Source organism: Cellulosimicrobium sp. 4261 (assembly GCF_040546915.1).
Taxonomy (GTDB): domain Bacteria; phylum Actinomycetota; class Actinomycetes; order Actinomycetales; family Cellulomonadaceae; genus Cellulosimicrobium; species Cellulosimicrobium cinnabarinum.
This window is the reverse complement of the sequence record NZ_JBEPOQ010000011.1, coordinates 1-57,293: the sequence shown is the minus strand read 5'-3', so window position 1 is coordinate 57,293 and position 57,293 is coordinate 1. Positions and strand designations below refer to the sequence as shown.

Genomic DNA, 57,293 nt, shown 5'->3' with positions numbered 1-57,293 from the left:
CGCGCACGACGCGCTCGCGGGTGCGCGCGGCCTGCTCGGCGCGGAGGTCGGACGTGTAGGCGCGGGGGACCACTATTGACTACCCCTCTAGGGTGATGAATACTCCTGACGGTTACCGATCTTCTCACACGCCGCCTCCCCCTCGGCGTCCTCGCGCGGACGGCCCGGTCCCGCGCCCTTCCCGTCCGACCGGCGCGTCCCGCGCCGCCCGAGAGAGGCACACCGATGGCCACCGTCCTGCTCTGCTCCACCCCCGTGCACGCCCACGTCACCCCGCTGCTCGCGGTCACGCGCGCGCTCGTCGCCCACGGCCACGAGGTCCGGTTCCTCACCGGCGCGCGCTTCGCCGCGGCCGCGGAGGCAGCCGGTGCCGAGCACGTGCCGCTGCCCGCCGCCGCCGACTTCGACGACCGCGACCTCGCGGCCGCGTTCCCGGGCCGCGCGGGGCGCACCGGTCTCGACGCGATCCGCCACGACATGCTCGAGATCTTCGTCCGGCCGGGCGCCGCGCAGCACCGCGCCGTCGTCGACGCCCTCGCCGCGCGCCCGGCCGACGTCGTGCTCGTCGAGCCCCTGTTCCTCGGCGCGATGGCGCTCGTCGCCACCCCGGCCGACCGGCGCCCTCCCGTGCTCGCGCTGGGCATCTTCCCGCTCGGGCTGAAGAGCGACCTCACCGCACCGTTCGGCCTCGGCGTGCTTCCCGCGCGCGGGCCGCTCGGGGTGCTGCGCAACCGGGCGCTGCACCGGTTCGTCGAGGGCGTCGCGTTCGCCGCGCCGCAGCGCGCCGCGCAGGACATGGTGCGCGCGACCGGCGCCACCCCGAGCGACACGTTCTTCCTGGGCTGGCCCGCCGACGCGGACGCCGTCGTGCAGCTCACCGTCCCCGAGCTCGAGTACCCGCGGCCCGACGTCGTCACGCCCGTCCGGTTCGTCGGCCCGCCGCGACCCGTCGCCGCGCACGGCGACCTCCCCGCCTGGTGGGACGACCTCGGCACGCGCCGCCCCGTCGTCCACGTCACGCAGGGCACGGTCGCGAACGAGGACCCGCACCAGCTCCTCCTGCCGACCCTGCGCGCGCTCGCGGACGAGGACGTGCTCGTCGTCGCCGCCACCGGCGGGCGGCCCGTCGAGACGCTCGGCACGCTGCCCCCGAACGCGCGCGCGGCCGAGTATCTCCCGTACGACGCGCTGCTCCCGCGCACGTCGGTCCTCGTGACGAACGGCGGCTACGGCGGCGTGCACCACGCGCTGCGACACGGCGTGCCCGTCGTCGTCGCCGGGAAGACGGAGGACAAGGCGGAGGTCGCGGCCCGCGTCGCGTGGACCGGGACGGGCGTGCGGCTGCGGACCAGCACGCCGCGGCCCGCCCAGGTGCGACGTGCGGTGCGCCGCCTGCTCGACGACCCGTCGTACACCCGGGCCGCCGCGCTCCTCGGCGAGCGCATCGCCGCCGCGCCGGGGGAGGACGGCGTCGTCGCGGTCGTGGAGGAGGTCGTCGCCCGGCGCGCCGCTCCCCGTGCCGCACGCTGACGGGGGAGGAGGATCGGGGGATGCCCGGCGCCCTCGGTCGTGCTGGAGCCTGCGCTTGCTCCGCTGTGCTCCGGCTCAGCACTCGCGTCCTCGGTCGTGCTGGAGCCTGCGCTTGCTCCGCTGCGCTCCGGCTCAGCACTCGACGACGTTGACCGCGAGGCCGCCCGTCGAGGTCTCCTTGTACTTGGTCGACATGTCGACGCCCGTCTGGCGCATGGTCTCGATGACGGTGTCCAGCGAGACGACGTGCGAGCCGTCGCCCTGGAGCGCGAGGCGCGCGGCGGACACGGCGGTGCACGCGGCGATGGCGTTGCGCTCGATGCACGGGACCTGGACGAGCCCTCCGACCGGGTCGCACGTGAGGCCGAGGTTGTGCTCCATCGCGATCTCGGCCGCGTTCTCGACCTGGGCGGGCGTACCGCCGAGCACCGCGCAGATGGCGCCGGCCGCCATGGAGCACGCCGACCCGACCTCGCCCTGGCACCCGGCCTCCGCGCCGGAGATGGACGCGTTGCGCTTGTACAGCGCGCCGATGGCGGCGGCGGTGAGCAGGTACGTGCGCATCGCCCGACGACGGCGCGCCGGGTCGGCGGCGACGTCCGGGTGCGTGCGCAGGAAGTGCCGCCCGACGGCCGGGATGATCCCGGCCGCGCCGTTCGTCGGGGCGGTCACGACGCGCCGCCCGTCGGCGTTCTCCTCGTTGACGGCCATCGCGAAGGCCTGGAGCCACTCGATCGTCGTGTCGGCGCCGCGCTCGTCGGCCAGCTCGAGGCGTTCGCGCTGCGCACGCGCCCGACGCCGGACCTTGAGCCGGCCGGGCAGGACGCCGTCGCGCTCCAGCCCGGCGTCGACGCACGCGCTCATCGTGTCCCAGATCCGGTCGACGCCCGCCTCGACGTCGGCCACCGGGCGCAGGGCGGTCTCGTTGGCCCACGCGACCGCGGCGATCGACGTCCGCTCGCGCTCGCACACGGCGAGGAGCTCGGCCGCGTTGGCGAACGGGTACGGCACGCCGGCCGGCTCGGTCCGCGGGTCGATCGTCTCGCCCGCGAGCTCGGCGCCGACCTGGGCCGCCTCGTTCGCGGCGGCTGCCTCGAGCTCGGCCGCGGTGAGGACGAACCCGCCGCCGACGGAGTAGTAGGCCTCCTCGGCGAGCGTCGCGCCGTCGGCGTCGAGCGCGGTGAAGCGCATCCCGTTGGGGTGACCGGGCATGCGCGTCAGCGGCGCGAGGCGCACGTCGTCGCGAGTCATGGTGATGCGGTGGCGGCCGAGGAGCGCGACGGGTGCGCCGTCACCGAGCTTCTCCCACGACCCGGGCACCCGAGCCGGGTCGCACGTCTCGGGGTCCAGGCCGAGCAGGCCCGCGACGACGGCGTCCGGCGTGCCGTGGCCGACGCCCGTCGCGCCGAGCGAGCCGCACAGCACGACCCGCAGCCCCGCCACGGAGTCGAGCGCGTCGCCCGCGGCCAGGGTCGTGACGAACGCCTTCGCCGCGCGCATCGGCCCGACGGTGTGCGAGCTCGACGGTCCGACGCCGACGGAGAACAGGTCGAGGACCGAGACGTAGGCGCTCATGCCCACCATGGTCGCACCTCGTCCACGATGCGGGCGGATTTTGCTATAGCGGATCGGTCACGACGGTGCGGAGGCGGACCTGCCCAGCACGACGGGGCACGTCGCGAGGTGGTCGTCCACGAGGCCGCACGCCTGCATGGCCGCGTACGCCGTCGTGGGCCCGACGAACCGGAAGCCGTGCTTCTTGAGCGCCTTCGACAGGGAGACCGACTCGGGGCTCGTGCTGGGGACGTCGCCCCACGTGGCGGGCTGCTGGGAGCGCGGGGGCGGCGCGAACGACCACACCAGCTCGTCGAGCGAGCCGCCACCTGCCTGCAGCGTGAGGAGCGCCCGCGCGTTGTCGATCGTCGCGGTGATCTTCTGGCGGTTGCGGATGATGCGGGCGTCGGTGAGGAGCCGCTCGACGTCGGGCTCGTCGAACGCCGCGACCGCCTCCGGGTCGAACCCGGCGAACACCTCGCGGAACGCCGGGCGCTTGCGCAGCACCGTGATCCAGGACAGGCCGGACTGGAAGCCCTCGAGGGCCAGGCGTTCGAACAGCGCGGTGTCCCCGTGCACCGGCACTCCCCACTCGGTGTCGTGGTACTCCTCGTAGAGCGGGTCGCCGTCGCCGAAGCAGCGGGCGCCGGGGCGCGGCGCGGGCGGCGCGTCGTCGGGCACGGCGAGCGGGGTGGACGCGTCGGTCTCGGTCGTCATGAGCCCCACTCTGCCGCCTCCCGCCGACACCCACGAGGCCCCTGTGGACGGCGCGCGCCCGGACGCGTGCGCCGAGGCGCCTGTGGTCAGGCGTCGGCCGGGGGCAGCGCGACCTCCGCGATCGCGCGCAGCGCGTCGAGGTGCGCGCGCAGGGCGGCGGCACCGGCGGGCGTGAGACGCACCCAGGTGCGCGTGCGTCGTCCGGCGCGCTCCTTGCTGATGTCGACGTACCCGGCGTCCTCGAGCACCGTGAGCTGCTTCGACAGCGTCGAGTCGGACAGCTCGATCGTGTCGCGCAAGGTCCGGAAGTCGGCCTTCTCGACGCCCGAGAGCGCGGCGACGACGGACAGGCGGACGGGGGAGTGGATCACCTCGTCGAGCGTGTGGCGCGGGTGGTGGTCGACGGCCGCCCCGTCACCTGCCGGGGGCCGGTTCGTCGTCACGCCGTCACCGCCGCGTCCCGCGGGGCGGGCCGCCAGGCCGCGACGAGCAGCGGGACGGCGCTCACGAGCGCCGCGGGCACCCAGTACGCGACGGAGCCGGGCCACACCACCATCCCGGTGACGAGCACCGCCCCGTAGACCACGGCCCAGGACACCGCACCGACGGCGATCCGGCGTCGCGTGCCGACGGCCAGGGCGCCCTGCCGGGCGGCCCACGTGGCGCCGACGGTGACGATCGCGACCCAGGCGGCCATCCCGGCGACGAAGCCGACGCGGCCGCCGAGCCCGATCGCGAGCACCAGCCCGACGCTCGCGACGGCCCACCCCGTGAGGTAGAGCCGGACCCACCGCCACCCGCGCGCCCGGGTGGCGGTGGCGAGGCGATCGGCACGGTCGAGCGCGGCTGCCGCGTCGAGGGGTGCGGTGCAGGTCGTGTCGTCGGTGCTCATGGATGCCATCGAAGCATCTACTTTCCATCATGGCAAGTATTTGCCATGGGGACCTCTCCCTATCGTGCGCGTCGGCGGTCCCGTGCACACTGGTCCCGGCCGTGCCCCGTCCTGGGCCGCACGACGCCGTCGTCCCGACCGCCGTCCCTGAGGAGCCCCATGTCCGACGCCCTGGCCGCGCTCGCCGCCGCCGTCGCGGCAGCGCCCGCGAGCGCGCCGCTGCGCGTGCACTACGCGAGCCTCCTGCTCGCCGCGGGGCGTCCCGTCGAGGCGCTCGAGCAGGCCAGCGCCGGGCTCCGGATCGACCCCGCGGACGGCGAGGCGCTGCGGCTCGTCCAGGAGGCGGCCGCGTCCGCCGCCGCGGCGTCGCGACCGGCGGACGCCGCTCCCGGGCAGGCGCCGGGCGCCCCCGCGCCCCACGACCCTGCCGGGCCAACCGACGTCGCCGCGCCGCACGACCCTGCCGCGCCGTCCGACCACGCGGGGCAGGCCGCTCCCGCCGGGCCGGGGAGCCCGGCGTCGGGCATCGACTGGGACCGGCTGGAGGACGAGCTCGACGTGCGCGTCCCGCCGCCCTTCGTCGAGGAGCCTGCGGTCGGCACCACGGGCCCCGCTCCCGCCGACCCGAGCCCGGCACCCGGGCAGGCCCACGCCGACCCGGCGCCCGGGGGCGGGCAGCCGTTCCTCGTGCCCGCGCGCGACGACGCCCCCGACGACGGGTCGGGCCTGCTCGAGGTCTCGCGCGAGACGGTGACGCTGGCGGACGTCGGCGGCCTGGAGCCGGTGAAGAAGCGCATCCGCGAGGCGTTCCTGGAGCCGATGCGCAACCAGGCCATCGCGCAGGCGTTCGGCAAGTCGCTGCGCGGCGGCCTGCTGCTCTACGGGCCGCCCGGCACCGGCAAGACGTACATGGCACGCGCGGTCGCGGGCGAGCTCGGCGCGCGGTTCCTCACGGTGACGCTCGCGGACATCCTCGACAAGTACATCGGGGAGAGCGAGCAGAACCTCCACGCCCTGTTCCAGCGTGCGCGGCAGCTCGCGCCGGCCGTGCTGTTCCTCGACGAGGTCGACGCGATCGGCGGCAAGCGCGCGCAGTACTCCGGGTCGTCGGGCATGCGGACGGTCGTCAACCAGCTCCTCCAGGAGATGGACGGCATCGGCTCCGACAACGACGGCCTGTTCGTGCTCGGCGCGACCAACCACCCGTGGGACGTCGACACCGCGCTCCTGCGCCCGGGCCGGTTCGACCGCGTCGTGCTCGTCCTGCCGCCCGACGAGCCCGCGCGCGAGGCCATCCTGCGCCACCACCTCGCGGGGCGACCCGTCGCCGGGATCGACCTGCGCTCCGTCGTGCAGCGCACCGACGGGTTCTCCGGCGCGGACCTGGAGCACCTGGCGGCCACGGCAGCCGAGAAGGCGATGATGGACTCGATCGCGTCCGGCCAGGTGCGGCCCGTCACGATGGCCGACATGGAGTCGGCGCTCGCGGACGTGCGGCCGTCCACGACGGCGTGGCTCCAGTCCGCGCGCAACGTCGTGACGTTCGCGAACGACGACGGCCGCTACGACGAGCTCGCCGCGTACCTGCGCGCGCGGCGCATGCTCTGAGACGGCGAGGCTGCCGACGGTGACCACGACCATCGACCCGCGCGCCGTCGGCGCGCGTGTCGAGCTGCTCGTCCAGATGGGGCGGCCCGAGCGCGCCCTCGACGAGGTCGACGAGGCGCTCGCCGCCGTGCCCGACGACGCGCGTCTGCTCCTCGCCGCCGCGTGGGTGCGGCTGCACCTCCAGCGCTCCGCCGACGCGCTGCCCCTCCTGGAGCAGGTGGTCGCGGCCCAGCCCACCGCCGACGGCGCGCTCTACCTGCTGTCGGTCGCGCGGCAGAACACCGGCGACGTCCCCGGTGCGCGCGACGCCGCGCGGCGCGCCCTCGAGCTGGACCCCGACGACGCGCGCTATCACCTCCAGCTCGCCGACGCCCACCTCTCGGGGCGCGTGCGCGGCGCCGACCGGCGGCTCGCGCGCGAGCGCATCGCCGCGGCGCTCGAGCTCGCCCCCGAGGTGCCGGACCGCCTCGCGCAGGCGGCCCGGCTCTGGTCGCGCCTCGGGGACGACGACCGGGCTCGCGCCCTGGTGCGGCAGGGCCTCGCCGTCGCGCCGGAGCACGAGGACCTCCTCTACCTCGACGCGGCGCTCGCGCTCGACGCGAGCCGCAGCGCCCAGGGGTACAGCGGCGTCCTCGCGATGAACCCCGAGCACGCCGAGGCCGGGTACCTGCTGCACCTCAGCGTGTGGCAGCAGGTGCTCCGGCTCGTCGAGATGCCGGTCCTCCTCGTCGGGGCCGTCGCGCTCGTCGTCGCCTTCGCGATGAGCGACGCCCACGTGGGCAGCGTGCCGGTCTGGGGAGTCGTCGTGCTGCTGTGGACGGGCGTGACCGCGCTGCGCGTCGTGCCCGTCCTCCTCCAGGTCCCGCGCGGGCTGCTGCGCCGCACCCTGCGCCGGACGCCGTTCCGCAGCGGCACCGTCGTGGCGATCGCCGTCGGGTGGGCGGGCGTCCTCGCGGGGCTCGCCCTGCTCTACCTCGTGCGCGACGCCGCCGCCGTCCGGTGGTTCCTCGTCGGGCTCGGGGCGGTGCTCGCCCTGGTGACCGTCACCTCGGCCGTCCTGCACGCGGCGATGTTCACGCAGGCGCGCGAGCTCGGCTACCTGCCGCCCGGCGTGACCGGAGCGGCGCGCGTCGCGGCGCTGCGCGCGAACCTGCGCCGCGCCGCCGTGCGCCGGGTGGTCGTCCTCGGGGTCGTCGCGGTCGTGGTCGCGGGCGTCGGGTCGGGCGCGCTCGCGCGCGAGGACGCCCGCCCCGTCGCGGCGCTCGCCGCGGTCGCGTACGTGCTGCCGCTCGTCGTCGGGATGTGGGCCGCGTGGCGCGTCGCGGCCCGGCAGCGCGCGGCGTCCGACGAGCGCCCGCCCGTGAGCACGGCCGCCGCGGTCCGCGCCGGGCTGGGTGGCGCCGTCCTCCTCCTCGCCACGGTCCTGCTGCTGCTCGCCGAGGCAGCAGCGCTGGCCGCGCTGCCCGTCGGCCCCGACGAGCACGACGCCGACGGCCGCTACGTCCAGGAGGAGCGCGCCCCGCGCGACCCGGACTCGGCCGTGCAGGAGTGCACCGGCCGGCCCGCCACGCGTCTCGCCTGCATCCAGGAGAACAACCGCGTCCGCCAGGAAGAGCTCCAGGAACGGCTGGGGGACCTCGACGTCCCCACGATCGACGTCCCCACGTTCGACGTGCCGGACCTGCCCGACGTCCAGGTTCCCGACGCCCCGGTCTCGCCGAACTCCTGACCTGGTGGGAGGCCGGACCGAACGACCGTCAGCCGCGGTCGACGGCCCCGCGGGCCACGGCGCGCTGCGCGACGAACGCCTCGATCCCGTCGAGGAGGATGTCGAGCCCGGAGCCGACGCCGCTCTCCGAGGCGTCGGGCCGGGCCTCGGGCGGCGTCCACGCGGCGAGCGCCTCGGTGAGCGCGGGGTACGTCTCGGGGTCGGCGAGCCGGGTGAGCACGAGCTCGTAGTCCGCGTACGGGTCGGCGGCGGCGCGCCGGGTCTCGACCTGGACGCGCCCCTCGCCGAGCACGTGCTGCGCGAGGAGCCCGACGATCTGGAGCTTCTCGTCCGTCGTCAGGTCGAGCGGAGCGAGGATCGCGAACGCGCGGTCGATCCAGCGCAACCGGTTCGGGCCGACCTGCGCCGTCGTCAGCGGCAGGTCGAGGAACCAGGGCCGAGCGAGGACGCCCTCGATCTGCGCACGGGTCCAGGCCGTGAGCCCGGCGCGCCAGTCCCCGTCGTCCGGGGGTAGCTCGAGCACGTCCGCGGCCGCGTCGGCCATGAGGACGAGGAGCTCGTCCTTGCTCTCGACGTAGCGGTAGAGCGCCATCGGTGAGTAGCCGAGCGCCTCGGCGACGCGCGCCATGGACACCGCGGGCAGGCCCTCGGCGTCGGCGAGGTCGACGGCGGCGCGCACGACCTGCTCGACGGACAGTGCGGGCTTGGGGCCGCGCCGCGGGGCGGTGCCGTGCCCCCACAACCGCGCGACGACGGGCGGGAGCTCCTCCCGGGCGCCTGGACGGTCGGTGCTGGGGCGGTCGTCGCCGTCGGTCCCGGTCATCTCGTCATCCTCCCAGCGGACCTTGACCGCCTGCACGGCGGTGTCTACGGTCAGAAGAATAGTAGATGCAATAAACAGTTTCGTGCCGACGCGGTCACGCCTCACCCAGGAAGCAGGGACCCCATGATCGAGATCAGGCGCGGCGACGAGCTCGGCGAGAGCAGTCGGCGGCGGATCACCGAGGTTCTCGTGCGCGGCTTCGCGGAGGACTTCGCGTACTTCTCGAAGGACCCGCGCGTGCTGACGGACGCGTTCGCGCACATGCTCGTGCTCGAACGGTTCTACGTCGCGGTCGTCGACGGCGAGCCCGCCGCCGTCGCCTCGGTCACCGAGGGCGAGCAGGAGTGCTTCGCCCCCGCGCGGCGCACCTTCCGGGACGCGTTGGGTCGTGTCCACGGCGCGATCAGCTACCGGATCGTCCGGAGCCAGTTCCTCGGCGCAGACGACGGTGCGCGGGACGGCCTCGCGGAGATCGGGTTCGTCACGACGGCGCCGGAGCACCAGGGCCGGGGGGTGGGCACCGCGCTCATGCGTCACCTGATGGAGCTGCCGTACGACGAGCTCGTGCTGCGCGACATCAAGGACACCAACGCCCCCGCGCTGGGGCTCTACCGCAAGCTCGGGTTCACGGAGACGGGGCGCCGCCCGGTGCGGTTCGCCCGGCGGGCAGGGTTCTCGGCGTACGTCACGATGAGCCACGCCCGGGACGTCGCGTCGTGACCGCTGCCGCCGCGGTGCGTGCCGGTCGACCCGCCCGGTGAGTGGCGGCGCCGGAGGCACGAAGAAGGGCGGCGGCCCCGGAGTCCTGTCCACCGGGACCGCCGCCCGCGGGGGCGGCACCGTCGACGTGAGGCCGCCCCCGAGTCGAGGGCCGGGCGGCGGGAGCGCCGCCCGGCCGTGCGCGCCGGTCCGTCAGACCGCCGCGAGCCGACGGCGCAGCCCGAGCCCGACGCCCGCGACGCCCGCGAGCACGGACCCGCCGACCAGCGCCGACATGCCGAGCGACACCCGTCCGACGGGGCTGTTCTCGACGCTGTCCTTGAGCTCCGTCGTGCCGTCGGAGAGGGTGCCCGTGCCGTCCGCGAGCGTGGCCGCGCCCTCGGCGATGCGGGTGCTGCCGTCGTGCAGGTCGGACGCGCCGTCGGCGAGGGTCGTCGTGCCGGCGTGCAGCGTCGCGGAGCCCTCGGCCAGCGCCGCGTTGCCCGCGGCGAGGGTCGTCGCGCCCGTCGAGAGGGTCGTGAGCCCGTTCTGCAGGCGCAGCGTCCCGTCCTCCAACCGCGTGGTCCCGGCGAACAGGTCGCCCGCGCCCGTGCGCAGCCGCACCGTGCCGGCAGAGAGGTCGCCCGCGCCCGTCGCGGCCTTCGCCGTCCCCGCCTTGAGGTCGGCGGCGCCGGACGCGAGCTCCGACGCGCCTGCGGCGAGCTCGGAGGTCTTGGTGGCGAGCTGGGCGTTGCCGCCCGCGACCCGGGCGGCGCCGTCGGCCAGGCGAGCCGTGCCTTCGGCGAGCGCTGCCGAGGCGGCGGCCGCGTCGGTGTTCCCGGCGGCGACCCGGGCGGCGCCGTCTGCCGACGCCGCGTTCCCGGCGGCCAGGGTCGTCGCGCCGCCCGACACCTTGGCGGCGCCGTCGGCGAGGGCGCGGGTCGCCCCGGCGAGCGAGGCGTTGCCGGCCGAGACCGTGCTCGCACCGGCGGCGAGGGCGTCGGCCCCTCCGGAGAGCTGCGCCGTCCCGGCGGCGAGGCTCTGTGCCCCGCCGGAGACCGCGGCGGCGCCGGAGGCGAGCCCGGCCGCACCCTCCGCGAGCCGCGTCGCGCCCGCGTCCGCCTCCTGGGCGCCGGTGGACACCCGTGCGGCTCCGGTGCTGAGGTCCCGAAGACCCGCCTCGAGCCGGGCCGCGCCCGCCGCGGCGCCCGAGTCGCCCGCGAGCCCGTCGCGCAGGGCGGACGCGCCGGTGACGAGCCCTCCGGCCCCGGCGTCGACCCTCGCCGCGCCGTCGCGCACCGAGCCCGCGGCACCCGCGAGGGCGTCGAGCCTCGCCTTGAGGGCCGGGTCGTCGGTCGCCGCGGCCAGCCCCGCGAGCTGTGCCGCGAGGGAGTCCGCTCCCGCGTGGACCTGGTCCGCGCCTTCGGCCACCGAACGCGTCCCGTCGGCCAGGCGGACGGCGCCGTCGCGGGCCGTGGAGAGGCCCGCGGCGAGTCCGGACGCGCCGTCCCGGAGCTGGGCGGACGCCGCCGCGACCTGCTGCGCGCCCGGCGCCAGGAGCGCCGTGCCGTCCCGCAGCGAGCTCGCGCCGGCGGACAGCTGCTCGGCGCCCGCCGCGACCGTCGCCGCGCCCGGTGCGAGCGAGCCGGCGCCCCGGGCGGTGGCGGCGACGCCGTCGCGCAGGGTCGAGGCGCCCGCCGAGACGCTGCTCGCCCCGGTCGCCAGGTCGCGTGCGCCGGACGCGGCGCCGGAGAGGCCCGTGGTGACCGTCGACGCGCCGTCCGCGACGGTGCTCGCCCCGACGGCGAGCCGCGCCGTGCCGTCGGCCAGGTCGGACGCGCCGGTGGCCAGCGCCGAGGTGCCGTCGGCGAGCAGACCGGCACCCTGCGCGGCCGTCGCGTTCCCGGCGGAGAGCTCGGCCGCGCCGTCCTTCAGGGTGCCCGCGCCCGTCGCGATCTGGGACGCGCCGTCGGCCGCCCGGGCGTTGCCCGCGGCGAGGCGTGCCGCCCCGTAGTCGAGGTCCTTGCTGCCCGCCGCGAGACGGGCCGCGCCGCTCGCCGCGTCGCCCGTCCCGGCGGCGAGGCGTGCCGCACCGGCGTTCAGCTCGTCGGCACCGGCGGCGAGCTCGGTCGCGCCGTCGAGCGCGGTGGTGCCGCCCGTGGCGAGCTGGGTGGCGCCGTCGGACGCCTTCCGCGCACCGGCGGAGAGGTCGTTCGCACCAGCCTCGAGGTCGCCGGCACCGTCGGCGAGGCGCCGCGCGCCGGCCTGGGCCTCGGTCGTGCCGTCAGCGAGGGTCGCGGCGCCGGCGTCGAGCTCGGCGGCGCCGTCGTCGAGGCGGGTCGCGCCGTCGGCGACCTTGCCGTTGTACACGAGGAGGAACGCGACCAGGCCGGCGACCGCGAGGGCGAGCACGGCGAGCGCGACGGAGGTGAGGACCGTGTGCGTGCGCGACGGTCGGAGAGCGTGCTGCGTCATCTGTCGTCCTTCCTCACGCCCGGCGTCGTCGCGGGGCGTTCGGCACGAGGGGAGAGGTGCGGGAGAGGCGGGTACCGGTCTGCTCGGCGCGGGAGTGCGCCGGTGCGCCCACCACCGTTGGCGGGACGTGGAGTAGCAGGTAGATCCCCAGCGACGCTAGCAACGCCCCGGACACCACGGACAGCGAGTACTAGGTACTTTCGCCGTCACGATTCGGTCACGGGCCCGAAGTATCAGGTACTCCGCACGCGAGTCCGTCGCTCGGAGCAACGGACGGCCGTCCGGGCCTTCGCAGACGAGCCCGCACGCGCCTGCCGAGTGTTCACCCAGCGGCCATCCCCCCGCCCGCGACCCGTCGTCGTCCCGCCACGGCGTCGCACCACCCTCTGCTCGACCCTCGTCGAAGGAGAGACATGCCACCGATCACCGAGCGGACGCCCGCGGGGGCGCCGGAGCGCGCCCTGGCCCGTCGTCCGCGCCGCGCCGCGCTCGTCGCCACCGGCACGACGCTCACCCTGGGCCTGGGCGCGCTGCCCGCGCTCGCGGCCGTGCCCGCCCACGCCCCGAGCGGCACCGCCGCAGTCCCGACGGTCGCCGACGCCTGGCCGACCCCGGCGCCGGCCGAGACGTTCCACCGGCTCGCGACGTACCCCGTCTTCGACAACCGCCCGGCCGGCGAGGACGCCGCCGCGGAGACGGTCGCGGAGATCTCGGCGGTCAGCGAGGACGGGCGGACCCTCGTCCACACCGACGCCCTCGCGCGCCGCATCGGCTTCCTCGACCTCACCGACCCCGGCGCGCCGCAGGGTCTCGGCACGCTGAGCCTCGCCGAGCTCGGGTCGGAGCACGACGAGCCGACGTCGGTCGCGGTCGTCGGCGGGTACGTCCTCGTCGTCGTGGACACGTCCGTGAGCTTCACCGAGCCGAGCGGCCGCCTCGACGTCGTCGACCTCGCGACGCGTGAGCGCGTGCGGTCGCTGGACCTCGGCGGCCAGCCGGACTCGATCGCCGTCACGCCCGACGGCGCGCACGCCGTCGTCGCGATCGAGAACCAGCGCGACGAGGACGCGACGCCGGAGGGCGGCGACGAGGGCGACCTCCCGCAGCTCCCCGCAGGGTTCGTGCAGATCCTCGACCTGCCCGGCCGCGACCCGGCCGCCTGGTCGACGCGCGCCGTCCCCTTCGTGGACGAGGCGGGCGCGCCGCTGCCCGTCGTCGCGGCCGCTGGCCTCGACACGCCCGAGGACCCGGAGCCGGAGTACGTCGCGATCAACCCCGCGGGCACCAAGGCCGCGGTGACGCTCCAGGAGAACAACGGCGTCGCCGTCGTCGACGTCGCCTCGGGCGAGGTCGAGAGCGTCTTCTCCGCGGGTGCGGTCGCCGTCTCGGGGATCGACGTGAAGAAGGACGGCACGATCGACCAGACCGGGTCGATCCCCGCGACGCCCCGCGAGCCGGACGCCGTCGGCTGGGTCGACGACGCGCACGTCGCGACCGCCAACGAGGGCGACTGGAAGGGTGGCTCCCGCGGCTGGTCGGTGCTCGACGCCGTCACGGGCGAGGTCGTGTGGGACGCGGGCGCGGAGCTGGAGCGCCTCGCCGTCCGCGTCGGCCTGCACACCGAGGACCGCGCGGCCAAGAAGGGCGTCGAGCCCGAGGGCCTGGCCGTCGCGACGCTCGGCGGGACGCGGTACGCGTTCGTCGGCTCCGAGCGCTCGAACTTCGTCGCCGTCTACGACGTGACCGACGCGGCCGCCCCGCGGTTCGTCCAGGTCCTCGCGACGACGAACGGTCCCGAGGGGCTGCTCGTCGTGCCGCAGCGCGACCTGCTCGTGGTGTCGAGCGAGGAGGACGACGCCGCGGCGGGCGTGCGCTCGGCCGTCACGGTGTTCGGGCGCGGGGACGCGTGGGCCGACGCCGCGGGGTCGCCCCGGTTCCCGAGCGTCGTCTCCGCGGACGCGACCACGGGCCCGCAGGCCGGTGCGCCGATCGGCTGGGGCGCGCTCGGGGCGCTGAGCGCCGACCCGACCGATCCCCAGCGCCTGTGGACGGCGACCGACGCTGCGTACTCCCCGACGCAGCTCCTGTCGCTCGACGTGCGCGGCGACGGCGAGGGCTCGCCCGCGGTGATCGACCGCACGGTCACGGTCACGCGCGACGGCGCACCCGTGGGTCTCGACGTCGAGGGGGTCGCGGCGCGCCCCGGGGGCGGGTTCTGGCTCGGTGTCGAGGGCGCGAAGGGCGCGGAGAACGCGATCGTGCACGTCGACGCCGCGGGCGCGGTCGTCGAGTCCGTCGCGCTTCCCGACGCCGTCGTCGCGGGCCTCGGGAAGCAGTGCATCGAGGGCGTCGCGGTCGGTGCGCCGGCCGGTGTGGGCGCACGCAGGCCCGGGGCCCAGGCCGCGGGCGAGCAGGTGTGGGTCGCCCTCCAGCGCGGCCTGACGACGGACGCGGGCGGCACGGCGGGCACCGCGCGGATCGGGCGCTACGACGTCGCGACGCGCACGTGGGACTGGTTCGCCTACCCGCTCGAGCGCACCACGACGGACGGCGACTGGCTGGGGCTGAGCGAGGTGACCGTCGTCGACCACGACACGCTCGCCGTGATCGAGCGCGACAAGCTCAACGGCCCCGCCGCCGCGGTGAAGCGCGTGTACGCGGTCGACGTCCCGGACGTCGCCGTCGGCGCGGCGTCGACCACCCCGGTCCCCGTGACGAAGACGCTCGCGCACGACGTGCTGCCCGACCTGCGTGCCACGAACGGCTGGACGCAGGAGAAGCTCGAGGGCCTCACGGTCGGCGGCGACGGCACGGTCTGGGCGATCACGGACAACGACGGCCTGGCCGACGCGACCGGCGAGACGGTGCTGCTGAGCCTCGGCGCGGCGTCCGACGTGTTCGACGGCCACCTCGACGAAGAGACGCCGGGCCCCGATGAGCCCGGCGAGACGCCCGGCGCGGGGGAGCAGCCGCCGTCGGCCCCCCGGCACGCCGTGGGGGTGGACGACCTCACCGCGGCGAACCACGGCGGCGTCAGCCTCTCCCCGACGCACGTGCGTGCGGGCGAGCAGGTCACCGCGACGGCCGACGGCTTCGCACCCGGCGAGTGGGTCTCCGCGACCCTCTTCTCGACGCCGGCGGACCTCGGCATGGTCCGGGCCGACGCGTCGGGCCGGCTCACGGCGACCGTCACCGTCCCCGCCGACACGGCGGTGGGCGAGCACCGGTTCGCGCTCGTCGGCCAGGTGGACGGCCGCGTGCTGTGGACGGAGCTCGAGGTGCTCGCGACGGACGCCGCGACCGGCGGGTCCGACGGCGCCGCGTCGGCCCGGCCGGACGGGCTCGCCACGACCGGGTCGTACGTCGGCGCGCTCGTCGGGCTCGCGATCGTGCTCGTGGCGGGCGGCGTGACGATCGTCGTCGCTCGGCGCCGCCTGCGCGGGCTGCCGCGCTAGGGGAGCCCGTCCCGCTGCCCGGTGCGGCAGCGGGACGGGTCAGTCGCGGTCGTTCGGCATGAGGGCCCACAGGACCAGGTACGCGATGACCTGGGGGCCCGGGAGCAGGATCGAGACCGCGGCGACGATGCGCACGACGGTCGGGTCCCAGCCGAACCGGCGGGCGATCCCGGCGCACACGCCCGCGATCATCCGGCCGTGGCGCGGACGGGACAGCGTCGGGCGGTACGGGGCTGCGGAGGCGTCTGAGGTGCTCATACCTCGACGGTAGGCGCGGCCCGACCTCGCGGGTATCCGGTGGTCCCCCGACCCGACCCTGATCCTCGGGGCGGTGACCCCGAGGGTCGGGGGCTCAGCGGGCGAGGGCGGCCTGGAACGCCGCGAGCGCGCGCGGCGTCGCGAGGGCGAACGTCACCGCCGCGACGCCTGGCCCGGTCCGGGAGGCGTCCGGGTCCCGGCCCGCCGTCGGTCCCGAGGTCTCGTCGAACGGGTCGGGTGCGGACCAGCCGCGGACGGCGTCCACCGCCACGCGCGCGACCTCGTCGACGTCCCAGCCGTACGCGCCCGCGCTGATCGCGGGGAAGGCGACGGTCGAGGCGTCGAGGTCGTCCGCGACGTCGAGCGAGCGGGCGAAGCACGACGCGAGGAGCGCGGGGTCCGTCTCGCCGCGGTAGCGGTTCGGCCCGACGGTGTGCACGACCCAGCGGGCGGGGAGGTCGTAGGCGTCGGTGGCGACGGCGTCGCCCACGGGCAGGCCGTCGGGGAGGGTCGTGCGCCGGAGCCGGCGACACTCCTCCAGGAGCCGCGGCCCGGCCGCGGCGTGGATCGCGCCGTCCACCCCGCCGCCGCCCAGGAGCGACGAGTTCGCGGCGTTGACGATCGCGTCGACGTCGAGCGTCGTGATGTCGGCGAGGCGTGCGTCGAGGTCCATCTCCCCATCGTGCCGGGGGCCAGGGTCAGTCGCGCGAGACCACGACGCTCGAGCTGTGCCCGCCGAACCCGAACGCGTCGACGAGCGCGTGGCGGGCCGACGTCGTGGCCGCCTCCCGGACGACGTCGAGGTCGATCGCGGGGTCGAGGGTGTCGACGTTGAGCGTGGGCGGGACGCGCCCGTCGCGCAGGGCGAGGAGCGCGACGAGGACGCCCAGCGCGCCCGACGCGCCGAGGAGGTGGCCCGTCGCGCCCTTCGTGCTCGTGACGGGCGGCGGCATCCCGAGTGCCGCGCGCAGCGCGTCCGCCTCGTTGACGTCCCCGACGGGGGTCGCCGTCGCGTGCGCGTGGACGAGCCCCACGTCCTCGGGGGCGAGGCCCGCCGACCGCAGCGCCATCGTGATGGTGCGGGCCTGGTTCTCGGGGTCGCCGCCGACGATGTCGTACGCGTCCGACGTCAGCGCCGCACCCGAGACGACGCCGTGCACGACCGCCCCGCGGGCCCGGGCGTGGTCCTCGCGCTCGAGCACGAGGAGCGTCGAGCCCTCACCCATGACGAAGCCGTCCCGATCCACGTCGAACGGCCGGGACGCGCGCTCCGGCTCGTCGTTGCGCGTCGACATGGCGCGGGCCGCGGCGAAGGCCGCGAGCGAGAACGGCTGGACGCCCGCCTCGACGCCCCCGCACACGACGACGTCCGCCGAGCCGGCGAGGATCATCTCGCGACCCATCGTGATCGCCTCCGAGCCCGCCGCGCACGCGCTGATCGGGGCGCGCGCACCGGCCTTGGCGCCGAGGTCGATCGACAGCCACGCGGCCGGCCCGTTGGCCATGAGCATCGTGACGGTGTGCGGGGAGACGCGCCGGTGGCCCTGCTCGTGCAGGACGCGCGACTGGTCGAGCGTCGTCGCGATCCCGCCGTTCGCGGAGCCGACGACGACGGCGAGGCGCGTCGGGTCGACGTCGGGCGACCCGGCGGACGCCCACGCCTCCCGGCCCGCGACGAGCGTGAGCTGCTCCGCCCGGTCGGTACGACGTCGCTCCCGGACGGAGAGCCCCTCGGCGAAGGCGTCGTCGACGCGCGCGGCGATGCGCACGGGCAGGTCGGCCGCCCAGTCGTCGTCGATCGCCCGCACGCCCGGCTCCCCGCGCAGCAGCGCGTCCCACGTCTCGGGGGCGGAGCGCCCGACCGGGGTCACCGCCCCGTACCCGCTGACGACGACTCGTGTCATGGTGTGCCCCTTGCAGCCGAGTCGCCGAGAACGGCGACGGGTGTGGTCGATGGGTCTTATTCCAAGTCATCGCAGCGGGCTTTGTCGCCCTCGCAGGTGTGACGGTGCGCACGCCCACGCCCACGCCCACGCTCACGCCCACGTCCGGACCCACGAGATGCCCGCGGTCGACGCCGTGAACCTCTACCCCTCGCCCACGCGGCGCCTCGCCGCGGGAGGCCGCGCTGCCGTGAGGCGGCGGGTCAGTCCGCGTCGAGCCCGAGCACCCGGCACGCGTTCCCCGCGTAGAGCGCCGGCAGGAGGTGCGCCGGGAGGTCGGCTCCCGAGATGGCCCACCGACCCTGCGGCGGCACGGGGTCACCGGGGGAGTAGGCGAAGTGCTCGTCGGCCGTCTCGAGGAACCGGAAGTGCGTCTCGAGCTGCTCACGCGACAACGGGAACGCGTCGGTGCCGAACAGGACCCGGTCCGGGAAGTCCTCGACGAGCCGACGGAAGCGTCGCGGCTGCCGCCCGAGCTCGCCCAGCCTGCCCGCGATGTCGACGACGAGGTTCGGTGCGGCCCGCAGGAGCCGTGAGACGTGATCCAGGTCCTCGGCGACGCAGCCGACGTGCGCGCCGACGTAGGTGGTCCCAGGAGTCGCGGCGAGCAGACGTCCGAACGCGTCGAGCAGGTGCTCGAACGACGGGAAGCGGGAGCGGTCGGCGAACGACCACGACGGCTGTGCGGTGAGCTCGTCGACGCGTTCGTTGTACCGGTCCGGCGGGTCGAAGAACGCCTTCGGGTCGGCGACGTGGATCAGGACAGGCAGCCCGAGCTCGCCCGCGAGCGCGAGCGTCTCGACGACACGAGGGTCGTCGGGCGCGACGAGCGCGCCGTCGGGGCCGGTGACGGTCAGGCCGAGGTTCTTCCACACCTTGAGGCCGCGCGCCCCGCGCGCCGCGGCGTCGCGGAGCTGCCGCTGCACCTCGCGCTCGCCCCCCACGCGGGCGAGCGCCGTCCAGTCGATCTGGCAGAAGGTGAGGAACCGACCCGGGTGCGCGCGGTCGTACCGGTCGAGGTTGGCCTCGAGCTCGTCGTCCCACAGGCCGTCGAGGTTCACGACCGCGCGCACGTTCGTGCGGTCCAGCAGGTCGAGCAACGCGGGGACGTCGGGCGCGCACCAGTCGGCGGTGAGCCAGCGGCCCAGGTGGTTGTGGACGTCGACGGCGGGCACCGCGGCCCGGGGGACGTCGGTCCGGGGGAGCCGCACGCGGGCGCGGGGCTCCCAGTCGACGAGCCGCAGGTCGGGTGCGGGCGGCGCCGGGGGCGGGCCGGCGTGGTGGAGAGGATCGATCACGTCACGAGCATCGGTCGTCCACGCCCAGATTTCGCGGATGTTACGCGAATCGATCATCGAGAGTGAGTGAACATGCCATTCTGCGTGACTATCGCGCAGATGCTGAGCAGGATCTCTCGCATCGGGTCCGCACCTCGCGGCACCTGACCACCGCTGGACCGGGGTCACGGCCCCGCCGACGACAGGACAAGCACGTGAGCCCGAGCACCGTCACCGAGCGAGAGATCCACAGCCAGCCCGAGGTGTGGGCCAAGGCCCTCGCGGGCGGGCCCACCACCGGCTCCGTGCTCGGCGCACCCGGCGAGCGCGTCCTCGTGCTCGGGTGCGGGACGAGCGCGTTCGTCGCCGAGGCGATCGCCGTCCTCCGGGAGGACGCCGGCCTCGGCGAGACCGATGCCGCGTACGCGTCGGAGTGGCACCCCACGCGTCCCTACGACCGTGTCGTCGTCATCAGCCGCTCCGGGACCACGAGCGAGTGCCTCGAAGCGCTCGCGGCCGTCCCCTCCGGGACACGCACCGCCGCGGTCGTCGGTGTCGCCGGAACGCCCGTCGCCCTCGCGGCGGACGACGTGCTCGTGCTCGACCTCGCCGACGAGGAGTCGGTGGTCCAGACGCGGTTCCCGACCACCGTGCTCGCCGTCGCCCGCCAGGCGTTCGGGGAGAACCTCTCCGGCCTCGTCGAGCAGGCCGAGCAGGCGCTCGCGGCACCGCTTCCCGTCGATCCGGGCGCGTTCGAGCACTTCGTGTTCCTCGGCCGTTCGTGGGCCTACGGCCTCGCGCAGGAGGCGGCGCTGAAGATCCGTGAGGCCGCGCAGGCGTGGTCCGAGTCCTACCCGGCGCTCGACTACCGGCACGGACCGGTCGCCGTCGCGACCGACGCGACGCTCGTGACCCTGCTCGGCGACGACGACCCGGCGCTCGCCGAGGACGTCCGGCGCACCGGCGCGACCGTCGTGCACCTCGACGGGGACCCGCTCGTCCAGCTCGTGCAGTGCCAGCGCCTCGCGGTCGCCCTCGCCACCGACCGCGGCCTCGACGCGGACGCGCCGCGACACCTCACCCGCTCCGTCGTCCTCGGCTGAGGGCGACCCGAGACAGCCCGTCACCGACGGGGTCGCAGTACCCGGACACTCGACGAAGAGACCGCCCAAGAGACAAGGCCGACAATGTTCCGTCATCCCACCCGCCGCCGTCCCGACCGTCCTCTCACCGTGGCCCGGGGAGCCGCCGGAGCGGTCGTCGTCTCCGGCGCGCTGCTGCTCGCGGCGTGCTCGTCCGGGACGCAGGGCGCCACGACCCTCGACCCCGAGGCCGACGTCACGCTCACGTGGTGGACCGGCCAGGCAGACCAGGCCCAGACCATCCTCACGGGCCTCGCCGAGGAGTTCGAGGAGCTCCACCCCAACGTGACGATCGAGGTGTCCTCGGGCGCGCCGTCGACGGAGGACCTGCTGCAGAAGCTGTCGTCCTCGTTCGCGGGAGGCACCTACCCGGACATCTCCTACGCGTTCGGCTCCTGGGCGAGCGAGCTCGCCGAGTCGGAGCGCACGCTCGACATCACCGACAAGGTGAGTGACCCCGACGTCGGCTGGGACGAGTTCTCCGGGGCCGCCCGCGCCACCGCCCAGCCGGACGGCGAGACGACGATCGGCTTCCCGGCCGTCGTGGACAACCTCTCCCTCCTGTACAACAAGACGGTGTTCGACGCCGCCGGCGTGGACTACCCGACCGAGGACTGGACCTGGGACGACTTCCGCGCCGCCGCGAAGGAGCTCACGGACCCCGCGACGAGCACGTACGGCTACGCCTACGGTGTCTCCGGCTCCGAGGAGACGACGTGGCAGTTCTGGCCGCACCTGTGGCAGCGGGGCGGGGAGGTCCTCGACGACTCCGGCACGACCGCGACGTTCGACTCCGACGCCGGCGTGGACGCGTTGACGTTCCTGCGCGACATGGCCGTCGAGGACGGGTCGGTCTACCTCGACCAGACCGACACCAAGTTCACGCAGATCTTCGCGAGCGACCAGATCGGCATGGTCACGTCAGGGCCGTGGACGCTGTACGACCTCCAGGTCGCGGGCACGCAGTACGGCGTCGTCCCGCTGCCGGCCTACGACGACGAGCACACGACGATCTCCGGGGCCGACCTCTGGGTCCTGTTCGACCACCAGGACGCGAACCGCGAGCACTGGTCGTACGAGTTCACGAAGTGGCTGACCGACCCCGAGCAGGACGTGCGCTGGAACGTCGTCTACGGCAACCTCCCGCTGCGCGAGAGCGAGATCGGCTCACCGGAGTTCCAGGCACAGGTCGAGGCGATGCCCGGCCTGGACGTCATGGCGCAGAACAGCGAGAACGCGACGATCCCCCGCCCGACCGTGCCGGGGTACGTCAACCTCTCCGAGGCGGTCGGCACAGCGGTCTCGGAGGTCCTCCAGGGCAAGGGAGAACCGCGCGAGGCGCTCGAGCGGGCCGCCGACCGGTCGGACGAAGCGCTGGCGGACCAGTGACGACGACGATCGCGCCCACCCCCGTCCGGCGGCCCCCGCGGCGCCGCCGGACGGGGGAGGCGCTCGCCGGGTGGGGCTTCGTCACCCCCGCGACGCTCCTCGTCGTCGGCCTGTCGATCTTCCCCGCGGTCTGGGCGTTCCTGCTGTCGTTGCAGGACTGGAACGGCTTCTCCACGCCGGAGCCGGTGGGCGTGGACAACTACCGCCGCATGCTGACCGACGCCGAGCTGGGCGCCGCCGTCGGGCACACGCTCCTGTACACCGCGCTGTTCGTCCCGGCGTCGCTCTTCCTCGGGCTCGGCCTCGCGGTCGCGCTCAACCGCAGGCTCGTCCTGGTCGGGGTCTACCGCACCCTCGTGTTCCTGCCGTTCGTGGTCTCCGCAGCGGCCACCGGCATCCTCACGACCTACCTGTTCAACCCGCAGTTCGGGTTCGTGAACAACGTGCTGCGCGTCCTCGGCCTCCCTCAGCAGGGCTGGCTCGAGAACCCGTCGCAGGCGATGGTCGTCATCACGATCATGTCGTTGTGGGGGCAGGCCGCGTTCACGACCGTCATCTACCTCGCCGCGCTCCAGGACATCCCGGTCGAGCTCGCGGAGGCCGCCCGCGTGGACGGCGCGAACCGGTGGCAGTCGTTCTGGCACGTGACGTTCCCCCAGCTCGCCCCGGTCACGGTGTTCGTCGCCATCTGGCAGACGATCCAGGCGGTCCAGCTCTTCGACCTCGTCTACACGACGACGCGCGGCGGCCCGCTCGGGTCGACCGAGACGATCGTGTACTACCTGTGGAAGGCGGCGTTCAAGGAGCTCGAGTTCGGGTACGCCTCAGCCGTGGCGTACGGGCTGTTCGCCGTGACCCTGCTCATCACCATCGCCGTGACGCTCTACTCCCGCCGCACGAAGGTTGGTGGACTCTGATGCCGACGACCGCTCCCGGCCCCGCTGCTCACGCCGCGGCGCCCGGCGGGCCGCAGGTGGCGCCGCCCGGCGCCCCGGACGGTCCGCTCCCGGCCACCACCACCACCACCGCCACCCCCGCGCCGCGGCGCCGGCGTCGACGCGCCTGGCTGTGGCACCTGCTGCTCGTGCCCGTCGCCGCGCTGTTCGCGACGCCGTTCGTGCAGATGTTCCTCACGTCGCTCACGCCCGAGGCGGAGATCAACCGTTTCCCTCCGCGGTTCTGGCCCTCGCAGCTCACGCTCGACGGCTACGTCAAGCTCTTCACCGAGACGGACGTGCTGCGCTGGACGACGAACACCGTCCTCGTCTCGGTGGTCGCCGTCGCGTCGCACATCGTGCTGTGCTCGCTCGCCGGGTACGGGTTCGCGCGCCTGAAGTTCCCGGGCCGCACGTTCGGGTTCCTCGCGATCATGGCGACGATCATGATCCCGACCCAGCTCCTCATGGTGCCCACGTACGTCCTCTTCGCGCGCATCGGCATCATCGACACCCTCGCCGCCGCGATGGTCCCGTGGCTCGCGTCGGCGTTCGGGATCTTCCTCATGCGCCAGTTCTTCCTGTCGCTCCCGCCCGAGCTCGAGGAGGCGGCCGTCCTCGACGGGTGCTCGCGGCTCTCCACGTTCTGGCGGATCATCCTCCCGCTCGCGCGGCCCGCGCTCGCGACGCTCGCGATCTTCACGCTGCTCGGCTCGTGGAACGACCTCGTCTGGCCGCTCATCGCGATCAACGACCCGTCGTCCTTCACGCTCCAGCTCGGGATCACGAACTTCCAGGGCGCGCGCCGGACCGACTGGTCGCTGCTCATGGCGAGCAACGTCGTCGCGACCCTCCCGCTGGTGCTGTTCTTCCTGTTCGCCCAGCGCCAGTTCATCGCCACCATGACCTTCACGGGAGTCAAGGGATGACCACGCCCCACGCCCTGCCCGCAGCAGCCGACCGGACCGCTGCAGGACCCGTCGTCGTGGTCGGGGACGCGAACGTCGACCTCGTGCTGCGCGGCGACGTGATCCCGCGATTCGGCCAGGCCGAGCAGCTCGCCGACTCCGGCGACCTCGTCCTCGGTGGCTCGGCCAGCATCGCGGCCGCCGGTGTCGCGCGCCTCGGAGTGCCGACGCGGCTCGTCGCGCGCGTCGGCGCGGACGCCTTCGGGACCTTCACCCTCGACGCGCTGCGCGCCGCCGGGGTGGACGTGTCCGCGGTCGAGGTCTCCCACGACGAGCCGACAGGGCTCTCGGTCGTCCTCTCCACGCCGGACGACCGGGCGATCCTCACGGTCCCGGGCACGATCCCGACCCTCACCGGCTCCCACGCGCTCGCCGTGCTCGACGGCTGGGCCGGGCCGCCCGGCGTCGTGCACGTCGCGTCGTACTTCCTCCAGCCGCGTCTCGCCGCGGACCTGCCCGCAGTCCTGGCGTCTGCTCGTGCGCGCGGGTGGACCACGAGCCTCGACACGAACTGGGACCCTGCCGAGCGCTGGACCGGGCTCGCGGACCTGCTGCCCCACGTGGACGTGCTGCTGCCGAACCGCAACGAGCTGCGCGCAGTCGCGGGCGCGCTCGGCGCAGGTCCGCGCGACGCGCCGAGCACCGGCGACCCCGACGTCGCGCTCGCCCGGGCGGTCGCCGCGCGCGGCCCTCGCGTCGTGGTCAAGGACGGCGCGCGCGGCGGGTGGTCCGTGGGACCGGCGGGAGCCGCCGTGCACGCCCCGGGGCTCGCCGTGGACGTGGTCGACACGACCGGCGCCGGAGACAGCTTCGACGCCGGCTACCTCGCGGCCCTCGCGCACGGGATCGAGGACGAGGCCGAGCGGGTGCGCTGGGCGGCCTGCGCCGGCTCGTTGTCGACGCTCGGCCCGGGGGGCACCGGGGCGCAGGCCACGCTGGCCGCGCTGCGGGCCGCGCTCGCATGATCTCCGCGCTCGCCCTCAGCCCGTCGCTCGACGTCACGTACGTCGTCGACGCCCTCGAGGGGATCCAGCGCCCGCGCGAGGTCCGTCGCGTCGGCGGGGGGAAGGCGCTCAACGCGGTCCGCGCCGCAGCGTCGCTCGGTGCCCGCACGACCGCCGTCGCGGTCCTCGCCGGAGGGTCGGGCGAGGACGTCGCGGCGGGGGCGAGAGCCGACGGCGTGGACCTGCGCGTCGTGCCGGGTGAGCACCCGACGCGCACGTGCGTCTCGGTGCTGGCCGCGGCGACCGGTGCGCTCACCGAGATCTACGAGCGTGCCGTCCCGGTGGGGCCGGGCACGCTCGACCGTGCCGTCGGGCTCGCGCTCGACCTCGCCGCGCGCCGGGGCGGGTGGTGGCTGCTGTCCGGCGGGCTCCCCGGCACCATCGCGCCGAGCGTGGTCGGCACCGTCGTCGGTCGGCTGCGGGCGGCGGGTGCCCGCGTCGCCGTGGACAGCCACGGTCCGGCGCTCGCGGGAGCCGTGGGGGAGGGGCCGGACCTGGTCAAGGTGAACCGGGTCGAGGCGGCAGAGCTGCTGGGCGTCCCCGCGGACACCCCGGGTGCGGGGCTCGTCACCGGGCTCCGCGACCGGTCGCGCGGACTCGTGGTCGTCACGGACGGCGCGGAGGGGGCGTGGGCGAGCGACGGCACAAGCGTGCTGCGCGTCCGGCTCGAGGGCCACGTCGGCCGCTTCCCGGTGGGGAGCGGCGACTCCTTCCTGGGCGGGATGCTCGTCGCGCTCGACGGCGGGGCGTCCCTCGCCGAGGCGGTGGCGCTCGGTGCCGCCGCGGGCACGGCCAACGCCCAGGTCCCCGGTGCGGCAGTCCTCGACGCGGCCCTGGCTCGCCGTCTCGTCGGCGAGGCCGCGGTCGAGACCGTGGCGCTCCCGGTGCCCTAGAACCCTGCGGGGTCAGCGCGGTGCGGCCGGTCCCTCGGCCGGCCGCACCGCGGCGACCGGACCGTCGTCGGCCACGACCTGGACGTCGACGCCAGCAGCCGCGATCGCGTCGAGGGCCGCGGGGTCGGCGGACGAGTCCGTCACGAGCACGTCGATCTCCTCGAGATCCGCCATCTTGGCGAGCGTCACGCGCCCCACCTTCGACCCGTCCGCGACCACGACGACGCGCTCGGCGTGCGCGACCATCGCGTGGTTGGTGCGCGCCTCGGTCTCGTCGTGCGTCGTCGCACCGCCGCGCACGCTGATGCCGTCGGTGCCCAGGAACGCCGTGCCGACGTTGATCGCGTTGAACGTGTGCTCGGCGAGCACGCCGACGGCCTCCAGCGAGCTCGACCGGACGAACCCACCCGTCATGATGACCTGCAGGTTGCTGCGCGCGGCGAGCTCGGTCGCCGTCGTCAGGGCGTTCGTGGCGATCGCGAGGTCGGGTCGCGTCGCGAGGGCGCGCGCGACGGCGGCCGCCGTCGTGCCGCCGCTGATCGCGACGGAGTAGCGCCCCGGCGGGAGCAGCCCGGCGGCGTGCTGGGCGATGCGCAGCTTCGCCTCGCGGAACCGGGAGTCGCGCAGCAGCACCGGGACCTCCGTCGTGGGGTCGAGGGCACGCACCCCGCCGTGCGTGCGCAGCACCAGGCCCTGCTCCTCCATGTCCGCGAGGTCGCGCCGCATCGTGGCCGAGGAGACGCCGAGCTCACGGACCAGCTCCGTGAGGCGCGCCGTGCCGTGCTCGTTGACGTACGTGAGCGCCCGCATCATGCGGTCGCTGCGCTTGTGGGAGATCGCGCGGGGCGCGGCGTCCGGTGCGACAGGCATGCGCTTCCTTCCGGCGGTTGCTGGGTGAAGTGTGGGTCTCTCTCTCCCGGACGAGGCAAATCGCTCAATCAGAGTGAGTGTTATCGGCGGAATCTGATCGTATTCTTGCACAGTGCGCTCGACGACGCCGAGGATCGTCGACATGGTCAGCATCGCGTTCGTCGGCGCCGGGAGCGTCGTCTTCACCCGCCAGCTCGTCGCCGACATCCTGCGCTACCCGGAGCTCGCCGACGCGCGCCTCGTGCTGCACGACATCGACCCCGAGCGGCTCCGCGTCGCCGAGGGCACAGCGCGTCAGGTGAGCCGCCACCTCGGGGCGTCGGCCACCGTCGAGGCGTACGCCGACCGTCGCCGGGCTCTCGACGGGGTCGACTTCGTCGTCAACATGATCCAGGTCGGCGGCATCGACGCGACGTTGAAGGACCTCGAGATGCCCGCGCGCCACGGCCTGCGCCAGACCATCGGCGACACGACCGGCGTCGGTGGCGTGTTCCGCGCGCTGCGTACGTTCCCGGTGCTCGAGGGCGTCGCGACCGACATGCGCGAGCTGTGCCCGCAGGCATGGCTGCTCAACTACACGAACCCGATGGCGATGAACGTGTGGTGGGTCTCCACCGTCGCTCCCGACCTCAAGGTCGCCGGGCTCTGCCACTCCGTCTACTGGACCGCCCACGACCTCGCAGAGCTCGTGGGCGTCCCGGTGGGGGAGACGCGGTACCGGGCCGCGGGCGTCAACCACCAGGCGTGGCTGCTCGAGTGGGAGCACGAGGGCGAGTCGCTGTACCCCCGGCTGCGCGAGACGATCCGCCGCGACCCCGGGCTCGAGCGTCGCGTCCGGGTCGAGATCTTCCGCCGGCTCGGCTACTACCCGACGGAGACGAGCGAGCACTCCTCCGAGTACGTGTCGTGGTTCCTCCGCTCCGACGAGCAGATCGAGCGCTACCGCCTGCAGCCGCTCGAGTACGTCGGCATCAGCCGGGAGAACGTCGCGGAGTTCGAGGCGGCGCGGCGCGCGCTCGCCGCCGGCGAGGACCTCGCGCTCGAGGACGGCGCGAGCGAGTACGCGCCCCAGATCATCCACTCCCTCGTGACCGGCACGCGGCGCGAGGTGCACGTCAACGTCCCCAACCACGGCCTGGTCGACAACCTGCCCCAGGATGCGGTCGTCGAGGTCCCGGCGGAGGTCGACGGCGACGGCCTGCGCCCCGTGCCGATGGGCTCGCTCCCGGCACAGTGCGCGGCGCTCAACCAGCCGTACGTCTCCGTCGCGGCGCTGACCGTCGAGGCGGCGCGCACCGGCGACCCCCGGCTCGTGCGCCAGGCCGTGCTCATGGACCCGAACGCGTCCTCGACCCTGACGCCCGCGCAGATCTGGGCGCTGTGCGACGAGCTCGTCAGCGCGCACGGCGACCTGCTCCCCGAGCCGCTGCGCGCCCTCGTGCCGGCGGGTGCGCTGTGACCCTGGCCGCGACGGGCAACCTCGTCGCTGCGGCGGCGCGCGACGGCGGCGCCGTGCTCGCGTTCAACGTCATCACGCTCGAGCACGCCGAGGGCATCGTCGCCGGCCTCGAGGGCGCCGGGGCTCCCGGCATCCTGCAGATCAGCGAGAACGCCGTCCGCTACCACGAGGGCCGCATGACGGCGCTGGTCGCGGCCTGCCGCGAGATCGCCGTCGCGGCACGCGTCCCCGTCTCGCTGCACCTCGACCACGTCCAGGACGTCGACCTCGCGCGCCAGGTCGTCGACCAGGCGTGGCGACTCGGGATCACGTCGATCATGGTCGACGCCGCCCACCTCGACTACGCGGACAACGTCGCCACGACCCGCGACCTCACCCGGTCCGCGCACGACACCACGCTGTGGGTCGAGGCCGAGCTCGGCGAGATCGGCGGCAAGGACGGCGCGCACGCGCCGGGCGTGCGCACCGACCCCCACGAGGCCGTGTCGTTCGTCGCCGCGACCGGCGTCGACGGGCTCGCCGTCGCCGTCGGCAGCTCGCACGCGATGACGAGCGCGACCGCGGAGCTCGACCTCGACCTCGTCGAGCGGATCGCCGCCGAGGTACCCGTCCCGCTGGTGCTGCACGGGTCGTCCGGTGTCCCTGCCGCGATGCTGCGCGACGCCGTCGCACGCGGGATCCGCAAGATCAACGTCGGGACCGCGCTCAACGTCGGCTACACGCGTCAGGTGCGAGACTTCCTCGACGCGCACGACGCCGTCACCGACCCCCGCACGTACCTCGCCCCGGCGCGGGGGGCCGTGCGCGACGCCGTCGACCGGCTCTGCACGCAGGTGTTCGCCTGACACCTCGAATCGTCCGGCATCTCCTGATCGGCACCCCCACCATGGCGCGCGGGCAGCGTGTCACGACGAGAGGAACGAGCACATGAGACGAACGACGACCGGCCTGGCACTCGGCTCGGCGCTGGTGCTGGCCGCGTGCGCGGGCAGTCCTGCCGTCGGTGGCACGAGCCCCGTCCCGGACACGTCCCGCGCGGCCGGGACCGACGCGACGGCCTCGGCGGCCGTCGATCTGCCGCCCACGAGCGGGATCCTCGACTACCAGCTCGGTGGTGCGTACGACCAGGTCGACGCCGGTTCCGGTCCGGTGACCCCCGACGTCGTGGTGCGCGACGCGACGGCGACGCCGCTCTCCGGCGCGTACAACGTCTGCTACGTGAACGGCTTCCAGACGCAGCCCGACGACGCCGACCTGTGGCTCGCGCACGAGGACCTGCTGCTGCACGACGCCGACGGCGTCCTCGTCGTCGACCCGGACTGGCCGGACGAGTTCGTGCTCGACCCGTCGTCCGCGGCGCAGCGCGAGGGGATCCTCGACATCCTGGGTCCGGTGGTCACCGGCTGCGCGGACGACGGGTTCGACGCGGTCGAGATCGACAACCTCGACACCTGGACCCGGTTCGCCGAGATCGACGAGGCCGGCGCGCACGCGCTCGCCACGGCGTACGTGGACCTCGCTCACGACGCCGGGCTCGCGATCGCGCAGAAGAACGCCGCGGAGATCACGCAGGTCGCGCACGACGACCTCGGGTTCGACTTCGCCGTCACGGAGGAGTGCGCCGTCTGGGACGAGTGCGCCGCGTACACCGGCGTGTACGGCGACCACGTGCTCCAGGTCGAGTACCCGGGCCCGCTCGCGGCCGAGGGACTCACGTTCGCCGACGCGTGCGCCCTGCCCGACCGTGCGCCGCTCACGGTGCTGCGCGATCTCTACCTGGTCCGGCCGGACACCGACGTCAGCGGCTTCGACCCGGTCGAGGAGACCGGCGAGCCGTACTCGTACGTGTTCGCGACCTGCTGACACGGGGCGGCGGGCGGCGTACACGCCGCTCGCCGCCCCGCCTCACCAGCCGTCGGGCGCGAGGAGCTTGCGGATGCGCTTCTCGCTCACCGGGCCGTCGGTGCCGAGCTGCTGCGCGAACAGCGACACGCGCAGCTCCTCGATGAGCCACCGCACCTCGGCCCGGTCGGCGGCGCGGACCGGGTCGGCCGGGCCCTGCGCGGAGGCGGCGCGGGCGCGCTGGTACGCGTCCTCGACGTCGTGCACGCGCCACGCGAGCTCGGCGTCGCGGTTCGGGTTCGACTGCGCCTTCTCCAGCCGGTACGACGCCGCTCGCAGGTAGCGCGTGAGGTGCGGCAGGCGCCGCGGCGGGGTCTGCGAGACGAAGCCGTCGTGGATCAGGCCCGCCGCCTGGTCGCGCAGGTCCGTGAGCGTGTTGAGCAGCGCGAGGCTGTTCGACGCGCGGATCTCCGCGTCGAGGTTCCGTGACGCGGTGAGGGCGGCGACCACGTGCCCGACCACCTGGTGCACGTGCTCCTCCAGGTGCGCGCGGACGAACGTGCGCGCGGCCGCGTAGGCCTGGGCGTCGCGGATCGTCGCGGCGTCCGGCTGCGCGCCGTGGGGCCCGCTGCCTCCGCTCGTCAGCGCGATCACCGCGGCGAGCTGCAGGTCCGCGACGAGCGCGTCCGTGTTCCGGTACGGGCCGGCGGCCAACGTGAGGGACTGCGTCCCGTTCCACCGGCTCGTGATGCGCCCCGTCTGGAGCGCCGTCTCGGCCAGCAGCAGCCGCCGCACGCCCCGCGCGTGCTCGCGTGCCTGAGCGGTCGCGTCGGCCAGGACGCGCAGCGCGACGACCGGCTTCCCCTTCGCGTCCTGCTCCTCGACGACCGCCGGGTACCCGCGCACCACGACCCCACCCCCGAGGTCGGTCGACACCGTCGCGGGCAGCTCGCCGTTCGGCAGCCCGTCGGGCCACGTGGTGAGCCCGCTCTGCTCGGTGACGAGCACGCTCGTGGTCGGGCTCGCAGCGCGCTCTCCATGCCGCTCCGGCGAGCCGGTGGCCGCGGCCGACCGCCCGCCGTCGGGCGCCGTGGTCCGTCCCTCGGCCCCGGGTGAGCCGGACGCGGAGGCGGGGGAGGTGGCGTCGGATGCGGAGGGCGTGGCGGGGCTGGCGGGAGCGCCGTGAGGAACGAGCGGCGCGGAGGGTAGCCCGAGCACCGACGCCCCCTCCGCCGCCGAACCCGACCCCGCGACCGCCGCGCCCGACCCGGAGACGGAACTCGACGCCGCCTCGCGCAGCGCCGCACCCACCGCGCCCTTGACCGCCGCGCGGACCGCGGCCTGGTTCTGGGCGGCGAGACGGCGCTGGAGCACGAGGAGGTCCTTCGACTCGTCGAGCACGACGGAACCGCCGCGGCCTCGGGCGTCCTCGACCCGGAACGTCATGCGCAGGTGCGCGGGCAGGCGTGCCTCCTGCTCGGGGCCCCACGCGTCGTCGGGGATGACGACGTCGCGCAGCGCCCGCACGGCGCGCGTGAACGCGACGTGGAACGGCTCGGCCATGTCGCCCGCGCGGGCCATGTCCTCCCAGGCGGGCGTGTGCTGGCGGAGCCAGGCGACGACGTCGCGCGCGACGTCCGGCGCCGGCACGAGCTGGACGCGGACCGGCTTGGGCAGCGAGCGGATCGTGGCGGTGGCGAGCTCGTCGAGGAGTCCGGGCACCATCCAGTCGAACCCGTCGGGGACGACGCGGTTGAGCACGGAGATCGGGACGTGCACGGTCACGCCGTCGGCCTCGGTCCCGGGCTGGAACTGGTAGGTGAGCGGGAGCGTGAGCTCGCCCTGGGGCCAGGTCTCCGGGAACTGCGACGTGTCGACCTGCTCGGCGTCGGGCACGAGCTGTTCGAGCGTGAAGGTGAGCAGGTCGGGGTCGCGGCGCTGCGCCGTCTTCCACCAGCGGTCGAAGTGCGCGGCGGAGACGACGTCGTCGGGCACGCGCTCGTCGTAGAAGTCGAACAGCACGTCGTCGTCGACGACGAGCCCGCGCTGGCGCGAGCGCGCCTCGAGCTCCTCCGCCTCGGCGAGGAGCTTCCGGTTGTCGTGGAAGAACCGGTGGTGCGTCGTCCACTCGCCCTGCACGAGCGCGTGCCGCACGAACATCTCGCGCGCGGCCTCGGGGTCGACCTTCGCGTAGAGGACCTTGCGGTCCGCGACGATCGGCACGCCGTACAGCAGCACCTTCTCGGTGGCGATCGCCGCGCCGCGCTTGGTCGACCAGTGCGGCTCGGAGTACGTGCGCCGCGCGAGGTCGCCGGCGAGGTCCTCGGCCCACTCGGGCTGGATCCGGGCGACGTCGCGCGCCCACAGCCGCGACGTCTCGACGAGCTCGCCCGCCATGATCCACGCCGGCGGCTTCTTGCTGAGCGGCGAGCCGGGGAAGATCGCGAACCGCGCGCCGCGCGCGCCGGTGTACTCGTTGCGGGCCTGCTTCTGCGCGCGCCGCAGCGCCTTGGCGCGGGCCTCGCCCTTGAGGTGCGCGACCGACGAGGCCTTCACCTCGCCCGTGTCCTGCATCCCGATCTGGGACAGCAGGCCGGACAGCAGCGCCTTGTGGATCGTGTCGCCGTCCCAGGCGCGCTTGTAGGCCTGGGTGTCGGGGGTTGCGTCCGCGGTGGGGACGGCGTCGGTGCTCGGGGCTGCCGCGCCGTCGCCATGGTCGTCCGGCCGGGAGTTCACGAGCGCGGCTTGACGCTCTCTCGCATCCGACGCCGCCCCCACCGCTCGGCCTGCACCTCGCCGCGCGTCGTCAGCGGCCGCGCCGCGTGAGCGCGGCTTGTAGGACATGTCGATGCCGAGGGGCTTGGACATCTCGCGGAGCTGGGCGACGACGTCCTGCCACTCGCGGATGCGCAGGAAGTTGAGGTACTCGGCCTTGCACAGGCGGCGGAAGGCCGACGACGAGAGCTCGTGCTGCTGCTCGCGGACGTACTCCCAGACGTTGAGGTAGGTGAGGAAGTCGGAGTGCGGGTCGGTGAAGCGCGCGTGCGCCTGGTCGGCCTGGGCGCGGACCTCGGCGGGGCGCTCGCGCGGGTCCTGGATCGACATGACGGCGGCGATGATCGCGACCTCGCGCGCGACGCCGAGCCTCGAGCCCTCCCAGATCATGCGGGCGAGGCGCGGGTCCATGGGGAGCTGCGCGAGCACGCGCCCGACCTCGGTGAGGCGGGTGACGCCGTCGGACGTGGCGAGGGCACCGAGCTCGGTGAGGAGCTGGACGCCGTCGCGCACGGCTCGGGTGTCCGGGGGCTCGACGAACGGGAAGCGCGCGACCTCGTCGGGGGTCTCGACGACGCCGACGGAGATCATCTGGAGCAGCACCGACGCGAGGGAGGTGCGCAGGATCTCCGGCTCGGTGAACTCGGGCCGGGAGAGGAAGTCGTCCTCGGAGTAGAGGCGCACCGCGATGCCGTCGGCGACACGGCCGGAGCGGCCGGAGCGCTGGTTCGCGCTCGCCTGCGAGACGGGCTCGATGGGCAGGCGCTGGACCTTCGTCGCCTTGGAGTAGCGCGAGATGCGGGCCGTGCCGGGGTCGACGACGTAGTGGATGCCCGGCACCGTGAGCGACGTCTCGGCGACGTTCGTCGCGAGCACGATGCGCCGCGAGGAGTGCGCCTGGAACACGCGGTGCTGCTCGGCGGACGACAGCCGCGCGTACAGCGGCAGGATCTCGACGCGCTGCGGGTGCTTCGGGTCGGTGACGCGGTCCTTGAGGTGCCCGGTGAGCGCGTCGGCGGCGTCGTGGATCTCGCGCTCGCCGGAGAGGAACACGAGGATGTCGCCCGGCCCCTCGCGCATGAGCTCGTCGCACGCGTCGACGATGCCGGTCACGAGGTCCTTCTCCTCGGCGCCGGCGCGAGCCTTCGCCTTCCCGGAGCCGGAGCCGGGGTCGACGTCGGGGGACAGCGGCCGGTACCGGATCTCGACCGGGTAGGTGCGGCCGGACACCTCGACGACGGGCGCGGCGTCGGGCAGCGCGTCGACCACGTACTCCGGCGCGCCGCCGAGCTGGGCGAGGTGCGCGGGGGAGAAGTGCTGCGCGAAGCGCGCGGAGTCGATCGTCGCCGACGTGATGATCAGCGTGAGGTCGGGGCGGCGCGGCAGGAGCCGCGCGAGGTAGCCGAGCAGGAAGTCGATGTTGAGCGACCGCTCGTGCGCCTCGTCGACGATGATCGTGTCGTAGGCGAGGAGCTCCGGGTCGCGCTGGATCTGCGCGAGCAGGATGCCGTCCGTCATGACCTTGACGAGCGTGTCCTCGCTGGAGGTGTCGGTGAAGCGCACCTGGTACCCGACGACGCCCCCCAGCTCCGTGCCGAGCTCCTCCGCGATGCGCTCGGCGACCGTGCGCGCGGCGATGCGGCGGGGCTGCGTGTGCCCGACCTGACCCGTGCGGCCACGGCCCAGCTCGAGTGCGATCTTGGGGAGCTGCGTCGTCTTCCCGGAGCCCGTCTCGCCCGCGACGATGACGACCTGGTGGTCCCGGATCGCGGCGGCGATGTCCGCGCGTCGGGCGCTGACCGGGAGCTGCTCGGGGTACGTGATGGGCGGGACCGTCACGCTCTCGCGCGCCTGCGCGGCCCGCTCGAGCTGCGCCCGGCTCACCTGCCGCGGGCCCGACGTCGTCCGCTCGCCGCGCCCGCGCCGCGTCGGCGACGTGGTCGTCGAGGTGCCCGACGCCGCGCGCTCGCCCCGGCCGCGACCGCGGCGGTTCCCGCGGCGTCGGCGGCCCTCGCGCGGGGTGCCCTCGGCGGCGCCGTCCCGCTGGGGAGGGCGCGCGTCAGGCTGGTTCGCTGCGGGCTCGGTGCTCACGACGGTCCATTCTCTCAACCTCTCGCAACTCCATTGCTCTCGAGGAGGAGCCGACCCTGGCGGACCGTGCTGTCACTTTGCTAGCGTCGTGCGTGGGAGGTGGTCCAGGTGGCGACGCTGACGATCCGAGGGCTCGGCGACGACGTGCGCGAACGACTGCGGGTGCGGGCGGCGGAGCACGGGCGGTCCATGGAGGCGGAGGTGCGCGAGATCCTCACGTCCGCGGTGACGGCGCCGAGCGGGCTGGAACGGGGGCTGGGCACCTTCATCCACAGGTCGTTCGCGGACGCCGGGCTGGCGGTCGAGCTCGACCTTCCCGCGCGCTCGGAGCACGGCCGGGTCGTCGACCTCTCCGACGAACCGGGCACGCCGGACCGGGAGACCGCGGACACGTGATCGTCCTCGACACGAACGTGCTGTCCGAGGTGATCCGCCCGGTGCCCGAGGCTCGCGTGCTCCGCTGGCTCGACGCGCAGGCTCCGGAGGTGCTGTCGATCACGGCGGTCACCGTCGGCGAGATCGTCCACGGGGTGGCGCGGCTGCCCGAAGGGCAGCGCCGCGACCGCCTCGCCGCGCTCGTCGAGGAGCACGTCACCACGACCTTCTCGGGCCGGGTGCTCCCGTACGACGCCGACGCCGCGCGCGTCGGGGGTACGCTCCTCGCGCTCCGCGAGCGAGCGGGCCGGCCGATGAGCCTGGCCGACGCGCAGATCGCCGCGATCAGCCGTGTGCACGACGCGACGCTCGCGACGCGCAACGTCCGCGACTTCGCCGGTACCGGCGTGGCCGTCGTCGACCCCTGGGACCCGGCTCTGTCCTGACCGTCGCCCTTGACCGGCGCCGAGCACGGGATCAGCGACGGTATTCGTCGAGAAGAGGTCGCCAGCCCCGTGCTCGACGGCGACCGGGTGGGGCGGGGTGGGTCACGGCGGGGTTGCGCGGGCGTAGCGGGTCGCCAGGGTGCGCACGTGGTCGACGAGAGCCTGCGGTTCTGTCACGTGGAAGTCGAGGCCCAGCATCCCGACCCACACCGCGACGACCTCGACGCTGTCGCCGCCGGTGACGAGGACGCAGCGGTCGTCGGCGAGCGGCTCGACCGTGCCGACCGTCGGGTTGATGCGCCGTAGCACCTCGTCGGCGGGCGCGTCCACGACGATCCGGGCGTGCACGGCCCAGCCCGCGCGCGCGACCTCCCGGACGACGAGCTCGGTCAGGTCTCCGGGGAAGTCCACCGGCGCGAACCGCCGCCCGCCCGGCACGCGCAGCACGAGCCAGTCGACGCGGTACGGAGCCCACGCGCCCGTCGTCGGGTCGCGGGCCACGAGGAACCAGCGGCGCTGCCACGCGACGAGGCGGTACGGCTCCAGCTCGAGCGGCTCGTCGCGGTAGAAGCAGCGCAGGCCCTGGTGGTCGCGCACGGCGTCCGCCAGGGCGGTCAGGGTGTCCGGGTCGACGACCGGGTCCTCGACGTTCGAGTCCGTGTTCGCGGGGCCGGCGGCGCTCGCGGACCGCAGCGCGGCGAGCCGACGGCGCAGGCGGTCCGGCATGACCTGCTCCAGCTTCGCGAGCGCGGAGGCCCCGGACTCCTCGAAGCCGGCGGTGCCGGTCGCGGCCCGCAGCCCGACGGCGACCGCGACGGCCTCGGAGTCGTCGAGCAGGAGCGGGGGGAGCCGGGCCCCGGCGCCGAGCCGGTAGCGGCCGCCCGGGCCGCGCACGGCGTCGACGGGGTAGCCGAGCTCGCGCAGCCGGGCGACGTCGTTGCGGACCGTGCGGTCGCTGACGTCCAGGCGTTCGGCGAGCTCGGCGCCCGACCAGTCGGGGCGCGACTGAAGAAGGCCGAGCAGCGCGAGCATACGGGCCGAGGTGGAGGCCACGGGTCCCTCCTGGGGTCGCCGGACGACGGGAGAACTCCTCCGAGCACGGTCAGAATAACGGAAGGAAGCGTTCCTGAACCCTCCCTAGAGTCGATACCAGAGCAGGGCACGAGGCCCCGCCCGACCGAGGAGACCACCATGACCGCGTCGCACCTCTCCCCGTCCCTCGAGCACCGCCCGTTCTCCGTCGCCGTCCCGCAGGCCGACCTCGACGACCTCCGGTCCCGGCTCGAGCGGACCCGGTTCGCGCCCGCCGCTCCCGGCGACTCCTGGGACTACGGGACGCCCGAGTCCTACCTGCGCGACATGGTCGGGCGCTGGACCGCGTTCGACTGGAGGGCCGTCGAGGACCGAGTCAACGCGTACCCGGGCTTCCGCACCCAGATCGACGGCCAGCCGATCCACTACCTCCACGTGCGCTCGCGGCACGACGACGCGACGCCGCTGCTGCTCGCGCACACCTACCCGGGCTCGTTCCTCGACTTCCTCGACATGATCGACCCGCTCGTCGACCCCGTCGCGCACGGCGGCCGACCCGAGGACGCGTTCCACCTCGTGATCCCGTCCATGCCGGGCTTCGGCTTCTCCACCCCGGTCGTCGGGGACACGGACTGGACGATGGCGCGCGTCGCCCGCGCCTACGACGTGCTCATGCGCGACCTCGGCTACGCCTCCTACGGGATCCACGGGAGCGACGGCGGCGCGATGGTCGGCCGCGAGCTCGCGGTCCTCGACCCCGAGGGCTTCCTCGGCGCCCACGTGCTCCAGCTCTTCTCCTTCCCGTCCGGCGCTCCCGGCGAGATGGACGGCTTCGGAGAGAAGGAGCTCGCCGCGCTCGGGCACCTCCAGTGGTTCCAGTCCGTGGGCGCGTACAACACGATGAACGCGTCGCGGCCGCAGACGATGGCCGCGGGCCTCGCCGACTCGCCCGTCGCCGTCCTCGCCTACCACGAGCTGTTCGAGAGCTTCGGCAACGGGACGAGCCTCGTGAGCGCCGACCAGGTGCTCGCCCAGGCGACGCTCTACTGGCTGACCAACTCCTACCCGACCGCCGTGCGCTACCACTACGCGGAGCAGCGCTCCGGTGCGGAGCCGGTCGTGAGCCAGGGCCGGATCGGCGTCGCCGTCTTCGCCGACGACTTCCAGACGATCCGCGCGTTCGCCGAGCGCGACAACGCCCGGATCGAGCACTGGTCCGAGCACCCGCGCGGTGGTCACTACGCGGCGCTCGAGGTCCCGCTCGACGTCGTCGCCGACCTCCGGGTCTTCTTCGCCTGACGCCCGCGACCGTCGAGAACGGGGTACCGCGCGCTCGACCACGACGTCGCCGTCGTCATCGGCCGGATGACGACGGCGACGTCGTGCTCGGCGCAGAATGGGGCGGTGTTCTCCCGACCCGTGACCCGCCTCGACCTCGTCCCGCGCCGCGTCCGCGTCCACGCCGTCCGGGAGGCGTCCGGCGCGCTGCGCCGCATCACGTTCCGCGACGCCGTCCCGGCCGCGCCCGACGACGGACGGCCGAGCGAGGCCTCGCTCGCGACGTTGCGCGTCCCGGGCCCCGACGACCACGTCAAGGTGTTCCTCCCGGACCCGGCCACCGGCGTCCTGCACGCCCCGACGCTCACGGACGACGGCGCCCTCCAGCGCCCGACGGGCGTCGTCTCGATCTCCCGCGAGCTGACCGTCAGGGCGACGCGGACCGTCGACGGGGCCGCCGAGGTCGACGTCGACTGGGTGCTCCACGGCGGTACCGACCCGGGCGCGCCGCCCACCGGCGAGGGCGGGCCGGCGTCGGCCTGGGCGGCACGGGCGACGGTGGGCGGCGAGGTCGTGCTCGCCGGCCCGACGACGAGCCGCGCCGTGCCGGACGGCGTCGGGCGGCTCCTGCTCGTCGGGGACGAGACGGGCCTGCCGGCGCTCGCGCGCTGGGTGGAGGCGGTCGGGGCCGACGTGCCGGTGACCGCGATCGTGGAGATCGGCGACGACGTCGACGAGGCGTTCGTCGAGGACGAGCTCGGGCGCGCGACGACCGAGCTCCTCTACCGCACCGACGGGCCGGGGCAGCTCGCCGAGGCCGTCCGCGCGCTCGGCCCGCTCGACGCCGACGAGTACGTGTTCGCCGCGGGCGAGGCGACCGACCTCGTCGCGGTCCGCCGCGCGCTGCGCGGCTCCGGGGCGCGGCCCGACCAGCTCGCCGTCCACGGCTACTGGCGCCGCGGCGTCGTCAACCTCGACCCCGAGGCACCCCTGGACCCGACCGACCCCGACTGACCCCAAGCCCTTCGGGTCGGGTCGTGCGGGTCAGGATGTCTGGCCAGCACGTGCAGCGGAAGGCTCTCGGGTGTCCCGAGATCTTCGGCGGACGTCTGCGGGCGGCGTAACGGGCTGCAAGCGGACCGACGGCGCGCCACAGTGGGCGCATGACCCGACTCCTCGTGCTCGGCGGCTCCGACTTCGTGGGGCGCGCCGTCGTCGACGACGCCCTCGCCCGCGGCTGGGACGTCACCGTCCTCAACCGCGGCACCACGCCCGTGCCCGACGGCGTCCGGCAGCTCGTGGGCGACCGCACCCGGTCCGACGGCCTGGACGCGTTGCTCGCGGACGACGTCCCGCAGAAGTGGGACGTCGTCGTCGACACGTGGTCCTGGGCGCCGACGGCGGCGCGCGACGCGGCCCGGCTCCTCGCCGGCCGGGTGCCCGGTGACGACCGGTACGTCTACGTGTCGTCGCGCTCGGTGTACCCGTTCCCGCGGCCGCGCGGAGCCGACGAGACGTCGGAGCTCGTCGACGGCGACCCGGACGACACGACGTCCGACGACTACGCGCGCGCCAAGCGCGGCGCCGAGATCGCCGTGACCGACGCGCTCGGCGACCGGGCGATCCTGCTGCGCGCGGGCCTGATCCTCGGGCCGCGCGAGAACGTGGGCCGCCTGCCGTGGTGGCTGCGGCGCGTCGCCCGTGGCGGCCCGGTGCTCGCCCCTGGGCCCGCCGACCTGCCGCTGCAGTACGTCGACGCGCGCGACCTCGCCGCGTTCGCGCTCGACGCGGCGCTCGCGGGCGCCTCCGGGCCGGTCGACGTCGTCAGCGCGCCCGGGCACACGACCATGGGCGAGCTGCTCGCGGCGTGCGTCGACGCGACCGCCGCCGACGCGGCGGCGGCAGGCGACCCGCCCGCCGAGCTCGTGTGGGTCGACCCGGAGGTCGTCCTCGAGGCCGGGATCGAGCCGTGGACCCAGCTCCCGATCTGGCTGCCGCCGGGCGAGCTGCACGACGCGCTGCACGGTTCCGACACGTCGCGCGCGGCGGCGCTCGGCCTGCGCCCGCGCGACGTGCGCGAGACGGTGCGCGACACCTGGGCGTGGCTCCGCGCCCTCGACGCCGCGGGAGAGGCGACGCCGCAGCGCACGGACCGCCCCGCCGTCGGGCTCCCGCCGGACCTCGAGGCCGCCGCGCTGCGCGCCGCCGGCCGCGGCTGAGGCGCCGACGCGCCGACCCGCCGACGTCGAGCACGAGCCTCCCCTCAGCCGAACACGACGTTGCTGTCGTTCTCGCCCCGATGGCGACAGCAACATCGTGTTCGGCGAGGGGCTGGGCCGCGCAGCGGTCGGGCCGGTGGGGGTCAGCTCTCCGCGAGGAGCTCGCGGACGCGCGGGATCACCTGGGTGCCGTAGAGCTCGATGCTGCGCAGCATCGTCGAGTGGGGGAGCGTGCCGGTCGAGTACTTGAGGTCGAACCGGCCCGCGCCGAGGAGGCGGACGGTGCGGGCGATCTTGCGGGCCACGGTCTCGGGCGAGCCGACGTAGAGCGAGCCGTCGCGCACGTCGTGGGCGAACCGTCCGCGGTGGTAGGCGGGCCAGCCGCGCTCGCGCCCGATGCGGTTGTTCATCGCCGCGAAGTGCTCGTAGACCTCCTCCTGGGCCTGCTCGTCGGTCGCGGCGACGTGGCCCGGCGAGTGCACGCCGATCGGCAGCACGGGCGTGCCGAGCTCGTCCACCGCGCGGTGGTAGAGGTCCACGTAGGGACGGAACCGCTCGGGCTCGCCGCCGATGATCGCGAGCATGAGGCCCAGCCCGTGCCGCGCGGTCCGCACGACCGACTCGGGCGAGCCGCCGACCCCGACCCACGTGCGCAGGCGCCCGCTCTCGGTCTTGGGCCAGACCTCCTGGTCGGCGAGCCCGGCGCGCGTCGTGCCCGACCAGGTGACCGGGCCCTCGTCGAGCAGGTGGACGAACAGGTCGAGCTTCTCCTCGAACAGCACCCCGTAGTCGGCGAGGTCGTAGCCGAACAGCGGGAACGACTCGATGAACGACCCGCGCCCGAGGATGACCTCCGCACGCCCGCCGGACAGCGCGTCGAGCGTCGAGAACCGCTCGAAGACGCGCACCGGGTCGTCGGAGCTGAGCACGGTCACCGCGGAGCCGAGGCGGATCCGCGACGTCCGCGTCGCGATCCCGGCGAGCACCACCTCGGGAGCGCTGATGGCGAAGTCCGCGCGGTGGTGCTCCCCGACGCCGAAGAAGTCGACGCCGACCTGGTCCGCGAGCTCCGCCTCCTCGACGACGTCGCGGATCGTGCGCGCCCCGCTGAGCAGCACGCCGTCCGGCCCGGCGGTCACGTCGCCGAAGGTGTCGAGCCCGAGCTCGACCGTCGCGGGGTCCGGTGCGGCTGTCGCGCGCTCGGCGGGGATCGGGGAGGTCGTCTCGTCGGTCATGATCTGCTCCTGCGGTCGGGCGACCGTCGGGGGACCGGTGCTCTCACCGGCGGCGCGGTCGTGCGCCGTCTCAACCGTGCCCGGCCCGCGGATCTTCCGCGACCCGTGCGCGAGCGGCCCCGGCGGGGACGACGACGGCCGCCGCCCCGGGTGGGACGACGGCCGTCGGTGCCGCGCCGGCGGACCGGCGGGACGTCAGTACGTCGCGACGTCGCCGCTCGCGACGAGCGCCGCGATGGCAGCGACGTAGATGATGACGCCGATCACCCAGAGCACGGTGAAGACGATGCTGAGGATGAGGCCCCACTTGGCGAGCTGGTTGTCGAAGCCCGCCTCCTTGCTCTTCTTGCGCGCGATCGCGCTGACGACGATGCCCGCGACCGCGAAGACGAACGCGAGGACGAAGCCGACGATGCCGAGGGTCTTGCCCGGGTCCTCGATCGGGGCCGAGTAGCCGGCGGGGGCCTGCGGAGCGGCGGGGTACTGCTGGGCCATGGTTCTTCTGCTTTCTGGTGGGGCCGACGTGGTCGAGTCCGGACGGGGCGCGGACGGGGTGCCGTCCGCGCGACTGCGGGGCTCATTGTGGGGCATCGCGCATGTGCCTGAACAGGGGGAGTTCTCCCCGGCTGCCGTGAAAGAGAGGCATACCGGACACAGTGGACGGATCAACCCGCCGTCGGGTCGCTCGGGGCGTAGAGGCGCAGCGCACCGCGTCGCATGGTGAGACGCACCGTGACCGGCCCGTCGGGTGCGACGTCGTCGAGGGAGAGCGTCTCGCCGTCGTGCGCCAGCACCACGGGCGGCGACCCGGGGTGCCCGTGCTCGGTGTCGGGATCGCGGCGCGTCGTGACGGCCTCACCGTCGGGGCCCACGACCGCGCCGCGCGCGGGGAAGCGGAGCTCGAGCGCCGGGACCGACGTCGCGTCCACCACGAGGTGCCCGCGCACCCCGGGCACGCGCCGCGCGACGCGCGTCCCCGCGTCGCCCGCGGCGACCTCGAGGAACGTGCGCAGCCGGCTCGCGCGCCGCTCGGCCCGGGCCGTGCGGACGTCGAGCACGCCGTCGTCGAGGCGGTGCCGCTCGACCGGCGCGAGGCTCTGCGGGTAGTAGCGGTTCACGCCGGCGAACAGCGACCAGTACTCGCCCTCGTGCCCGTCGACGGTCATGCGCACGCGGTGCGCGCGCCGCAGCACGCGTGCCGCTGCGAGGACGGCGGCCGGCCACTTGCCCAGCCGGTGCTCGTGCTTCTCGCGCTCGGTGACGAGCTCCGGGTAGACGCCGGCCGAGAACGTGTTGAGCACCGTGCGGGGCGGCCCCTCGACCCCGTCGACCTCGAGGTCCGCGACGTCGATCGTCACGCCCGAACCGGTGCGGACCGCCTCGATCGTCGCGCGCATCGACGTGAGGTCGGCCGCGCGCGCGAAGTGGTTGAGGGTGCCGCCGGGGAGCACGGCGAGCGGGAGGTCGTGCGCGCGCGCCGCCGCGGCCGCGGTCGACACCGTGCCGTCGCCGCCGCTGATGCCGAACGCGCGGGCGCCCTGCGCGGCGGCGTCGTCGTACAGGCGACGGAGGTCGTCGCCCTCGGTGAGGACGTGGACGTCGGCGCGCGAGAGCCCGTCGCGGACCGCCGCGAGCGGGTCCTCCTTGATCAGCCGGCCCGAGCCCGCCGCCGGGTTGACGACGACGAAGAGGCCGGCGCCGTCGTCGAGCGCGGGGACGTCCGCGCGGGGGCCGGCCGGGACGTCGGGGCGCTGCTCGGCGCGCCCGGGGACGAGCACGCGCCCGGCGAGCGCCACTCCGACGCCCAGCGCCGCGCCCGCGGCGACGTCCGAGAACCAGTGCGAGCCCGTGTGCAGGCGCGAGTACAGGACGAGCCCGGCGAGCGGCGTGAGCGCCAGCCCGACCGTCGGCCACTCGATCGCGACGCCCGTGACGAACGCGGCGGCCGACGCCGAGTGACCCGAGGGGAACGAGGGCGACGTCGGCGGGTCCGCCACGCGACGCCACAGCGGGAGGCCGTCGAGCGACGGGCGGACGCCCCCGAACACGGTCTTGCCGACGACGTTCGCGAGGACGCTCGACACGAGCAGCGAGCCGTAGCCGCGCAGGGCGGCGTCGCGCCCGCGCCGCCCGGTGGCGGCGATCCCGACGGCGGCCCCGGCCCACAGCACGCTGTGGTCGGCCCACGTCGAGAGCCGCGAGAGCGCGGTGTCGGCGGCGGGCCCCAGCGCGCGGCGGTTCGTCCAGCGGTTCACCGCGCGGTCGAGGCGGGCGACGCCGGGGAGCGCCTCGTGCGGCTTGACGATCCCGGTGACACGAGGCATCTCGCCATCGTAGGAAGGGCGGTCGGGGACCGCGCGGCGACGGCGCCCCGCGACCCCCTGAGATCGGCCCGTGAGCCGCGACGGCGGCCCTCCGAGGGTCGATCCCGACCGCGCGGGTCGACCTCGTGATCGGGACTCAGGCCCCCGCGCGGCTCGTCTCGCCGCGCAGCGCGTCGATGTGCGCCTGCAGGCGCTCCAGCGCGACGGCCACGCCCTCGCCCGCGTCGTGCGCGAGGTCCGTCACGTGGCGGAGCTGGGCGGACGCCGCGTCGAGCGCGACCTGGGCGTCGGCGAGCGCGACGGCCGCGCGACCGTCGGCCGCCTCGTCGTCGTCGGTCGCGCGCTCGAGCGCGGAGCGGGCCTCGTCCGTCGCCGCCTGGACCGACTCCACGGCGTCGAGCACGTCGTTGCGGAGCACGGGGTGCAGGGCGGGGAGCTGGGCGTGCACGCGGTCGAGGTCGTTCCCGATGGTCTCCGTCTGGACCTGCGCGTCGGCGATGAGCTGCTGGACCTCGGCGGCGCTCGCCGTCGAGCACATCGGCAGCATCATGGACAGCGCGAGCAGGCTCGCCGCGGCGAACCGGGCAGACGTACGCGTGCGCTGCGGCGTCGTGGGCTCGCTCGTCCTCGCTGACATGGCCACAAGTCTCCCGGGCGAACCTGAGAAGCACCAGGGAATCGAGGGCGAATTCATGGAGATTTCGCACACAGCGCACGCAGGAGACGTGGTCCGGCGGTCCGGGCCGGGTCCGGGCCGCCGGACGCGGCCTCTCAGACGCGCGCGAGCCGACGGCGTCGGGCCGCCGCGACCCGCGTCCCGACGAGCCCGTGCCGCGGGCTGAACAGGTAGGCGAGCGCGAACGCCACGCCCAGCGCGACGACGACCGTCCCGCCCGACGCCGTGTCGAGGTAGTAGCTGACGTAGATGCCCACGACCCCGCACACCGCCGCGACGAGCGGCGAGATCCACAGCATCCGCGAGAAGCGGTCGGTGAGGAGGTACGCCGTCGCGCCGGGCGTGATGAGCAGCGCGACCACGAGGACCACGCCGACGGCCTGGAGCGCGACGACGACCGTCAGCGCGAGCAGGCCGAGCAGCAGCGCGCCGAGCCGTCGGGGCGAGAGGCCGATCGCGTGCGCGTGCGTGGGGTCGAACGCGTAGAGCGTGAGGTCGCGCCGCTTGAGCACGACGACCGCGAGCGTCACCGCACCCAGCGCCAGCACCTGGAGCAGGTCCGCGCGCGACACCCCGAGCAGGTTGCCGAAGAGGATGTGGTTGAGGTCCGTCTGGCTCGGCGTCACGGAGATGAGGACGAGCCCGAGCGCGAACAGCGTCGTGAACACGACCCCGATCGCGGCGTCCTCCTTGACGCGCGACGTGTCGCGCACCGCGCCGATGAGCAGCACCGCGAGCAGCCCGAAGACGAGCGCGCCGAGCGCGAACGGCGCCCCCACCACGTACGCGAGCACGACGCCCGGCAGCACGGCGTGTGAGACGGCGTCGCCCATGAGGGACCAGCCCACGAGCACGAGCCAGCACGACAGCACGCCGCACACGATCCCGGCGGTCACCGTGACGGCGAGCGCGGTGCGCAGGAACTCGAACGACAGGGGCTCCAGGAGGGTGGCGAGGAGGTCGGTCACGGGGCCACCTCCACGCCGAACGCGAGCGCGAGGTTCTCGGGCCGCAGGACCTCCGCGGGCGTCGAGTGCAGGAGGACGCGGCGGTGGAGCAGCACCGCCTCGTCGGCGAGCTCGGGCAGCGCGTGCAGGTCGTGCGTCGAGACGAGGACGGTCGCCCCGCCGGCCGCGAGCTCGCGCAGCAGCGCGGTGATCGTCGCCTCCGTGCGCTTGTCCACGCCGGCGAACGGCTCGTCGAGCAGGAGGATCGTCGCACCCTGCGCGAGCCCCCGGGCGACGAACGCGCGCTTGCGCTGCCCGCCCGAGAGCGCGCCGATCTGCCGGTCGGCCAGGTCGGTGAGCTCGACCCGCTCCAGCGCGTGCGCGACGGCGTCGCGGTCGGCGGGCCGCGTGCGCCGCGTGAAGCCCTGGTAGCCGTAGCGGCCCGTCATGACGACGTCGCGCACGCTCAGCGGGAACGCCCAGTCGACGTCCTCGCTCTGCGGCACGTACCCCACCGCCTGGGCGCGCCGGGCGCGCGCGGGGGGTGCGCCGTCGACCAGGACGGTGCCGCGGTCCGGCCGGACCATGCCCATCACCGCCTTGAACAGCGTCGACTTGCCCGAGCCGTTCATGCCGACGAGCCCGCACACCGTCCCCGGCCCGTGCGAGGACCCCAGGGCGAGGGTCGCGCCGTCGAGCGCGAGGACGTCGCCGTAGTGGACGGTGAGGTCGCGCACGTCGATCGCGGGCGTGCCCGACGGCGCCCGGCCGCCCGCGCTCACGCGTCACCGTCCGCGGTGGTGCCGGTCAGGCCCGCGACGATCGTCTCGGTGTCGTGCCGCAGGAGGTCGAGGTAGGTCGGCACCGGGCCGTCGGGCGCGGAGAGGGAGTCGACGTAGAGCGTCCCGCCGAACGCGGCACCGGACTCGCGCGCGACCTGCCGCATCGCGTCGTCGGAGACGGTGGACTCGCAGAACACGGCCGGGACGTCGTGCTGCTCGACGAACTCGATGGCGCCGACGACCGACTGCGGCGTCGCCTGCTGCTCGGCGTTGACCGCCCACAGGTACTTCTCGGTCATCCCGGCGTCGCGCGCGAGGTACGGGAACGCGCCCTCGCACGTGACGAGCGCGCGGTGGCCCTCGGGCAGCGCGTCGAGCGCAGTCGCGAGCTCGTCGTGCACGGCCGCGAGCTCGGCCGAGTAGGCCGCGGCGTTCGCCGCGTAGTCGTCGGCGTGGGCCGGGTCGAGCTCCGCGAACGCGTCGGCCATGTTCTGCACGTAGACCTGCGCGTTCACGGGCGACATCCAGGCGTGCGGGTTCTCCTTGCCCCGGTACTCCTCGGCGGTGTCGTCGCCGAGCGCGATGGGCTCGATGCCCTCGCTGACGACGACGTGCGGCACGTCCAGCCCGTCGACGAACCGCCCGAACCACGCCTCGAGCCCCATGCCGTTGTCGAGGATCAGGTCGGCGTCCGCGGCCCTGCGGACGTCGCCGGGCGTCGGCTCGTAGCCGTGGATCTCCGCCCCGACCTTGGTGATCGACTCGACGCGCAGGTGGTCGCCCGCCACGTTCTCCGCCATGTCGGCGAGCACGGTGAACGTCGTGAGCACGACGGGCCGGCCGTCGTCTGGCGCGGTCGCCCCCGCGTCCGTGGCGCTCGAGCAGCCGCTCAGCGTCGCGGCGGCGAGCACCGCGACGGCTGCGGCAGCACGGGATACGGACCTCCGCGTCAAAAAGTTCGGCATACCGAAAAATCTAGTCGGCACGCCGGCCGCACGCAACGCCGCTTCCCCCCGGTCCGCCGAGGTAGAGCCCAGGTGCCGCGAGGTAGAGCCCAGGTCCCGCGAGGTAGAGCCCTGGTTCAGCGAGGGAAGTGACCAGGGCTCTACCTCGGCAGACCAGAGCTCTACCTCGGCGCGGTCGGGGAGGTCGGGGAGGTCGGGGAGGTCGGGCGGGTCGGCGTGGCCCGGGCGCCCAGGCGGCGGCTGACCTCGGCGGCGGCGTGCCCGACGGCGGCGGCGAGCTCCGCGCGGCGGGCGGGCGGGGCGTCGTCGGACCAGAAGGTGAGGGCGATGCCGGCGACGGGGAGGCCGGTGTGGTCGACGGCCGCGTGCGCGACGGACGCGAGGCCCGGGGTGACCTCGCCGTCCTCCTCGGCCCAGCCGCGCCGTCGGACGCCGCGCAGCACCTCGCGCAGGGCGCCGAGGGACTGCGGCCCGACGCCGGTGCGGTCGGCGAACGCCGCGGCGCCGGGGAAGAGGGCGCGGACCTGCGCCGCGGGGAGCCCGGCGAGGACGGCACGCCCGCTCGCGGTGAGGTGCGCGGGGAGGCGGACGTCGACGTCGGTCACGAGCGTGGGGCGGCGCGGCGCGCGCTGCTCGACGAGGTAGAGGACCTCGCGCCCGTTCAGCACGGCGAGGTGCGCGCTCTCGCCCGTCGACTCGACGAGGCGCGCGACGACGGGCCGGGCGAGCCGCGCGAGCGGCGCCTGCCGCGCGTAGGCCGACCCGAGGGCGAGCGAGGCCGTCCCGAGCCCGTACCGGTGCTCCTCGGGCAGGTGCGTCACGAAGCCCTCGTCGACGAGGACGGACAGCAGGTGGTAGACGGTCGAGCGCGGCAGCCCGAGTCCCTGCGCGACGGCGGCCGCGGGCGACGGGCCCGCCTGCGCGGCGAGGAACGTGAGCACGCGCACGGCCTGGCGCGCGGCGGGGACGTCGCTCGGCATGGAGGCCACGGTAGGCCCGTGGCACGATCGAGGCGTGACGACGACGCCCGACGACCAGCGCCTGCGCGACCTCGCGCGCCTGCGGCGCGTGCGCGACCGGATCGACCGCGAGTACGCGCAGCCGCTCGACGTCACGGCGCTCGCGTCCGGCGTGCACGTGTCCGCCGGGCACCTGAGCCGCGAGTTCAAGGCCGCCTACGGGGAGTCGGTGTACGCGTACCTCATGACGCGGCGCATCGAGCGCGCCAAGGCGCTGCTGCGCCGCGGGGACCTGAGCGTCACGGACGTGTGCTTCGCGGTGGGGTGCTCGTCCCTGGGGACGTTCAGCACGCGCTTCACCGAGCTCGTCGGCGTGCCGCCGAGCGTGTACCGACGGCGTGCGGCCGAGTCCGACGCCGGGTCCCCGGCTGCCGCGGAGTCGCGGGCGGCCGCGGCGGCGGGCACCGCGCGCGGCGCTGCGCCGGGCACATCGCCGGGCGCTTCGCCGGAGACCACGACGGGCACCGACGCGGGCGCCGTCCCCGGCACGGAGCGGCTGGACGGGATGCCGGCGTGCGTCGCGCGGCGGGTCACGCGACCGGTCAGGAATCGAGAAGCGCAGGCCGGACGACGGTCCTAGCGTCGTGCTCATGAACCTCACCATCAACTCCAGCTTCCTGCCCCAGACCGACCCCGACGCGTCGCTCGCGTTCTACCGCGACGTGCTCGGCTTCGAGGTCCGCAACGACGTCGGCTACGAGGGGATGCGGTGGATCACCGTGGGCCCGGCCGACCAGCCGGACACCGCGATCGTGCTGCACCCGCCGGCCGCGACGCCGGGCCTCAACGACGACGACAAGCGCGCCCTCCTGGACATCGTGGCCAAGGGCGCGTACTTCGGCGTCAACCTCGCGACGCCCGACGTCGACGAGACGTTCGCCCGGATCGAGGCCGCGGGGGCGGAGGTCGTGCAGGAGCCGATCGACCAGCCCTACGGCGTGCGCGACTGCGCGTTCCGCGACCCGGCGGGCAACGAGATCCGCATCCAGCAGCGCTCCTGACCTCCGCACGCCGCGGGCCCGCCCTGACCACCCGGTCTCGCGCCGCCGTCGTGCACGACGCGATGAGTCCCGACCGCGCGGCCGGTCCTCACCCCCGGGACGTCCACGCACCGCACCCATCCACGCGCCGACCGTCCGGCTCTCCGGCAGACTCTCCCCGGGCTGCCGGGAGCGGGCGGTCGGCGCCGTCGACCGGTCGCCCGACCGCGCGACGAGGCTCGACGACGAGGAGACACGCATGAGCACGGCCACGACGACGGGAACGTCGACCTCGGAGCGCCAGGACCCCGACGCGCACGACGTCATCCGGGTCCAGGGGGCGCGGGCGAACAACCTCCAGGACGTGAGCGTCGAGATCCCCAAGCGGCGCCTCACGGTGTTCACGGGCGTCTCCGGGTCGGGCAAGAGCTCGCTCGTGTTCGACACCGTCGCGGCCGAGTCGCAGCGCCTCATCAACGAGACGTACCCGGCGTTCCTCCAGGGCTTCATGCCCACGCTGGACCGCCCCGACGTCGACGTCCTCGAGGGGCTCACGACGGCGATCGTCGTGGACCAGGAGCGCCTGGGCGCCAACCCGCGGTCCACGGTGGGCACGGTGACCGACGCGAACGCCATCCTGCGGGTGCTGTTCAGCCGGTTCGGCGAGCCGCAGGTGGGGCCGCCCACGGCGTTCTCCTTCAACATCCCCGCGCGCAAGGCGAGCGGCATCATGACGTCGGCCACCGGGGAGAAGACGATCGTCCGCAACGCGATCTACCACGGCGGCATGTGCCCGCGGTGCGAGGGACGCGGCGCGGTCTCGGACCTCGACCTCACCGAGATCTTCGACGACTCGAAGTCCCTGCTCGACGGCGCGATCAAGGTCCCGGGGTACACCGCCGACGGGTGGATGGTGCGCGGGTTCGCCGAGTCGGGGTTCTTCCCGGCCGATCGGCCGATCCGGGAGTTCACGGAGCAGCAGCTCGAGGACTTCCTCTACAAGGAGCCCACCAAGATCAAGGCGATGGGGATCAACGTCACCTACGAGGGGCTCATCCCCAAGATCCAGAAGTCGATGTTCTCCAAGGACGTCGACTCGCTCCAGCCGCACGTCCGTGCGTTCGTCGAGCGTGCGGCGACGTTCGCACCGTGCCCCGAGTGCGGCGGCACGCGCCTGTCGGAGTCGGCGCGCTCCTCGAAGATCCGCGGCGTCAACATCGCCGACCTGTGCGCGATGCAGATCACCGACCTCGCCGCGTGGATCCGCGACCTCGACGACCCGCACATGGCGCCCGTCGTCAACGCCCTCGGCGAGAACCTCGCGTCGTTCGTCGAGCTCGGGCTGGGCTACCTCAGCCTCGACCGGCCGTCGGGCACGCTGTCGGGCGGCGAGTCGCAGCGGATCAAGATGCTGCGCCACCTCGGGTCGTCGCTCACCGACGTCACGTACGTGTTCGACGAGCCGACCATCGGCCTGCACCCGCACGACATCGACCGCATGAACGGCCTCCTGCTCCAGCTGCGCGACAAGGGCAACACCGTCCTCGTCGTCGAGCACAAGCCGGAGACGATCGTCGTCGCGGACCACGTCGTCGACCTCGGCCCGGGTGCGGGCACGGCCGGCGGCCGGGTGACGTTCGAGGGCACGGTCGACGGGCTGCGGGCGAGCGACACCGTCACCGGCCGCCACCTCGACGACCGTGCGACGCTCAAGGAGGAGGTGCGCTCGCCGTCGGGCTCGCTGGAGATCCGCGGCGCGGACGCGCACAACCTCCAGGACGTGGACGTCGACGTCCCGCTCGGGGTGCTCGTCGTCCTGACCGGGGTGGCCGGGTCGGGCAAGAGCTCGCTCGTCGAGGGGTCGGTGTCGCGGCGCGAGGGCGTCGTGACGATCGACCAGAGCGCGGTGCGGGGGTCGCGCCGCAGCAACCCCGCGACGTACACGGGCCTGCTGGAGCCGATCCGCAAGGCCTTCGCCAAGGCGAACGGCGTCAAGCCCGCCCTGTTCAGCGCGAACTCCGAGGGCGCGTGCCCCGAGTGCAAGGGCGCGGGCGTCATCTACACCGAGCTCGGCTTCATGGAGACCGTCTCGACCCCGTGCGAGGACTGCGGCGGCCGCCGGTTCCAGGCCGCGGTGCTCGACTACACGCTCGGCGGGCTGAACATCGCCGACGTGCTCGACCTCCCGGTCGCGAAGGCGCGCGCGTTCTTCTCGTCCGGCGAGGGCAAGGTGCCGGCCGCCGCGGCGATCCTCGAGCGCCTCGACGACGTCGGCCTCGGGTACGTGAGCCTCGGCCAGCCGCTCACGACGCTGTCCGGCGGCGAGCGCCAGCGCCTCAAGCTCGCGACCCACCTGGGCGACACGGGCGGCGTCATCGTGCTCGACGAGCCGACGACCGGCCTCCACCTCGCCGACGTGCAGAACCTCCTCGGGCTCCTCGACCGGATCGTCGACGCGGGCAAGTCCGTCATCGTCATCGAGCACCACCAGGCGGTCATGGCGCACGCGGACTGGATCATCGACCTCGGCCCCGGCGCCGGGCACGACGGCGGTCGCGTCGTCTTCGAGGGCACCCCGGCCGACCTCGTGGCGGCCCGCTCCACGCTCACGGGCGAGCACCTCGCGGCCTACGTGAACGCCTGACCACTGCCACCGCCCGTCCCTCCCACCCCCCTCCCCACCCCGCCCGGTGCCGAACAGGCGATCGTGGCGCGTCCCGGGCAGCTGACGCGCCACGATCGCCTGCTCGGCTCGCCGGGGTGGCCTGGTGGTGGGGGGCGGTATCTCGCGGTCCGGGACGGAGCAGGGCGTTGTGTCTGGGATGCCAGACTGAACCTGTCGCGGCGGGCTCCCGGCGCGTCGGGGCGCGGTGTGTCCTGGGGGCATGACAGCGACGACGCACTCCCCGGCCGTCTCCGACCCCGCCCGCGCCGCGCGCGTCGTCGTCGTGGGCGACGGCCCGCTGACCATCGACGACGTGGTCGACGTCGCGCGGCACGGCGCGCGGGTCCGGCTCGCCGACGCGGCGGTCGAGGCGATGGCGGCGAGCCGCGCCGTCGTGGAAGGGCTCGCGGGCGACGACCGTCCGCACTACGGCGTCTCGACCGGGTTCGGCGCGCTCGCGCGGCGGCACATCCCGGTCGAGCGGCGCGCGCAGCTCCAGCTCAGCCTCGTGCGGTCGCACGCGGCGGGGTCGGGGCCGGAGGTCGAGCGCGAGGTCGTGCGGGCGCTGCAGCTCCTGCGGCTCGCGACCCTGGCGACCGGGCGGACCGGGGCGCGCCCCGTCGTCGCGCACACGTACGCCGCGATGCTCGACGCCGGCCTCACGCCCGTGGTGCGCGAGTTCGGCTCGCTCGGCTGCTCGGGCGACCTGGCGCCCCTCGCGCACGTGGCGCTCGCCGCGCTCGGCGAGGGCGAGGTCCGGGACGCGACGGGAGCCCTCGTGCCCGCCGCCGACGCGCTCGCCGCGGCCGGGATCGTGCCGCTCGCGCTGCGCGAGAAGGAGGGCCTCGCGCTCATCAACGGCACGGACGGCATGCTCGGCATGCTCGCGCTCGCGCTGCACGACCTGCGGTCCCTGCTCACGACGGCCGACGTCGCGGCGGCGGCGAGCGTCGAGGCGCTGCTCGGCTCGGACGCGCCGTTCGCGGCGGACCTCGTGGCGATGCGCCCGCACCCCGGCCAGGCGGCGTCGGCCGCGAACCTGCGCGCGCTGCTCGACGGCTCGCCCGTCGTCGCGAGCCACCGCACGCTCGACGCCGACGGCCGGCCCGCGTGCACGCGCGTCCAGGACGCGTACTCGCTGCGGTGCGCGCCCCAGGTGCACGGCGCCGCGCGCGACACGCTCGACCACGCGGCCGCCGTCGCGCGCCGGGAGCTCGCGGCAGCGATCGACAACCCGGTCGTCACGGTGGACGGGCGCGTGGAGTCGAACGGCAACTTCCACGGGGCCCCGGTCGCGTACGTGCTCGACTTCCTTTCGATCGCCGCGGCCGACGTCGCGAGCATGAGTGAGCGCCGCACGGACCGGTTCCTCGACAAGGCCCGGAACGAGGGCCTGCCGCCGTTCCTCGCCGACGACCCGGGCGTCGACTCCGGCCTGATGATCGCGCAGTACACGGCGGCGGGGATCGTCTCGGAGCTCAAGCGGCTCGCGGTGCCGTCGAGCGTCGACTCGATCCCGTCGTCGGCCATGCAGGAGGACCACGTGTCCATGGGGTGGGCCGGGGCGCGCACGCTCCGCCGCGCCGTCGACGGGCTGGGCCGCGTCCTCGCGATCGAGCTGCTCACCGCGACGCGCGCGCTCGACCTGCGCTGCGACGCCGCGTCCCTGCACCCGGCGCGGGGGACGGGTGCCGTGCGCGACCTCGTGCGCACGGTCGCCGCGGGACCCGGACCGGACCGCTACCTCGCGCCCGAGATCGAGGCCGTGACCCACCTCGTCGCGACGGGCGCTGTGACCGCGGCGGCGAGCGCCGCCGTCGGGCACCTGGCCTGAGACCCACCCGACCCGAAGGAGCGAGACGACCATGGCCCACGAGCCGACCCACCGCCTCGGCACGCCCGTCCCCGTCCGCGCCCCGCGGGGCACGACCCTCACCGCGCGGTCGTGGCAGACCGAGGCGCCGCTGCGGATGCTCATGAACAACCTCGACCCGGAGGTCGCGGAGCGGCCCGACGACCTCGTCGTCTACGGCGGCACCGGCCGGGCGGCGCGCGACTGGCCGAGCTACCACGCGATCGTCCGCACCCTCACGACGCTCGCGGACGACGAGACGCTCCTCGTGCAGTCGGGCAAGCCGGTCGGGGTGCTGCGGACGCACGAGTGGGCGCCGCGCGTGCTGCTCGCGAGCTCGAACCTCGTGGGGGACTGGGCGACGTGGCCCGAGTTCCGGCGGCTCGAGGCGATGGGCCTGACGATGTACGGGCAGATGACGGCGGGGTCGTGGATCTACATCGGCGCGCAGGGCATCCTCCAGGGCACGTACGAGACGCTCGCCGCGGTCGCCGCGAAGCGGTTCGGCGGGACGCTCGCCGGGACGCTGACCCTCACCGGCGGGTGCGGCGGCATGGGCGGCGCGCAGCCGCTCGCGGTGACGCTCAACGGCGGGGCGTGCCTCGTGGTCGACGTCGACCGGTCGCGCCTCGACCGGCGCGTCCGGGAGCGGTACCTCGACCTGGTCGCGGACGACCTCGACGCCGCGGTCCGGCTCGTCGAGGACGCGCGGCGCGAGCACCGGGCGCTCTCGGTGGGGGTCGAGGGGAACAGTGCGACGGTCGTGCCGGAGCTGTTGCGGCGCGGGGTCGAGGTCGACGTCGTCACGGACCAGACGTCGGCTCACGACCCGCTGTCGTACCTGCCGGTCGGGGTCGACCTCGCGGACTGGGCCGACTACGCCGCCGCGAAGCCCGACGAGCTCACCGACCGTGCGCGCGAGTCCATGGCCCGGCACGTCGAGGGGATGGTCGGGTTCCTCGACGCCGGTGCGGAGGTGTTCGACTACGGCAACTCGATCCGCGACGAGGCGCGCCGCGGCGGCTACGACCGGGCGTTCGACGTCCCCGGGTTCGTGCCCGCGTACATCCGGCCGCTGTTCGCGCAGGGCAAGGGCCCGTTCCGGTGGGCCGCGCTCTCGGGCGACCCGCGCGACATCGCCGCGACCGACGCCGCCGTCCTCGACCTGTTCGACGACGAACACCTCCACCGCTGGATCCGCGCCGCGCAGGAGCGGGTCGCGTTCCAGGGCCTGCCCGCACGCATCTGCTGGCTCGGGCACGGCGAGCGCGACCGCGCGGGCCTCGCGTTCAACGACCTCGTGGCGTCGGGCGCGGTGCGCGCGCCGGTCGTCATCGGCCGCGACCACCTCGACGCCGGGTCGGTCGCGTCCCCGTACCGCGAGACCGAGGCCATGGCCGACGGCTCCGACGCGATCGCCGACTGGCCGCTGCTCAACGCGCTCACGGCCGCGTCGTCGGGCGCGACGTGGGTCTCGATCCACCACGGCGGCGGCGTGGGCATGGGCCGCTCGATCCACGCGGGCCAGGTGTCCGTCGCGGACGGCACGCCGCTCGCCGCGGCGAAGCTCGCGCGCGTGCTGTCGAACGACCCGGGCCTCGGGGTGCTGCGCCACGTCGACGCCGGCTACGACGACGCGGTCGCCGCGGCCGAGCGCGGCGGGCTGCGCGTCCCGACGCGGGAGACGACGTGACGGGGCGCCGCGCGACAGGCGGCCCCTCGGCGCCCGGGTCGACGCTCCTCACCGGCATCGGCGAGCTGACGACCAACGTCCCGGGCGGCCCCGGCACGCGCGACGGCGACCAGACCGGCCTGGTGACGGACGCCGTCGTGCTGCTCGACGGCGGCCGGGTCGCCTGGGCGGGTCCGGCCCGGGAGGCGCGGGACGCCGTCGGGCACGCGCTGGACGGACGGGAGCCGGACGTGACGGTCGACGCGGGCGGGCGCGCGGTGCTCCCGGGGTTCGTCGACTCGCACACCCACCTCGTGTTCGCGGGCGACCGCGCCGCCGAGTTCGAGGCGCGCATGGCCGGGCGCCCGTACGAGGCGGGCGGCATCCGGTCGACCGTCGCCGCGACGCGCGCCGCGTCCGACGACGTCCTCCGCTCCGGGCTCGCCCGGCACCTCGACGAGGCGGCCCGGCAGGGCACGACCACGGTCGAGGTGAAGAGCGGCTACGGCCTCACCGTCGCGGACGAGGAGCGGTCCGTGCGGCTCGCGCGCGAGGCGACGCCCGAGGTGACGTTCCTCGGCGCGCACGTCGTGCCGGTGGAGTACGCGGGCCGGGCCGACGCGTACCTCGACCTCGTGTGCGGGGAGATGCTCGCCGCGTGCGCGCCGCACGCCCGGTGGGTCGACGTGTTCTGCGAGACCGGCGCGTTCACGCCCGAGCAGTCGCGCCGCGTCCTCGAGGCAGGGGCCGCCGCCGGGCTCGGCGTGCGCGTGCACGCGAACCAGCTCGGGCCGGGGGAGGGGGTGCGCCTCGCCGTCGGGCTGGGCGCCGCCGCGGTGGACCACTGCACGCACCTCACCGACGACGACGTCGCGGCGCTCGCGGGCTCGTGGACCGGCGGCGGGGCCCGGTCGAGCGGCGCCCCCGGCACCGTCGCGACCCTGCTCCCGGGCGTCGAGTTCTCCACGCGCCAGCCCTACCCCGACGCGCGACGGCTGCTCGACGCGGGCGCCGTCGTCGCGCTCGCGAGCGACTGCAACCCCGGGTCGAGCTACACGTCGTCGATGCCGCTGTGCGTCGCGCTCGCCGTCCGCGAGATGCGGATGACCGTCGCCGAGGCCGTGTGGTCCGCGACCGCGGGCGGTGCGCTCGCGCTGCGGCGGGACGACGTCGGGCACCTCGCCCCCGGCGCCCGGGCCGACGTCGTCCTGCTCGACGCCCCGAGCCGCACCCACCTCGCCTACCGCCCCGGCGTCCCGCTCGTCTCGGCGGTCTGGAAGGACGCCGTCCGCCTCCCGCCGAGATAGAGCCTCCGGTCACGCGATAGGGCTCGGAGCGTTCTACGTCGCGACCGGACGCTCTACCTCGCGGAGGGCGACGCCGGCGGCGAGCTCGAGGACGCAGAGCGCGGCGAGGCGGACGGTGCGGCCGTCGGGGGCGTCGGCGGTCGCGTCGACCTCGACGACGTCGGCGGAGCGGAGCCGGTCGTCGAGCGCCGCGGCCCGCACGAGGGCGCGCAGCTCCCACGCCGCGATCCCGCCGGGGACGCTCGCGGGGCAGCCCGGGGCGACGGAGCGGTCGCACACGTCGACGTCGACGTCGAGGTGCACCGGGCCGCCCGCGGCGCCCGCTACCTCCATGGCCGCACGCATGACGTCCTCCGGGCCGCGCCGGCGCAGCTCGTCGACATGCACGACCGTGATCCCCAGCTCGACGGCGCAGCGTGCGTACTCGGCGGAGTTCGCGAAGTCCGCGATGCCGACCTGCACGACCCGCCGCGGGTCGAGCCCCGCCTCGACCAGCCGCCGCACCGGGGACCCGTTGGACACGCCGTCGCGCAGGTCGTGGTGGGCGTCGAGCGTCACGAGACCGGCGGTGGCGAGGTCGTCCCCCCACGCGCCGAGCGCGGTCGCGACGGTCACGGAGTTGTCGCCGCCCAGCGCGACGAGCAGCCGTGCGTGCTCCAGCGCGGCGCGGACGGCCGCGCGCGTCCGGGCCTCGCCCTCCGCGCCGTCGGGCTCGTCGACGTCGCCGAGGTCGGCGAACGTGAGCCCCGCCAGGTCGACGGGACCGGCCCGCCCGCCGAGGCCTCGAGCGCCGACGGCGGCGACGGGTCGCACGCGGGCGGCGGGGCCGCCGTCGGGCAGGGGGCGGTCGGGGACGAGCGCGGGGCTGAACCGGCGCAGCGCGGCGCGCACCGCGGCCGGCGTCGCGTGCGCGCCGGTCGGCGAGAGCGACGTGCGCCAGGCGGGGACGCCGAGCAGCGCGACGTCGACGGCGTCGCCCGTCGGCCCGGGCCAGTCGCCCGCCCGGGGCCACGACGGGTCGTGCGGGAGGGGCTGTGCGTCGTCGCTCACGGTCCCGACGCTAGCGGCCCGACGGCCGCCCCGCCCCGCGCGCGGCCCTAGGGCGTGTCTCCTAATGAGGGCCATGGAGCGACAGAGCAAGTGACCTCGCGATCGCTCTGATTGCCGGACCTCAGTGATCAGGTCGAGGGT

The 57,293-nt window shown here is 75.0% G+C and carries 47 protein-coding genes and 1 pseudogene (1 of these 48 running past the window's edge); 25 read left to right on the top strand and 23 right to left on the bottom strand.

Features of this window, described 5'->3' with window-relative positions; all coding sequences use genetic code 11:
* On the bottom strand, positions 1-73 hold the 5' portion of the coding sequence (locus ABIE39_RS14015; protein WP_255437375.1) for a TetR/AcrR family transcriptional regulator. 578 nt of this gene lie to the left of the window's left edge; only the first 73 of its 651 coding nucleotides appear in the window; its start codon is at positions 71-73; its stop codon lies beyond the left edge, outside the window.
* 152 nt (positions 74-225) lie between these two features.
* Here ABIE39_RS14015 and ABIE39_RS14010 point away from each other — a divergent pair, with 152 nt between their 5' ends.
* Positions 226-1,530: a glycosyltransferase gene (locus ABIE39_RS14010; RefSeq protein WP_209829042.1), complete on the top strand. Its 1,305-nt coding sequence runs from the start codon at positions 226-228 to the stop codon at positions 1,528-1,530.
* A gap of 132 nt (positions 1,531-1,662) precedes the next feature.
* Here the strand turns inward: ABIE39_RS14010 and ABIE39_RS14005 are convergent, their stop codons facing one another.
* The 4 genes from ABIE39_RS14005 to ABIE39_RS13990 all read right to left on the bottom strand — a co-directional run bounded on the left by ABIE39_RS14005 (position 1,663) and on the right by ABIE39_RS13990 (position 4,693).
* Positions 1,663-3,105, bottom strand: a complete 1,443-nt coding sequence (locus ABIE39_RS14005; protein WP_354052226.1) for an L-serine ammonia-lyase — start codon at positions 3,103-3,105, stop codon at positions 1,663-1,665.
* Between the two features lie 57 nt (positions 3,106-3,162).
* A complete protein-coding gene (locus ABIE39_RS14000; RefSeq protein WP_354052224.1) occupies positions 3,163-3,801 on the bottom strand; it encodes a DNA-3-methyladenine glycosylase I in 639 nt (212 codons plus the stop codon).
* Positions 3,802-3,887: 86 nt separating this feature from the next.
* On the bottom strand, positions 3,888-4,244 hold the full coding sequence (locus ABIE39_RS13995; RefSeq protein ID WP_255437376.1) for a winged helix-turn-helix domain-containing protein: 357 nt from the start codon (positions 4,242-4,244) through the stop codon (positions 3,888-3,890).
* On the bottom strand, positions 4,241-4,693 hold the full coding sequence (locus tag ABIE39_RS13990) for a hypothetical protein (RefSeq protein WP_255179911.1): 453 nt from the start codon (positions 4,691-4,693) through the stop codon (positions 4,241-4,243). The genes ABIE39_RS13995 and ABIE39_RS13990 overlap by 4 nt, the downstream gene beginning before the upstream one ends.
* Before the next feature lie 159 nt (positions 4,694-4,852).
* Here ABIE39_RS13990 and ABIE39_RS13985 point away from each other — a divergent pair, with 159 nt between their 5' ends.
* Together ABIE39_RS13985 and ABIE39_RS13980 are read left to right on the top strand one after the other, a co-directional pair.
* Positions 4,853-6,301: an AAA family ATPase gene (locus ABIE39_RS13985; protein WP_175009926.1), complete on the top strand. Its 1,449-nt coding sequence runs from the start codon at positions 4,853-4,855 to the stop codon at positions 6,299-6,301.
* A gap of 19 nt (positions 6,302-6,320) precedes the next feature.
* Positions 6,321-8,030 carry a tetratricopeptide repeat protein gene (locus ABIE39_RS13980; RefSeq protein ID WP_354052221.1) on the top strand — a complete coding sequence of 570 codons (1,710 nt, stop codon included), beginning with the start codon at positions 6,321-6,323 and terminating at the stop codon, positions 8,028-8,030.
* A 28-nt stretch (positions 8,031-8,058) separates the two neighbouring features.
* Here ABIE39_RS13980 and ABIE39_RS13975 read toward each other — a convergent pair whose 3' ends face one another.
* The gene (locus tag ABIE39_RS13975) at positions 8,059-8,958 is read right to left on the bottom strand and encodes a TetR/AcrR family transcriptional regulator (protein ID WP_354052220.1); all 900 of its coding nucleotides are present in this window, start codon (positions 8,956-8,958) and stop codon (positions 8,059-8,061) included.
* Positions 8,959-8,976: 18 nt separating this feature from the next.
* Here ABIE39_RS13975 and ABIE39_RS13970 point away from each other — a divergent pair, with 18 nt between their 5' ends.
* Positions 8,977-9,573 carry a GNAT family N-acetyltransferase gene (locus ABIE39_RS13970; protein WP_114554155.1) on the top strand — a complete coding sequence of 199 codons (597 nt, stop codon included), beginning with the start codon at positions 8,977-8,979 and terminating at the stop codon, positions 9,571-9,573.
* Positions 9,574-9,765: 192 nt separating this feature from the next.
* On the opposite strand, the gene ABIE39_RS13965 is transcribed toward ABIE39_RS13970, so the two are convergent.
* Entirely contained in the window at positions 9,766-12,027 is a 2,262-nt protein-coding gene (locus ABIE39_RS13965; RefSeq protein WP_354052218.1) for a hypothetical protein, read from the bottom strand.
* A gap of 413 nt (positions 12,028-12,440) precedes the next feature.
* On the opposite strand from ABIE39_RS13965, the gene ABIE39_RS13960 reads away from it, so the two are divergent.
* Positions 12,441-15,482 carry an esterase-like activity of phytase family protein gene (locus ABIE39_RS13960; RefSeq protein ID WP_354052217.1) on the top strand — a complete coding sequence of 1,014 codons (3,042 nt, stop codon included), beginning with the start codon at positions 12,441-12,443 and terminating at the stop codon, positions 15,480-15,482.
* Between the two features lie 39 nt (positions 15,483-15,521).
* Here ABIE39_RS13960 and ABIE39_RS13955 read toward each other — a convergent pair whose 3' ends face one another.
* The 4 genes from ABIE39_RS13955 to ABIE39_RS13940 form a co-directional block, all read right to left on the bottom strand.
* A complete protein-coding gene (locus ABIE39_RS13955; RefSeq protein WP_114553608.1) occupies positions 15,522-15,740 on the bottom strand; it encodes a PspC domain-containing protein in 219 nt (72 codons plus the stop codon).
* Positions 15,741-15,834: 94 nt separating this feature from the next.
* Positions 15,835-16,413 (bottom strand): O-acetyl-ADP-ribose deacetylase, encoded by a 579-nt coding sequence (locus tag ABIE39_RS13950; RefSeq protein WP_175009763.1) that lies wholly within the window; start codon positions 16,411-16,413, stop codon positions 15,835-15,837.
* A gap of 25 nt (positions 16,414-16,438) precedes the next feature.
* Positions 16,439-17,644: a beta-ketoacyl-[acyl-carrier-protein] synthase family protein gene (locus tag ABIE39_RS13945; RefSeq protein WP_354052215.1), complete on the bottom strand. Its 1,206-nt coding sequence runs from the start codon at positions 17,642-17,644 to the stop codon at positions 16,439-16,441.
* Between the two features lie 242 nt (positions 17,645-17,886).
* Entirely contained in the window at positions 17,887-18,981 is a 1,095-nt protein-coding gene (locus ABIE39_RS13940; protein ID WP_354052214.1) for an amidohydrolase family protein, read from the bottom strand.
* A 194-nt stretch (positions 18,982-19,175) separates the two neighbouring features.
* Between ABIE39_RS13940 and ABIE39_RS13935 the strand changes: the two genes are divergently transcribed.
* From ABIE39_RS13935 to ABIE39_RS13910, 6 genes are all read left to right on the top strand, one after another.
* Positions 19,176-20,063 (top strand): SIS domain-containing protein, encoded by an 888-nt coding sequence (locus tag ABIE39_RS13935; protein WP_354052212.1) that lies wholly within the window; start codon positions 19,176-19,178, stop codon positions 20,061-20,063.
* A gap of 129 nt (positions 20,064-20,192) precedes the next feature.
* Positions 20,193-21,491, top strand: a complete 1,299-nt coding sequence (locus ABIE39_RS13930; RefSeq protein ID WP_354052210.1) for an ABC transporter substrate-binding protein — start codon at positions 20,193-20,195, stop codon at positions 21,489-21,491.
* Positions 21,488-22,408 carry a carbohydrate ABC transporter permease gene (locus ABIE39_RS13925; protein ID WP_354052208.1) on the top strand — a complete coding sequence of 307 codons (921 nt, stop codon included), beginning with the start codon at positions 21,488-21,490 and terminating at the stop codon, positions 22,406-22,408. Before ABIE39_RS13930 ends, ABIE39_RS13925 begins: the two co-directional genes overlap by 4 nt.
* Positions 22,408-23,355: a carbohydrate ABC transporter permease gene (locus ABIE39_RS13920; protein ID WP_354052207.1), complete on the top strand. Its 948-nt coding sequence runs from the start codon at positions 22,408-22,410 to the stop codon at positions 23,353-23,355. The genes ABIE39_RS13925 and ABIE39_RS13920 overlap by 1 nt, the downstream gene beginning before the upstream one ends.
* Positions 23,352-24,359: a carbohydrate kinase family protein gene (locus ABIE39_RS13915; RefSeq protein ID WP_354052205.1), complete on the top strand. Its 1,008-nt coding sequence runs from the start codon at positions 23,352-23,354 to the stop codon at positions 24,357-24,359. The genes ABIE39_RS13920 and ABIE39_RS13915 overlap by 4 nt, the downstream gene beginning before the upstream one ends.
* Positions 24,356-25,291: a 1-phosphofructokinase family hexose kinase gene (locus tag ABIE39_RS13910; RefSeq protein WP_354052204.1), complete on the top strand. Its 936-nt coding sequence runs from the start codon at positions 24,356-24,358 to the stop codon at positions 25,289-25,291. Before ABIE39_RS13915 ends, ABIE39_RS13910 begins: the two co-directional genes overlap by 4 nt.
* A gap of 12 nt (positions 25,292-25,303) precedes the next feature.
* On the opposite strand, the gene ABIE39_RS13905 is transcribed toward ABIE39_RS13910, so the two are convergent.
* On the bottom strand, positions 25,304-26,161 hold the full coding sequence (locus ABIE39_RS13905) for a DeoR/GlpR family DNA-binding transcription regulator (RefSeq protein WP_198526183.1): 858 nt from the start codon (positions 26,159-26,161) through the stop codon (positions 25,304-25,306).
* Between the two features lie 142 nt (positions 26,162-26,303).
* Here ABIE39_RS13905 and ABIE39_RS13900 point away from each other — a divergent pair, with 142 nt between their 5' ends.
* From ABIE39_RS13900 to ABIE39_RS13890, 3 genes are all read left to right on the top strand, one after another.
* Entirely contained in the window at positions 26,304-27,620 is a 1,317-nt protein-coding gene (locus tag ABIE39_RS13900; RefSeq protein WP_354052202.1) for an alpha-glucosidase/alpha-galactosidase, read from the top strand.
* Positions 27,617-28,465 (top strand): class II fructose-bisphosphate aldolase, encoded by an 849-nt coding sequence (locus tag ABIE39_RS13895; protein ID WP_061269285.1) that lies wholly within the window; start codon positions 27,617-27,619, stop codon positions 28,463-28,465. The genes ABIE39_RS13900 and ABIE39_RS13895 overlap by 4 nt, the downstream gene beginning before the upstream one ends.
* 82 nt (positions 28,466-28,547) lie before the next feature.
* On the top strand, positions 28,548-29,483 hold the full coding sequence (locus ABIE39_RS13890) for an endo alpha-1,4 polygalactosaminidase (protein ID WP_354052200.1): 936 nt from the start codon (positions 28,548-28,550) through the stop codon (positions 29,481-29,483).
* A 42-nt stretch (positions 29,484-29,525) separates the two neighbouring features.
* Here the strand turns inward: ABIE39_RS13890 and hrpA are convergent, their stop codons facing one another.
* Entirely contained in the window at positions 29,526-34,328 is a 4,803-nt protein-coding gene (gene hrpA / locus ABIE39_RS13885; RefSeq protein ID WP_502914871.1) for an ATP-dependent RNA helicase HrpA, read from the bottom strand.
* A 108-nt stretch (positions 34,329-34,436) separates the two neighbouring features.
* Here hrpA and ABIE39_RS13880 point away from each other — a divergent pair, with 108 nt between their 5' ends.
* The gene (locus ABIE39_RS13880; protein ID WP_354052198.1) at positions 34,437-34,724 is read left to right on the top strand and encodes a FitA-like ribbon-helix-helix domain-containing protein; all 288 of its coding nucleotides are present in this window, start codon (positions 34,437-34,439) and stop codon (positions 34,722-34,724) included.
* A complete protein-coding gene (locus tag ABIE39_RS13875; RefSeq protein WP_043659461.1) occupies positions 34,721-35,149 on the top strand; it encodes a type II toxin-antitoxin system VapC family toxin in 429 nt (142 codons plus the stop codon). The genes ABIE39_RS13880 and ABIE39_RS13875 overlap by 4 nt, the downstream gene beginning before the upstream one ends.
* A gap of 102 nt (positions 35,150-35,251) precedes the next feature.
* Here ABIE39_RS13875 and ABIE39_RS13870 read toward each other — a convergent pair whose 3' ends face one another.
* Complete coding sequence (locus ABIE39_RS13870; protein WP_354052196.1) at positions 35,252-36,202, bottom strand: helix-turn-helix transcriptional regulator; 951 nt, start codon at positions 36,200-36,202, stop codon at positions 35,252-35,254.
* 138 nt (positions 36,203-36,340) lie between these two features.
* On the opposite strand from ABIE39_RS13870, the gene ABIE39_RS13865 reads away from it, so the two are divergent.
* The 3 genes from ABIE39_RS13865 to ABIE39_RS13855 all read left to right on the top strand — a co-directional run bounded on the left by ABIE39_RS13865 (position 36,341) and on the right by ABIE39_RS13855 (position 39,678).
* Positions 36,341-37,480, top strand: coding sequence for an alpha/beta fold hydrolase (locus ABIE39_RS13865; protein ID WP_175009758.1), 1,140 nt, complete (start codon positions 36,341-36,343; stop codon positions 37,478-37,480).
* A gap of 105 nt (positions 37,481-37,585) precedes the next feature.
* Positions 37,586-38,473, top strand: coding sequence for a siderophore-interacting protein (locus ABIE39_RS13860; RefSeq protein WP_354052194.1), 888 nt, complete (start codon positions 37,586-37,588; stop codon positions 38,471-38,473).
* Positions 38,474-38,622: 149 nt separating this feature from the next.
* Positions 38,623-39,678 (top strand): NAD-dependent epimerase/dehydratase family protein, encoded by a 1,056-nt coding sequence (locus ABIE39_RS13855; RefSeq protein WP_354052192.1) that lies wholly within the window; start codon positions 38,623-38,625, stop codon positions 39,676-39,678.
* A gap of 143 nt (positions 39,679-39,821) precedes the next feature.
* Here the strand turns inward: ABIE39_RS13855 and ABIE39_RS13850 are convergent, their stop codons facing one another.
* From ABIE39_RS13850 to ABIE39_RS13815, 8 genes are all read right to left on the bottom strand, one after another.
* Positions 39,822-40,913, bottom strand: a complete 1,092-nt coding sequence (locus tag ABIE39_RS13850; RefSeq protein WP_354052190.1) for an LLM class flavin-dependent oxidoreductase — start codon at positions 40,911-40,913, stop codon at positions 39,822-39,824.
* Between the two features lie 195 nt (positions 40,914-41,108).
* Positions 41,109-41,408: a DUF4190 domain-containing protein gene (locus tag ABIE39_RS13845; protein WP_175009754.1), complete on the bottom strand. Its 300-nt coding sequence runs from the start codon at positions 41,406-41,408 to the stop codon at positions 41,109-41,111.
* Between the two features lie 170 nt (positions 41,409-41,578).
* The gene (locus ABIE39_RS13840) at positions 41,579-43,237 is read right to left on the bottom strand and encodes a bifunctional phosphatase PAP2/diacylglycerol kinase family protein (RefSeq protein WP_354052188.1); all 1,659 of its coding nucleotides are present in this window, start codon (positions 43,235-43,237) and stop codon (positions 41,579-41,581) included.
* Between the two features lie 136 nt (positions 43,238-43,373).
* The gene (locus ABIE39_RS13835; protein ID WP_175009752.1) at positions 43,374-43,874 is read right to left on the bottom strand and encodes a hypothetical protein; all 501 of its coding nucleotides are present in this window, start codon (positions 43,872-43,874) and stop codon (positions 43,374-43,376) included.
* Positions 43,875-44,008: 134 nt separating this feature from the next.
* Positions 44,009-44,881, bottom strand: coding sequence for a metal ABC transporter permease (locus tag ABIE39_RS13830; RefSeq protein ID WP_061267940.1), 873 nt, complete (start codon positions 44,879-44,881; stop codon positions 44,009-44,011).
* On the bottom strand, positions 44,878-45,642 hold the full coding sequence (locus ABIE39_RS13825) for a metal ABC transporter ATP-binding protein (RefSeq protein WP_354052186.1): 765 nt from the start codon (positions 45,640-45,642) through the stop codon (positions 44,878-44,880). The genes ABIE39_RS13830 and ABIE39_RS13825 overlap by 4 nt, the downstream gene beginning before the upstream one ends.
* Positions 45,639-46,607: a metal ABC transporter substrate-binding protein gene (locus ABIE39_RS13820; RefSeq protein WP_354052184.1), complete on the bottom strand. Its 969-nt coding sequence runs from the start codon at positions 46,605-46,607 to the stop codon at positions 45,639-45,641. Before ABIE39_RS13820 ends, ABIE39_RS13825 begins: the two co-directional genes overlap by 4 nt.
* A gap of 161 nt (positions 46,608-46,768) precedes the next feature.
* Positions 46,769-47,587 carry an IclR family transcriptional regulator gene (locus tag ABIE39_RS13815; protein WP_209829028.1) on the bottom strand — a complete coding sequence of 273 codons (819 nt, stop codon included), beginning with the start codon at positions 47,585-47,587 and terminating at the stop codon, positions 46,769-46,771.
* Here ABIE39_RS13815 and ABIE39_RS13810 point away from each other — a divergent pair.
* The 6 genes and pseudogenes from ABIE39_RS13810 to hutI all read left to right on the top strand — a co-directional run.
* A pseudogene (locus tag ABIE39_RS13810) lies at positions 47,586-47,978 on the top strand (helix-turn-helix transcriptional regulator); the annotation flags it as partial. The gene ABIE39_RS13815 and the pseudogene ABIE39_RS13810 overlap by 2 nt on opposite strands.
* 238 nt (positions 47,979-48,216) lie before the next feature.
* On the top strand, positions 48,217-48,627 hold the full coding sequence (locus tag ABIE39_RS13805; protein ID WP_175009747.1) for a VOC family protein: 411 nt from the start codon (positions 48,217-48,219) through the stop codon (positions 48,625-48,627).
* Between the two features lie 238 nt (positions 48,628-48,865).
* Entirely contained in the window at positions 48,866-51,250 is a 2,385-nt protein-coding gene (locus ABIE39_RS13800) for an ATP-binding cassette domain-containing protein (protein ID WP_354052182.1), read from the top strand.
* 241 nt (positions 51,251-51,491) lie between these two features.
* On the top strand, positions 51,492-53,105 hold the full coding sequence (gene hutH / locus ABIE39_RS13795; RefSeq protein ID WP_354052180.1) for a histidine ammonia-lyase: 1,614 nt from the start codon (positions 51,492-51,494) through the stop codon (positions 53,103-53,105).
* A 31-nt stretch (positions 53,106-53,136) separates the two neighbouring features.
* A complete protein-coding gene (gene hutU / locus ABIE39_RS13790; RefSeq protein WP_175009744.1) occupies positions 53,137-54,816 on the top strand; it encodes a urocanate hydratase in 1,680 nt (559 codons plus the stop codon).
* Positions 54,813-56,102, top strand: coding sequence for an imidazolonepropionase (gene hutI / locus ABIE39_RS13785; RefSeq protein WP_175009743.1), 1,290 nt, complete (start codon positions 54,813-54,815; stop codon positions 56,100-56,102). The genes hutU and hutI overlap by 4 nt, the downstream gene beginning before the upstream one ends.
* Before the next feature lie 33 nt (positions 56,103-56,135).
* Here hutI and ABIE39_RS13780 read toward each other — a convergent pair whose 3' ends face one another.
* Complete coding sequence (locus tag ABIE39_RS13780; protein WP_209829025.1) at positions 56,136-57,152, bottom strand: arginase family protein; 1,017 nt, start codon at positions 57,150-57,152, stop codon at positions 56,136-56,138.
* Positions 57,153-57,293 lie beyond the last annotated feature (141 nt).

Excerpts from the sequence above, each read along its gene's own strand:
- ABIE39_RS14010 (WP_209829042.1), top strand. The coding sequence starts at position 226 with ATGGCCACCGTCCTGCTCTGCTCCACCCCCGTGCACGCCCACGTCACC.
- ABIE39_RS14005 (WP_354052226.1), bottom strand. The coding sequence starts at position 3,105 with ATGAGCGCCTACGTCTCGGTCCTCGACCTGTTCTCCGTCGGCGTCGGA.
- ABIE39_RS14000 (WP_354052224.1), bottom strand. The coding sequence starts at position 3,801 with ATGACGACCGAGACCGACGCGTCCACCCCGCTCGCCGTGCCCGACGAC.
- ABIE39_RS13990 (WP_255179911.1), bottom strand. The coding sequence starts at position 4,693 with ATGAGCACCGACGACACGACCTGCACCGCACCCCTCGACGCGGCAGCC.
- ABIE39_RS13985 (WP_175009926.1), top strand. The coding sequence starts at position 4,853 with ATGTCCGACGCCCTGGCCGCGCTCGCCGCCGCCGTCGCGGCAGCGCCC.
- ABIE39_RS13970 (WP_114554155.1), top strand. The coding sequence starts at position 8,977 with ATGATCGAGATCAGGCGCGGCGACGAGCTCGGCGAGAGCAGTCGGCGG.
- ABIE39_RS13965 (WP_354052218.1), bottom strand. The coding sequence starts at position 12,027 with ATGACGCAGCACGCTCTCCGACCGTCGCGCACGCACACGGTCCTCACC.
- ABIE39_RS13960 (WP_354052217.1), top strand. The coding sequence starts at position 12,441 with ATGCCACCGATCACCGAGCGGACGCCCGCGGGGGCGCCGGAGCGCGCC.
- ABIE39_RS13955 (WP_114553608.1), bottom strand. The coding sequence starts at position 15,740 with ATGAGCACCTCAGACGCCTCCGCAGCCCCGTACCGCCCGACGCTGTCC.
- ABIE39_RS13950 (WP_175009763.1), bottom strand. The coding sequence starts at position 16,413 with ATGGACCTCGACGCACGCCTCGCCGACATCACGACGCTCGACGTCGAC.
- ABIE39_RS13945 (WP_354052215.1), bottom strand. The coding sequence starts at position 17,644 with ATGACACGAGTCGTCGTCAGCGGGTACGGGGCGGTGACCCCGGTCGGG.
- ABIE39_RS13920 (WP_354052207.1), top strand. The coding sequence starts at position 22,408 with ATGCCGACGACCGCTCCCGGCCCCGCTGCTCACGCCGCGGCGCCCGGC.
- ABIE39_RS13915 (WP_354052205.1), top strand. The coding sequence starts at position 23,352 with ATGACCACGCCCCACGCCCTGCCCGCAGCAGCCGACCGGACCGCTGCA.
- ABIE39_RS13910 (WP_354052204.1), top strand. The coding sequence starts at position 24,356 with ATGATCTCCGCGCTCGCCCTCAGCCCGTCGCTCGACGTCACGTACGTC.
- ABIE39_RS13905 (WP_198526183.1), bottom strand. The coding sequence starts at position 26,161 with ATGCCTGTCGCACCGGACGCCGCGCCCCGCGCGATCTCCCACAAGCGC.
- ABIE39_RS13900 (WP_354052202.1), top strand. The coding sequence starts at position 26,304 with ATGGTCAGCATCGCGTTCGTCGGCGCCGGGAGCGTCGTCTTCACCCGC.
- ABIE39_RS13890 (WP_354052200.1), top strand. The coding sequence starts at position 28,548 with ATGAGACGAACGACGACCGGCCTGGCACTCGGCTCGGCGCTGGTGCTG.
- ABIE39_RS13865 (WP_175009758.1), top strand. The coding sequence starts at position 36,341 with ATGACCGCGTCGCACCTCTCCCCGTCCCTCGAGCACCGCCCGTTCTCC.
- ABIE39_RS13855 (WP_354052192.1), top strand. The coding sequence starts at position 38,623 with ATGACCCGACTCCTCGTGCTCGGCGGCTCCGACTTCGTGGGGCGCGCC.
- ABIE39_RS13850 (WP_354052190.1), bottom strand. The coding sequence starts at position 40,913 with ATGACCGACGAGACGACCTCCCCGATCCCCGCCGAGCGCGCGACAGCC.
- ABIE39_RS13845 (WP_175009754.1), bottom strand. The coding sequence starts at position 41,408 with ATGGCCCAGCAGTACCCCGCCGCTCCGCAGGCCCCCGCCGGCTACTCG.
- ABIE39_RS13840 (WP_354052188.1), bottom strand. The coding sequence starts at position 43,237 with ATGCCTCGTGTCACCGGGATCGTCAAGCCGCACGAGGCGCTCCCCGGC.
- ABIE39_RS13835 (WP_175009752.1), bottom strand. The coding sequence starts at position 43,874 with ATGTCAGCGAGGACGAGCGAGCCCACGACGCCGCAGCGCACGCGTACG.
- ABIE39_RS13820 (WP_354052184.1), bottom strand. The coding sequence starts at position 46,607 with ATGCCGAACTTTTTGACGCGGAGGTCCGTATCCCGTGCTGCCGCAGCC.
- ABIE39_RS13815 (WP_209829028.1), bottom strand. The coding sequence starts at position 47,587 with ATGCCGAGCGACGTCCCCGCCGCGCGCCAGGCCGTGCGCGTGCTCACG.
- ABIE39_RS13805 (WP_175009747.1), top strand. The coding sequence starts at position 48,217 with ATGAACCTCACCATCAACTCCAGCTTCCTGCCCCAGACCGACCCCGAC.
- ABIE39_RS13800 (WP_354052182.1), top strand. The coding sequence starts at position 48,866 with ATGAGCACGGCCACGACGACGGGAACGTCGACCTCGGAGCGCCAGGAC.
- hutH (WP_354052180.1), top strand. The coding sequence starts at position 51,492 with ATGACAGCGACGACGCACTCCCCGGCCGTCTCCGACCCCGCCCGCGCC.
- hutU (WP_175009744.1), top strand. The coding sequence starts at position 53,137 with ATGGCCCACGAGCCGACCCACCGCCTCGGCACGCCCGTCCCCGTCCGC.